Annotated in this window: 55 protein-coding genes, 7 tRNA genes and 1 riboswitch (2 of these 63 running past the window's edge); of the genes, 50 read left to right on the top strand and 12 right to left on the bottom strand. The window is 53.4% G+C overall.

Annotated features, from left to right (window positions below):
* The 6 genes from N6G83_RS23940 to nagE all read right to left on the bottom strand — a co-directional run.
* Nucleotides 1–99, bottom strand: the 5' end (the start) of a protein-coding gene (locus tag N6G83_RS23940) for a peptidase domain-containing ABC transporter (RefSeq protein WP_211135505.1). 2,040 nt of this gene lie to the left of the window's left edge; the window shows 99 of its 2,139 coding nt (coding positions 1–99); its start codon is at nucleotides 97–99; its stop codon lies beyond the left edge, outside the window.
* A 24-nt stretch (nucleotides 100–123) separates the two neighbouring features.
* Entirely contained in the window at nucleotides 124–1,071 is a 948-nt protein-coding gene (locus N6G83_RS23945) for an ABC transporter (protein ID WP_260524033.1), read from the bottom strand.
* Nucleotides 1,071–1,739 carry a thioredoxin domain-containing protein gene (locus N6G83_RS23950; protein WP_024529310.1) on the bottom strand — a complete coding sequence of 223 codons (669 nt, stop codon included), beginning with the start codon at nucleotides 1,737–1,739 and terminating at the stop codon, nucleotides 1,071–1,073. Before N6G83_RS23950 ends, N6G83_RS23945 begins: the two co-directional genes overlap by 1 nt.
* 210 nt (nucleotides 1,740–1,949) lie before the next feature.
* Complete coding sequence (locus N6G83_RS23955; RefSeq protein WP_211135958.1) at nucleotides 1,950–2,138, bottom strand: DUF4762 family protein; 189 nt, start codon at nucleotides 2,136–2,138, stop codon at nucleotides 1,950–1,952.
* Nucleotides 2,139–2,658: 520 nt separating this feature from the next.
* The gene (glnS, locus tag N6G83_RS23960; RefSeq protein ID WP_071682275.1) at nucleotides 2,659–4,323 is read right to left on the bottom strand and encodes a glutamine--tRNA ligase; all 1,665 of its coding nucleotides are present in this window, start codon (nucleotides 4,321–4,323) and stop codon (nucleotides 2,659–2,661) included.
* A gap of 192 nt (nucleotides 4,324–4,515) precedes the next feature.
* Nucleotides 4,516–6,549, bottom strand: coding sequence for an N-acetylglucosamine-specific PTS transporter subunit IIBC (gene nagE, locus N6G83_RS23965; protein ID WP_024529307.1), 2,034 nt, complete (start codon nucleotides 6,547–6,549; stop codon nucleotides 4,516–4,518).
* A gap of 336 nt (nucleotides 6,550–6,885) precedes the next feature.
* Between nagE and nagB the strand changes: the two genes are divergently transcribed.
* The 12 genes from nagB to N6G83_RS24025 all read left to right on the top strand — a co-directional run bounded on the left by nagB (nucleotide 6,886) and on the right by N6G83_RS24025 (nucleotide 14,718).
* Nucleotides 6,886–7,686 (top strand): glucosamine-6-phosphate deaminase, encoded by an 801-nt coding sequence (gene nagB / locus N6G83_RS23970; RefSeq protein WP_024529306.1) that lies wholly within the window; start codon nucleotides 6,886–6,888, stop codon nucleotides 7,684–7,686.
* Nucleotides 7,687–7,704: 18 nt separating this feature from the next.
* Nucleotides 7,705–8,844 (top strand): N-acetylglucosamine-6-phosphate deacetylase, encoded by a 1,140-nt coding sequence (nagA, locus tag N6G83_RS23975; RefSeq protein ID WP_021805318.1) that lies wholly within the window; start codon nucleotides 7,705–7,707, stop codon nucleotides 8,842–8,844.
* A gap of 26 nt (nucleotides 8,845–8,870) precedes the next feature.
* Entirely contained in the window at nucleotides 8,871–10,091 is a 1,221-nt protein-coding gene (locus N6G83_RS23980; protein ID WP_024529305.1) for an N-acetylglucosamine repressor, read from the top strand.
* A gap of 67 nt (nucleotides 10,092–10,158) precedes the next feature.
* Nucleotides 10,159–10,911, top strand: a complete 753-nt coding sequence (locus N6G83_RS23985; protein ID WP_199062887.1) for an HAD-IIA family hydrolase — start codon at nucleotides 10,159–10,161, stop codon at nucleotides 10,909–10,911.
* Between the two features lie 1,209 nt (nucleotides 10,912–12,120).
* The gene (asnB, locus tag N6G83_RS23990; protein ID WP_021179986.1) at nucleotides 12,121–13,785 is read left to right on the top strand and encodes an asparagine synthase B; all 1,665 of its coding nucleotides are present in this window, start codon (nucleotides 12,121–12,123) and stop codon (nucleotides 13,783–13,785) included.
* 217 nt (nucleotides 13,786–14,002) lie between these two features.
* Nucleotides 14,003–14,079: transfer RNA gene (locus N6G83_RS23995), tRNA-Met, on the top strand.
* 9 nt (nucleotides 14,080–14,088) lie between these two features.
* A tRNA-Leu gene (locus N6G83_RS24000) sits at nucleotides 14,089–14,173 on the top strand.
* Between the two features lie 29 nt (nucleotides 14,174–14,202).
* Nucleotides 14,203–14,277 (top strand) — tRNA-Gln (locus N6G83_RS24005).
* Between the two features lie 40 nt (nucleotides 14,278–14,317).
* Nucleotides 14,318–14,392 (top strand) — tRNA-Gln (locus tag N6G83_RS24010).
* 43 nt (nucleotides 14,393–14,435) lie between these two features.
* A tRNA-Gln gene (locus N6G83_RS24015) sits at nucleotides 14,436–14,510 on the top strand.
* A gap of 38 nt (nucleotides 14,511–14,548) precedes the next feature.
* Nucleotides 14,549–14,625, top strand: a tRNA-Met gene (locus tag N6G83_RS24020).
* 18 nt (nucleotides 14,626–14,643) lie between these two features.
* Nucleotides 14,644–14,718: transfer RNA gene (locus tag N6G83_RS24025), tRNA-Gln, on the top strand.
* Between the two features lie 82 nt (nucleotides 14,719–14,800).
* On the opposite strand, the gene ubiF is transcribed toward N6G83_RS24025, so the two are convergent.
* Entirely contained in the window at nucleotides 14,801–15,982 is a 1,182-nt protein-coding gene (gene ubiF / locus N6G83_RS24030; RefSeq protein ID WP_211134801.1) for a 3-demethoxyubiquinol 3-hydroxylase, read from the bottom strand.
* A gap of 176 nt (nucleotides 15,983–16,158) precedes the next feature.
* On the opposite strand from ubiF, the gene miaB reads away from it, so the two are divergent.
* From miaB to rihA, 11 genes are all read left to right on the top strand, one after another.
* Nucleotides 16,159–17,583 carry a tRNA (N6-isopentenyl adenosine(37)-C2)-methylthiotransferase MiaB gene (gene miaB, locus N6G83_RS24035; protein ID WP_211134802.1) on the top strand — a complete coding sequence of 475 codons (1,425 nt, stop codon included), beginning with the start codon at nucleotides 16,159–16,161 and terminating at the stop codon, nucleotides 17,581–17,583.
* 94 nt (nucleotides 17,584–17,677) lie between these two features.
* Complete coding sequence (locus N6G83_RS24040) at nucleotides 17,678–18,013, top strand: zinc ribbon domain-containing protein YjdM (protein ID WP_021179990.1); 336 nt, start codon at nucleotides 17,678–17,680, stop codon at nucleotides 18,011–18,013.
* Nucleotides 18,014–18,237: 224 nt separating this feature from the next.
* Nucleotides 18,238–19,293, top strand: a complete 1,056-nt coding sequence (locus tag N6G83_RS24045) for a PhoH family protein (protein WP_024483192.1) — start codon at nucleotides 18,238–18,240, stop codon at nucleotides 19,291–19,293.
* Nucleotides 19,290–19,763: an rRNA maturation RNase YbeY gene (gene ybeY, locus N6G83_RS24050; protein ID WP_025123434.1), complete on the top strand. Its 474-nt coding sequence runs from the start codon at nucleotides 19,290–19,292 to the stop codon at nucleotides 19,761–19,763. Before N6G83_RS24045 ends, ybeY begins: the two co-directional genes overlap by 4 nt.
* Before the next feature lie 81 nt (nucleotides 19,764–19,844).
* Nucleotides 19,845–20,723, top strand: coding sequence for a CNNM family magnesium/cobalt transport protein CorC (corC, locus tag N6G83_RS24055; RefSeq protein WP_024483194.1), 879 nt, complete (start codon nucleotides 19,845–19,847; stop codon nucleotides 20,721–20,723).
* 7 nt (nucleotides 20,724–20,730) lie between these two features.
* Nucleotides 20,731–22,260 (top strand): apolipoprotein N-acyltransferase, encoded by a 1,530-nt coding sequence (gene lnt, locus N6G83_RS24060; RefSeq protein ID WP_199062185.1) that lies wholly within the window; start codon nucleotides 20,731–20,733, stop codon nucleotides 22,258–22,260.
* Nucleotides 22,261–22,623: 363 nt separating this feature from the next.
* Nucleotides 22,624–23,520, top strand: coding sequence for an amino acid ABC transporter substrate-binding protein (locus tag N6G83_RS24065; RefSeq protein ID WP_024531235.1), 897 nt, complete (start codon nucleotides 22,624–22,626; stop codon nucleotides 23,518–23,520).
* A 201-nt stretch (nucleotides 23,521–23,721) separates the two neighbouring features.
* Complete coding sequence (locus tag N6G83_RS24070) at nucleotides 23,722–24,462, top strand: amino acid ABC transporter permease (protein WP_021179996.1); 741 nt, start codon at nucleotides 23,722–23,724, stop codon at nucleotides 24,460–24,462.
* Nucleotides 24,462–25,136 (top strand): glutamate/aspartate ABC transporter permease GltK, encoded by a 675-nt coding sequence (gene gltK / locus N6G83_RS24075; protein ID WP_021805327.1) that lies wholly within the window; start codon nucleotides 24,462–24,464, stop codon nucleotides 25,134–25,136. Before N6G83_RS24070 ends, gltK begins: the two co-directional genes overlap by 1 nt.
* A complete protein-coding gene (locus tag N6G83_RS24080; protein WP_021179998.1) occupies nucleotides 25,136–25,861 on the top strand; it encodes an amino acid ABC transporter ATP-binding protein in 726 nt (241 codons plus the stop codon). The genes gltK and N6G83_RS24080 overlap by 1 nt, the downstream gene beginning before the upstream one ends.
* 145 nt (nucleotides 25,862–26,006) lie before the next feature.
* The gene (gene rihA / locus N6G83_RS24085; protein ID WP_211134803.1) at nucleotides 26,007–26,939 is read left to right on the top strand and encodes a pyrimidine-specific ribonucleoside hydrolase RihA; all 933 of its coding nucleotides are present in this window, start codon (nucleotides 26,007–26,009) and stop codon (nucleotides 26,937–26,939) included.
* Between the two features lie 381 nt (nucleotides 26,940–27,320).
* On the opposite strand, the gene N6G83_RS24090 is transcribed toward rihA, so the two are convergent.
* A complete protein-coding gene (locus N6G83_RS24090; protein ID WP_024531309.1) occupies nucleotides 27,321–27,803 on the bottom strand; it encodes a zinc ribbon-containing protein in 483 nt (160 codons plus the stop codon).
* A gap of 268 nt (nucleotides 27,804–28,071) precedes the next feature.
* Here N6G83_RS24090 and leuS point away from each other — a divergent pair, with 268 nt between their 5' ends.
* The 13 genes from leuS (at nucleotide 28,072) to lipA (ending at nucleotide 41,563) form a co-directional block, all read left to right on the top strand.
* The gene (gene leuS, locus N6G83_RS24095; RefSeq protein WP_065686404.1) at nucleotides 28,072–30,654 is read left to right on the top strand and encodes a leucine--tRNA ligase; all 2,583 of its coding nucleotides are present in this window, start codon (nucleotides 28,072–28,074) and stop codon (nucleotides 30,652–30,654) included.
* 14 nt (nucleotides 30,655–30,668) lie between these two features.
* Nucleotides 30,669–31,232 (top strand): LPS assembly lipoprotein LptE, encoded by a 564-nt coding sequence (lptE, locus tag N6G83_RS24100; RefSeq protein ID WP_074027922.1) that lies wholly within the window; start codon nucleotides 30,669–30,671, stop codon nucleotides 31,230–31,232.
* On the top strand, nucleotides 31,229–32,263 hold the full coding sequence (gene holA, locus N6G83_RS24105; RefSeq protein ID WP_074027921.1) for a DNA polymerase III subunit delta: 1,035 nt from the start codon (nucleotides 31,229–31,231) through the stop codon (nucleotides 32,261–32,263). The genes lptE and holA overlap by 4 nt, the downstream gene beginning before the upstream one ends.
* Nucleotides 32,253–32,915 carry a nicotinate-nucleotide adenylyltransferase gene (nadD, locus tag N6G83_RS24110; RefSeq protein ID WP_024531305.1) on the top strand — a complete coding sequence of 221 codons (663 nt, stop codon included), beginning with the start codon at nucleotides 32,253–32,255 and terminating at the stop codon, nucleotides 32,913–32,915. The genes holA and nadD overlap by 11 nt, the downstream gene beginning before the upstream one ends.
* A 183-nt stretch (nucleotides 32,916–33,098) precedes the next feature.
* Nucleotides 33,099–33,416, top strand: a complete 318-nt coding sequence (rsfS, locus tag N6G83_RS24115) for a ribosome silencing factor (protein ID WP_021180005.1) — start codon at nucleotides 33,099–33,101, stop codon at nucleotides 33,414–33,416.
* A 3-nt stretch (nucleotides 33,417–33,419) separates the two neighbouring features.
* A complete protein-coding gene (rlmH, locus tag N6G83_RS24120; protein WP_004949595.1) occupies nucleotides 33,420–33,890 on the top strand; it encodes a 23S rRNA (pseudouridine(1915)-N(3))-methyltransferase RlmH in 471 nt (156 codons plus the stop codon).
* A 38-nt stretch (nucleotides 33,891–33,928) separates the two neighbouring features.
* Nucleotides 33,929–35,824, top strand: coding sequence for a peptidoglycan DD-transpeptidase MrdA (gene mrdA, locus N6G83_RS24125; protein ID WP_024531304.1), 1,896 nt, complete (start codon nucleotides 33,929–33,931; stop codon nucleotides 35,822–35,824).
* Between the two features lie 8 nt (nucleotides 35,825–35,832).
* Entirely contained in the window at nucleotides 35,833–36,945 is a 1,113-nt protein-coding gene (gene mrdB, locus N6G83_RS24130; protein ID WP_024531303.1) for a peptidoglycan glycosyltransferase MrdB, read from the top strand.
* A 10-nt stretch (nucleotides 36,946–36,955) separates the two neighbouring features.
* Nucleotides 36,956–38,035, top strand: coding sequence for an endolytic peptidoglycan transglycosylase RlpA (gene rlpA / locus N6G83_RS24135; protein ID WP_211134804.1), 1,080 nt, complete (start codon nucleotides 36,956–36,958; stop codon nucleotides 38,033–38,035).
* A gap of 184 nt (nucleotides 38,036–38,219) precedes the next feature.
* Nucleotides 38,220–39,431, top strand: coding sequence for a D-alanyl-D-alanine carboxypeptidase DacA (gene dacA / locus N6G83_RS24140; protein WP_021180009.1), 1,212 nt, complete (start codon nucleotides 38,220–38,222; stop codon nucleotides 39,429–39,431).
* A 102-nt stretch (nucleotides 39,432–39,533) separates the two neighbouring features.
* A complete protein-coding gene (gene ybeD / locus N6G83_RS24145; protein WP_021180010.1) occupies nucleotides 39,534–39,800 on the top strand; it encodes a DUF493 family protein YbeD in 267 nt (88 codons plus the stop codon).
* Nucleotides 39,801–39,936: 136 nt separating this feature from the next.
* On the top strand, nucleotides 39,937–40,605 hold the full coding sequence (lipB, locus tag N6G83_RS24150; RefSeq protein ID WP_024483206.1) for a lipoyl(octanoyl) transferase LipB: 669 nt from the start codon (nucleotides 39,937–39,939) through the stop codon (nucleotides 40,603–40,605).
* Nucleotides 40,598–41,563: a lipoyl synthase gene (gene lipA, locus N6G83_RS24155; RefSeq protein WP_074027919.1), complete on the top strand. Its 966-nt coding sequence runs from the start codon at nucleotides 40,598–40,600 to the stop codon at nucleotides 41,561–41,563. Before lipB ends, lipA begins: the two co-directional genes overlap by 8 nt.
* Before the next feature lie 97 nt (nucleotides 41,564–41,660).
* On the opposite strand, the gene tatA is transcribed toward lipA, so the two are convergent.
* Nucleotides 41,661–41,867: a Sec-independent protein translocase subunit TatA gene (gene tatA / locus N6G83_RS24160; RefSeq protein ID WP_024530804.1), complete on the bottom strand. Its 207-nt coding sequence runs from the start codon at nucleotides 41,865–41,867 to the stop codon at nucleotides 41,661–41,663.
* Nucleotides 41,868–42,084: 217 nt separating this feature from the next.
* Here tatA and adrA point away from each other — a divergent pair, with 217 nt between their 5' ends.
* Nucleotides 42,085–43,170, top strand: coding sequence for a diguanylate cyclase AdrA (gene adrA / locus N6G83_RS24165; protein WP_074027918.1), 1,086 nt, complete (start codon nucleotides 42,085–42,087; stop codon nucleotides 43,168–43,170).
* Between the two features lie 242 nt (nucleotides 43,171–43,412).
* Nucleotides 43,413–43,476: riboswitch (Fluoride riboswitch) on the top strand.
* Between the two features lie 73 nt (nucleotides 43,477–43,549).
* Nucleotides 43,550–43,933, top strand: coding sequence for a fluoride efflux transporter CrcB (crcB, locus tag N6G83_RS24170; RefSeq protein ID WP_211134805.1), 384 nt, complete (start codon nucleotides 43,550–43,552; stop codon nucleotides 43,931–43,933).
* Nucleotides 43,934–44,181: 248 nt separating this feature from the next.
* Here the strand turns inward: crcB and cspE are convergent, their stop codons facing one another.
* Nucleotides 44,182–44,391 (bottom strand): transcription antiterminator/RNA stability regulator CspE, encoded by a 210-nt coding sequence (cspE, locus tag N6G83_RS24175; protein ID WP_002210315.1) that lies wholly within the window; start codon nucleotides 44,389–44,391, stop codon nucleotides 44,182–44,184.
* A 345-nt stretch (nucleotides 44,392–44,736) separates the two neighbouring features.
* Between cspE and N6G83_RS24180 the strand changes: the two genes are divergently transcribed.
* Together N6G83_RS24180 and N6G83_RS24185 are read left to right on the top strand one after the other, a co-directional pair.
* Nucleotides 44,737–45,219, top strand: a complete 483-nt coding sequence (locus N6G83_RS24180) for a cold-shock protein (RefSeq protein ID WP_024484952.1) — start codon at nucleotides 44,737–44,739, stop codon at nucleotides 45,217–45,219.
* Nucleotides 45,220–45,292: 73 nt separating this feature from the next.
* Nucleotides 45,293–45,454 (top strand): YnfU family zinc-binding protein, encoded by a 162-nt coding sequence (locus N6G83_RS24185; protein ID WP_178380872.1) that lies wholly within the window; start codon nucleotides 45,293–45,295, stop codon nucleotides 45,452–45,454.
* A gap of 4 nt (nucleotides 45,455–45,458) precedes the next feature.
* Here N6G83_RS24185 and N6G83_RS24190 read toward each other — a convergent pair whose 3' ends face one another.
* A complete protein-coding gene (locus tag N6G83_RS24190) occupies nucleotides 45,459–46,907 on the bottom strand; it encodes a GGDEF domain-containing protein (protein WP_211134806.1) in 1,449 nt (482 codons plus the stop codon).
* A 1,103-nt stretch (nucleotides 46,908–48,010) separates the two neighbouring features.
* On the opposite strand from N6G83_RS24190, the gene N6G83_RS24195 reads away from it, so the two are divergent.
* From N6G83_RS24195 to dcuC, 10 genes are all read left to right on the top strand, one after another.
* Nucleotides 48,011–48,679 (top strand): DUF3313 domain-containing protein, encoded by a 669-nt coding sequence (locus N6G83_RS24195; RefSeq protein ID WP_211134807.1) that lies wholly within the window; start codon nucleotides 48,011–48,013, stop codon nucleotides 48,677–48,679.
* 232 nt (nucleotides 48,680–48,911) lie between these two features.
* On the top strand, nucleotides 48,912–49,613 hold the full coding sequence (locus tag N6G83_RS24200) for a Crp/Fnr family transcriptional regulator (protein WP_024530799.1): 702 nt from the start codon (nucleotides 48,912–48,914) through the stop codon (nucleotides 49,611–49,613).
* Between the two features lie 32 nt (nucleotides 49,614–49,645).
* The gene (locus N6G83_RS24205) at nucleotides 49,646–50,398 is read left to right on the top strand and encodes a nucleoside phosphorylase (protein WP_024530798.1); all 753 of its coding nucleotides are present in this window, start codon (nucleotides 49,646–49,648) and stop codon (nucleotides 50,396–50,398) included.
* Nucleotides 50,398–51,141 (top strand): nicotinamide riboside transporter PnuC, encoded by a 744-nt coding sequence (pnuC, locus tag N6G83_RS24210; RefSeq protein ID WP_024530797.1) that lies wholly within the window; start codon nucleotides 50,398–50,400, stop codon nucleotides 51,139–51,141. The genes N6G83_RS24205 and pnuC overlap by 1 nt, the downstream gene beginning before the upstream one ends.
* A 72-nt stretch (nucleotides 51,142–51,213) precedes the next feature.
* On the top strand, nucleotides 51,214–51,420 hold the full coding sequence (locus tag N6G83_RS24215; RefSeq protein WP_021180021.1) for a hypothetical protein: 207 nt from the start codon (nucleotides 51,214–51,216) through the stop codon (nucleotides 51,418–51,420).
* 451 nt (nucleotides 51,421–51,871) lie between these two features.
* A complete protein-coding gene (locus N6G83_RS24220; protein WP_024530796.1) occupies nucleotides 51,872–52,918 on the top strand; it encodes a porin in 1,047 nt (348 codons plus the stop codon).
* Nucleotides 52,919–52,940: 22 nt separating this feature from the next.
* Nucleotides 52,941–53,846 carry a hypothetical protein gene (locus tag N6G83_RS24225; protein ID WP_248006598.1) on the top strand — a complete coding sequence of 302 codons (906 nt, stop codon included), beginning with the start codon at nucleotides 52,941–52,943 and terminating at the stop codon, nucleotides 53,844–53,846.
* 160 nt (nucleotides 53,847–54,006) lie between these two features.
* Entirely contained in the window at nucleotides 54,007–54,864 is an 858-nt protein-coding gene (locus tag N6G83_RS24230; RefSeq protein ID WP_024530794.1) for a MurR/RpiR family transcriptional regulator, read from the top strand.
* 133 nt (nucleotides 54,865–54,997) lie between these two features.
* Nucleotides 54,998–55,825 carry an alpha/beta fold hydrolase gene (locus N6G83_RS24235; protein WP_211134808.1) on the top strand — a complete coding sequence of 276 codons (828 nt, stop codon included), beginning with the start codon at nucleotides 54,998–55,000 and terminating at the stop codon, nucleotides 55,823–55,825.
* 9 nt (nucleotides 55,826–55,834) lie between these two features.
* A complete protein-coding gene (gene dcuC / locus N6G83_RS24240; protein WP_024530792.1) occupies nucleotides 55,835–57,205 on the top strand; it encodes a C4-dicarboxylate transporter DcuC in 1,371 nt (456 codons plus the stop codon).
* Between the two features lie 338 nt (nucleotides 57,206–57,543).
* Here dcuC and N6G83_RS24245 read toward each other — a convergent pair whose 3' ends face one another.
* Nucleotides 57,544–57,671 carry the 3' end of a GntR family transcriptional regulator gene (locus N6G83_RS24245; RefSeq protein ID WP_211134809.1) on the bottom strand. 628 nt of this gene lie beyond the right edge of the window, so only the last 128 of its 756 coding nucleotides appear in the window; its start codon lies off the right edge, out of view; the stop codon is at nucleotides 57,544–57,546.

Below are 57,671 nucleotides of genomic sequence, written 5' to 3' on the forward strand. Positions count from 1 at the left end.
GGCATCGATGCCCTGCGTCTGCGCCAGCATGGCGATGCAGGCCAACCCACATTCATTGGTTTCACCTTGAAAAACCTGCGTCGGGATTATCTTTTCCATGATCTGACTTCTTCAATTTCCAGATTATTCATTGATAAAAAATAACGAATGCGCGTGCCATAACAGCCAGTCTTCAGGATGCCGGGCTATCGACGTTTCAATGATTTCCGGCAGCCTGGCTTTCAGGCTGCGAGCCTGCACCGGCGGCTCGATATGGATTTTTAGTTCCTGGTCGTAATACAGGTAATAAAAAACCACCTGTGCCGATAACGCACGGGCAATACGTATCACTCCGCTGTGCAAATTGGCTGGGCGATCGAAAAGCCGACAAGGTAGTTTTGCCGTTGCTGCTGTATTGGTATTGACGGTGTAATCGGGGGTGATATCAGGGAAGATCATGATGTTCCGCCGATGATCCGCTGCCTCCATGATCGCCGCCATCAGGTTGCCGGCAATTTCTCGGCTATCGTCATGGATAGAACAATATGAAAGATTGACCTTCCCTAGCTGGCGGACTTTTTCCTGATAGATTTCCACACTGCTGGAAACGATCACCGTTGCCTGACCTGGGAAAGCCGCTCCCCCAACCATTCCAGCCAACACATCGGAAACCATATGCAACGGAGCCAGCACCACCGGCGAACCGGCTTGATGCAAAGGCTCCACCACGGCATTCAACTGCGCTTTACAACGCTCCATCTGAGCCTGTATCTGTGGGTTTTGCCCATAGGTAGCAGCCAGATCCAATAGCCGCCGGCGATAGCTCAAGCCAGCAAAGTCCAATTTACGGCTATCACCAAGCAAGCACTGCTTATTGGCGGCGGCCACAAAAGCACGCCTGCGCTCCCCTCGGTCGCCTAGCCGAAACCTTCTGCCCCACGCCGCCAGCACAAGAAACCAACGATAATCACCGTGCTGCAATAGCCAACAGGCGACACTTCTCTGTGCTTTGCGCAAGGGCGCCATACTACGCATCAGCGTTGCCAGGCTATTTCGCCATGCCAGATAGGCCCACACAGCAAAGAAACGCATTAGGGCTCCAGCGGTTTGTCATGCTGTAACAACGACAGCAAGTGGTCAGCAAACTCGGGGAACTCACGATCCTGCAATGCCAGCCATTTCCTGTTGACGATAAAGCTCGGTGTGGCGTCGATGTTGTAATAGCGGGTGACATCGGTCATATAGCTCAGCAAAGCTTTAACCTGCGGGGTCTGGCTAACACGGGTGTACTCCGCGAGATCGATGTTTTGTTCCTGAAGCCAGATATCACGACTTTTAGGGTTACTCAGATCGATCTTGTCACGGATAATCGCGTCGTAGGCGCTCTGACGGTGCAGCGGTTCAATGCCCATCACCGTTAACGTCGCAAACAATGAGGAAAAGCTGGCCAAACCATTCATCTGCTCATTATTGATATGCAAACGGATCAACTTGCTCCCGGCAGGCATCCGCGCTTCCAGCTTATCTATGTTTTCTTCATTCAGGGCGCAGTAATGGCAACCATAAGAGAAGAGTTCGATAAGGGTATTGCCTTCTTCGATCGGACTATTGTTAACATTGTTATTATCGAAAGCGACCAGGCTTTGCTGTTCGTCATTGGTGTTCAATACAAAATAGTGAAAATAGGCTGTCGTCATGAGTGATGAAACAATAATAACCACTAACGTATACAGCGTAATAAACAGAGGGGTTCTGAACATGAAAAACGCGTCCTAAAAGTGCCAGGCAATTAGCTTTATCGTTGCAAAACAGGCTGACACGAAAAAATCGCATCAGCACTGAAATAAACGCTGAATAATGATCCATGCTTACCCGCCCTTACTGGACACAGGCTTGAGCGTGACTCGGGCTCAATAACCATCTTTTCAAGGGTAGTAAGGACAGGGACAACTGGACACCGTTACTCAGTATTACTTCTCAATGATACCGCAATTGGCCAAAGCGGTAAGCTTAGAGTCCTGGCTGATGACTTTACCGGTTTTATCGGTGCAGGTCGTTACCATATTGCACTTGAAACCAGAGGCGACATATTTGGTAGAACAGGTTTTGCAGGTACCACCGACGATTGAGTTTGCTTGAGAAACAGTAAGCTTTTTCACAACATAATCCTTATATAGTGAGTATAAATCAGCCTTGGAATTATCTATCTCGATAGAAAAAAACCATGCTTAGTATAAAGGCACAATAAACTATGCCTTTATTAAAGCATGCTGACTTTTATTATTTACCATCCTGTATTTTCGGCAAGAATAGCCGAACAACTAACTCAGATCAATAAATTTGTGGCTAATACGCAGAGCGAGAAAATATAAGTATAAGTGGTCGCAACCTTCCGTTATTTCGATATTTAGTAATAGGAATAAGCCAAGATGAACGACTCAAAATTTATGCAATATTAAGTGCGATTCAGATAAATCCGGCGAGTTTATTACCACAATTTCACTATGGGTATGGAGTTGCAGTTAAAAGAACGCAGGCCAAGTGATCACAATCAGGGGCAGTAAGCGGAAAGGGAAACGGCATGAAGAGAGGATTCAGAGTAAAGCTGGAGATGTCTCTTGACCAGAAGATCCGATCAAGAGACAAACAGACAAAGAAACGCGCTAGGCTTGGCTAAGCTTAAGCACCAATCTTGGCCCAGGTATCACGCAGGCCTACGGTGCGGTTAAACACCAAGCGATCGGCCGTAGAATAGCGGCTGTCGGCGCAGAAATAGCCTTCACGCTCAAACTGGTAGGCTTTCTCCGGCTGGGCAGCCGCCAGGCTTGGCTCGACAAAGCCTTGCTTGATAATCAGCGATTCCGGGTTGATGGTGGCGAGGAAGTCCTCAGCCGCCGCCGGGTTAGCCACGCTGAACAGACGATCGTACAGGCGAATTTCTGCCGGTAAGGCGTGTGCCGCAGACACCCAGTGGATCACGCCTTTCACCTTGCGGCCATCGGCAGGATCTTTGCTCAGCGTATCTGGATCGTAGGTGCAGAAAATGGTGGTAATTTCACCCTCTGCATCCTTCTCTACGCGCTCAGCCTTGATCACATACGCATTACGCAGGCGCACTTCTTTGCCCAGCACCAGGCGTTTGTACTGCTTGTTGGCTTCTTCACGGAAGTCTGCACGATCGATATACACTTCGCGGCTGAATGGCACTTCACGGCTGCCCATTTCCGGCTGATTCGGGTGGTTAGGCATGGTCACCATTTCCACGTCTTGCGACATGTTCTCGATGATCACCTTCACCGGATCCAGCACGGCCATGGCGCGCGGTGCGTGCTCATTCAGATCGTCACGAATACAGGACTCCAGCGCCATCATCTCGACGTTATTGTCCTGTTTGGTGACGCCGATACGCTGGCAGAACTCGCGAATGGAGGCGGCCGTATAGCCACGACGACGCAGGCCGGAAACGGTTGGCATACGTGGGTCATCCCAACCTTCAACGATCTTCTCGGTCACCAGCTGGCTCAGCTTGCGCTTGGACATGATGGCGTATTCGAGATTCAGGCGTGAGAACTCGTACTGACGCGGATGGCAAGGGATGGTGATGTTATCCAGCACCCAATCGTACAGACGGCGGTTATCCTGGAACTCCAGAGTACACAGCGAATGGGTGATCCCTTCCAGCGCATCGGAAATGCAGTGGGTGAAATCGTACATCGGGTAGATGCACCATTTGTTGCCGGTCTGATGGTGTTCCGCAAACTTGATGCGGTAGATCACCGGATCGCGCATCACGATAAACGGCGAGGCCATATCGATTTTGGCGCGCAGGCAAGCGGTGCCTTCGGCAAACTCGCCGTTACGCATCTTCTCAAACAGCGCCAGGTTCTCTTCAACCGTGCGGGTACGGTATGGGCTGTCTTTGCCCGGAGCCGTCAACGAGCCACGATATTCACGGATCTGCTCGGGAGAAAGCTCGTCAACATAAGCCAGGCCTTTGTTGATCAGCTCAACCGCATACTGGTGCAGTTGATCGAAATAGTCCGAGGAATAACGAACGTCGCCGCTCCAGGTAAAGCCTAACCACTCCACATCGTGCTTGATGGAGTCGACAAATTCGATGTCTTCTTTTACCGGGTTGGTGTCATCGAAGCGCAGGTTACATTGGCCCTGATAATCCTTGGCGATACCAAAGTTCAGGCAAATGGACTTGGCATGGCCGATATGCAGATAGCCATTAGGCTCCGGTGGGAAACGTGTATGAACCGACGTATGCTTCCCTGATGCCAGATCTTCATCAATGATCTGACGGATAAAATTGGTTGGGCGGGCTTCTGCCTCACTCATGTCACTATTCCTCAAATGCAAAGCGCTACACATATAACCTTCTATGTTCCAATAAGCCGCGCCCAGAAACAACCGTTATTCGTCAAGTTCCCATGGTGCAAAAACAAAAAAAGCGGGAAAAGATCGCTCTTTTCCCGCTGATACTGCTTACCGCCCGTTTAACGCCCGGGCGAAGCCAGGGTTAAACCCAACTTATTTCTGGATCTCGAACAGCTTGGTCTGGCCAGCAACCACATTGCCGGTTGCCAGCGCCGTCAGGCCAGCATAGTCATCAGCATTGCTGACCACTACCGGGCTGATCATCGAGCGCGCATTGGCGTTCAGGTATTCCAGATCCATTTCCAGGATAGGCTGGCCTGCTTTCACCTCAGCACCCTCTTCCACCAGGCGTTTGAAGCCCTGGCCGTTCAGCGCCACGGTGTCGATACCCATGTGCACGACGATCTCCGCGCCCTTGTCTGTTTCCAGGCAGAAAGCGTGATTGGTGTTGAAGATCTTCACCACGGTGCCATCAGCTGGCGCCACGACGGTTTTATCGGTTGGGCGAATGGCCACACCGTCACCGACCGCTTTGCTGGCGAAGGCTTCGTCCGGCACCTGATCCAGAGCAACCACTTCACCGGTTACCGGCGCCACCAGCGCTTCCAACACGGTTTTAGTAGCGTTAGGTACAGCCTGCGGTTTAACTTCTGCCGCAGCGGCTGCGGCGGCTGGAGCAGAGGCTGCCGCTACCGGGCCTGCTGCAACCACTTTGGTCATCGCACTGGCAATCAGTTCGGCACGAGTCCCGACGATTACCTGCACGCTTTGCTTGTTCAGACGGATCACGCCAGAAGCACCCAGGCGTTTAGCCAGAGCATCGTTCACCAACGCAGAATCTTTGACGTTCAGACGCAGGCGGGTGATACAGGCATCGATCCCGGTCAGGTTGTCAGACCCCCCGATGGCACTCACATAGCGACGAGCCAGGGTAGTGGTTTCATCTTCGTTCTTACCCGCAGCGGTATCCACGTCATAACCGTCGGTTTCGTCACCGGCAACGGCCAGTTCACGGCCTGGGGTCATCAGGTTGAATTTTTTGATGGTGAAGCGGAAGACCACGTAGTAGATAGCGAAGAACACCAGGCCTTGCGGGATCAGCATGTACCAGTGGGTCGCCAGTGGGTTACGCGTTGACAACGCCATATCCACCAGACCGGCACTGAAGCCAAAACCGGCAATCCACTGCATGCTGGCTGCGATGAACACGGAGATACCGGTCAGAACGGCATGGATCACATACAGCACTGGAGCAACGAACATGAAGGAGAATTCCAGCGGCTCGGTGATCCCGGTGAAGAAGGCAGCGAACGCCCCCGCCATCATGATACCCAGCACTTTCGCTTTGTTCTCAGGACGTGCGCAGTGGTAGATGGCCAGTGCTGCACCCGGCAGACCGAACATCATGATTGGGAAGAAGCCTGCCTGGTAACGACCGGTGATACCGACAGTGGCTTTACCCGCTTCAATAGACTGCGCGCCACCCAGGAAGTTAGGAATATCGTTAATACCGGCAACGTCAAACCAGAATACCGAGTTCAGCGCATGGTGCAGACCGACCGGAATTAACAGACGGTTGAAGAAGGCGTAGATACCGGCACCGGCAGAGCCGAGTTTTTGGATGTGCTCACCGAAGCTGACCAGACCGTTGAAAACCACCGGCCAGATGTACATCAGGATGAAGGCAACCAGGATCATCAGGAAGGAGATCAGGATTGGCACAAGACGACGGCCGCTGAAGAACGACAGCGCTTTCGGCAGTTCAACACCGCTGAAACGGTTGTAGACTTCGGCAGAAATGATACCCACCAGGATACCCACGAACTGGTTCTCAATTTTGCCAAAGGCGGCTGGAACCTGATCGAGAGGGATCTTCTGAATCATGGACACGGCGGCAGGTGAACACAGCGTGGTCACTACCAGGAAGCCGACAAAACCGGTCAGTGCAGCAGCACCGTCTTTGTCTTTGGACATACCGTAAGCCACACCAATGGCGAACAGGACCGACATATGATCGATAATGGCCGAACCGGATTTGATGAACAAGGCTGCCAGAGCATTGTCCCCACCCCAGCTAACCGGGTCAATCCAGTAGCCGACGCCCATCAGGATGGCCGCGGCAGGCAGTGTGGCTACCGGAACCATCAAGGCCCGACCCACCTTTTGTAAATAACTAAGAATGTTCACCTTTTCCCCCTATTCGTCCGATGCCGGACCCTATTGGCAGTTTATTGAGATAACTCACTACCTTTTTAGAAATAACGCTTGGCACGTATCACTCATGCGGAGTGTAAAAAAATTATTTCGTATCGCAAATTAAAACCTCCTTTTTTGTGACAAATGTCACCAAAAAGTAGTGTTAAACTGCCACATTGCTAGCCATCGCACAAAACTTATTTTATCATTCAAAAAATCAACGGACAGTAATCCCGAATACCAGCTTCACAAAGCTGAGTTACGCTTTAAGCTACGGTTGTTGCCCGTACCAGTATTGACACAGTTTATTCTACCTAGAGGTGTACGATGAGACTTATCCCACTACAAGACACTACTCAAGTCGGCAAATGGGCCGCACGCCATATCGTTCAGCGTATCAACGCCTTCAAACCGACCGCAGAACGCCCGTTCGTCCTTGGCCTGCCAACCGGTGGCACCCCGCTGGAAGCCTACAAACACCTGATCGCGATGCACAAAGCCGGTGAAGTCAGCTTCAAGCACGTCGTGACCTTCAACATGGATGAATATGTTGGCCTGCCGCAGGAACACCCGGAAAGCTACCACACCTTCATGTACCGCAACTTCTTCGACCACGTTGATATCCCACGTGAAAATATCAACCTGCTGAACGGTAACGCAGCAGACGTTGATGAAGAATGCCGTCAGTACGAAGCCAAAATGAAATCCTACGGCAAAGTTAACCTGTTCATGGGCGGCGTAGGCTTCGATGGCCACATTGCGTTCAACGAACCAGCGTCTTCCCTGGCTTCACGCACCCGTATCAAAACGCTGACCGAAGAAACCCGCATCGCCAACTCCCGCTTCTTCGACGGTGACGTAAGCCAAGTGCCAAAATATGCCCTGACCGTCGGCGTAGGCACCCTGCTCGATGCGGAAGAAGTGATGATCCTGGTCACCGGCCGTGGCAAGGCACAGGCGCTGGAAGCCGCAGTGGAAGGCAGCATCAACCACCTGTGGACCATTAGCTGCCTGCAGCTGCATGCCAAAGCCGTGGTGGTTTGTGACGAACCGTCCACCATGGAACTGAAGGTGAAAACCGTTAAGTATTTCCGCGAGTTGGAAGCGGAAAGCGTTAATAGTCTTTAATTTTTTGCAGGGGGCTACATGTTCGCTTTAACCCAATGCCGGATTTTTACCGGCCATGACGTGCTTGATGACCATGCGGTAGTGATTGCTGATGGCCTGATTGAACGAGTCTGCCCACTGGCCGAACTGCCAGCAGGCATCGAAACGCGCGATCTGGGTGGCGCCATCCTAGCCCCCGGTTTTATCGACGTGCAGCTTAACGGCTGCGGCGGCGTGCAATTTAACGACTCACTGGAAGCCATCTCGGAAACCACGCTGGAAATCATGCAGCGCGCCAACGAGAAATCCGGCTGTACCAGCTATCTGCCAACGCTGATCACCTGCAGCGACGATTATATGAAGCACGGCATCAACGTGATGCGCGCTTATCTGAAGAACCATCCCAATCAGGCCCTTGGCCTGCATCTGGAAGGGCCGTACCTGAGCCTGGAGAAGAAAGGCACCCACAACCCGGCGTTTATCCGCAAGCCTACCAGCGAGATGATCGACTACCTGTGTGCCAACGCCGACGTGATCAGCAAAGTGACCCTGGCGCCAGAAATGGTGGAACCTCACTTTATCAAACAGCTGAGCGACGCCGGTATCGTGGTGTCCGCTGGCCACTCCAACGCCACTTACGATCAGGCACGCGTGGGTTTCGCCGCAGGCATAACCTTCGCCACCCATCTGTACAATGCCATGCCGTACATCAGCGGCCGCGAACCGGGCCTGATGGGCGCGATCTTCGACACGCCAGAAGTGTATACCGGCATCATTGCCGATGGGCACCACGTGGCCTGGGCGAGTATCCGTAACGCCAAGCGGGTAAAAGGTGATAAATTGGTGCTGGTCACCGATGCTACTGCACCAGCAGGCGCGGATATCGATCAGTTTATTTTCGCGGGTAAAACCATTTATTATCGTGACGGCCTGTGTGTTGACGAAAACGGCACTCTGAGCGGCTCCGCACTGACCATGATCGAAGCGGTGCAAAACAGCGTAGAGCATGTTGGTATCGCACTGGACGAAGCGCTGCGCATGGCGACGCTCTATCCGGCTCGCGCTATCGGTGTCGAACAGCGTTTAGGCACCATCGAAGCCGGCAAGGTCGCCAACCTGACCGCCTTTACCCGTGATTACCAAATCACCAAGACCCTCGTTAACGGCAACGAGGTTTAATCCATGAACAGCGAGTAGAATTATTGATGAGCACTGGCGGACAAGCACAAATAGGGAATGTTGACTTAGTTAAGCAACTTAACGGCGCAGCAGTGTATCGCCTGATCGACCAGCAAGGCCCGATCTCGCGCATTCAGATTGCCGAACTCAGTCAGCTTGCCCCCGCCAGCGTCACTAAAATTACTCGCCAACTGTTGGAGCGCGGGCTGATCAAAGAGGTCGATCAGCAAGCCTCCACCGGTGGCCGCCGTGCCATTTCCATTGTCAGTGAAACCCGCAATTTCCACACCGTTGCCGTCCGCCTGGGCCGCCATGATGCCACCATCACCCTGTACGATATGGGCGGTAAGTCGCTCGGAGAGGAGCACTACCCTCTGCCGGAACGCACCCAGGAGACACTGGAAAACGCACTGCTCAACGCCATTGCGCAGTTTATCGAAAGTTACCAACGCAAACTGCGCGAACTGATCGCCATTGCCGTGATCCTGCCTGGCCTGGTCGATCCGGCGTTAGGCGTAGTGCGCTATATGCCGCACATCAACGTCGATAACTGGGCGTTGGTCGATCATCTTCAGCAACGCTTCAACGTCACCAGTTTTGTCGGCCACGATATCCGCAGCCTGGCCTTGGCGGAGCACTACTTCGGGGCTACCCGGGATTGTGAAGACTCCATTCTGGTGCGCCTGCACCGGGGCACCGGCGCCGGGATCATCGTCAACGGCAAAATTTTCCTCGGTAATAACGGCAACGTGGGGGAGATTGGTCATATTCAAATCGATCCCCTCGGCGAACGCTGCCACTGCGGTAACTTCGGCTGTCTGGAAACCGTGGCGGCCAACGCAGCTATCGAACAGCGCGTACGCCACCTACTGACTCAGGGCTACCCAAGCAAAATGACGCTGGACGACTGTAGCATCGCCGCCATCTGCAAAGCCGCCAATCGCGGAGATTTGCTGGCCAGCGAAGTGATCGAACACGTTGGCCGCTATCTGGGCAAGGCGGTAGCCATCGCTATCAACCTGTTCAACCCACAAAAAGTGGTGATCGCCGGTGAAATCACCGAAGCGGACAAAGTGTTGTTACCCGCCATCCAAAGCTGCATCAACACCCAGGTGCTGAAGGATTTCCGCAGAAACCTGCCCGTGGTCACTTCCGAACTCAATCACCGTTCAGCGATCGGTGCTTTTGCCCTGGCTAAACGGGCAATGCTCAACGGTGTACTTCTCCAACGGCTGCTAGAAAGTTAAACTGCCTGTTTGGCAGGGATGCACTTCTGGCTTTTTTGCCCTGCCGTTCATCATGAGACCAGCAACAATGACTATCAAAAACGTGATATGTGACATCGACGGCGTGCTGCTGCATGACAATACCCCGATCCCTGGAGCCGATCTGTTCCTGGCTCGTATTCAGGAACAAGGGATGCCGTTGGTGGTGCTAACCAACTACCCTTCGCAAACCGCCCAGGATCTGGCCAACCGCTTTGCCGCCGCTGGCCTGGACGTGCCAGAAAGCGCGTTTTATACCTCAGCGATGGCGACGGCCGATTTCCTGCGCCGCCAGGAAGGTAAAAAAGCCTATGTGGTGGGTGAAGGCGCACTGATCCACGAACTCTACAAAGCCGGCTTTACCATCACCGATATCAACCCGGATTTCGTGATCGTGGGTGAGACCCGTTCCTACAACTGGGACATGATGCATAAAGCGGCCTTCTTCGTGAACAACGGGGCACGGTTTATAGCCACTAACCCGGATACCCATGGCCATGGTTTCACACCAGCCTGTGGGGCTCTGTGTGCGCCGATCGAGAAGATCACCGGCCGTAAGCCGTTTTATGTCGGCAAGCCTAGCCCGTGGATTATCCGCGCCGCACTGAACAAGATGCAGGGACATTCGGAAGAGACGGTCATTATCGGGGACAACCTGCGCACCGATATTCTGGCAGGCTTCCAGGCCGGGCTGGAAACCGTGCTGGTGCTGTCTGGCGTCTCAACGCTGAACGATGTTGAATCCATGCCATTCCGCCCGAGCCATATCTTCCCTTCCGTGGCGGATATCACTATTTTTTAAGCAGCAAGCAATGGCCCCTCACCCTAACCCTCTCCCACAGGGAGAGGGGACCGATCGAGTTCGTTGATCGCTTGACGTAATACCTTACCGTTTTTGTTCTTACCCCCTACTTTCCGAAGTCGTACAAGCTAATCAAGACCTCCGGACAGCTCCCTCTCCCTGTGGGAAAGCGGACCGATCGAGCTCATTGATCGCTTGACGTAATACCTTACCTTTCTTGTTCTTACCCCCCACTTTCCGAAGTCGTACAAGCAAATCAAGACCTCCGGACAGCTCCCTCTCCCTGTGGGAAAGCGGACCGATCGAGTTCGTTGATCGCTTGACGTAATACCTTACCGTTCTTGTTCTTACCCCCTACGTTCCGAAGTCGCACAAGCTAATCAAGACCTCCGGACAGCTCCCTCTCCCTGTGGGAAAGAGGACCGATCGAGTTCGTTGATCGCTTGACGTAATACCTTGCCTTTCTTGTTCTTACCCCCCTTCTTTCCGAAGTCGCACAAGCTAATCAAGACCTCCGGACAGCCCCCTCTCCCTGTGGGAAAGAGGACCGATCGAGTTCGTTGATCGCTTGACGTAATACCTTGCCTTTCTTGTTCTTACACCCTACTTTCCGAAGTCGCACAAGCTAATCAAGACCTCCGGACAGCTCCCTCTCCCTGTGGGAAAGAGGACCGATCGAGTTCGTTGATCGCTTGACGTAATACCTTACCGTTCTTGTTCTTACCCCCTACTTTCCGAAGTCGCACAAGCTAATCAAGACCTCCGGACAGCCCCCTATCCCTGTGGGAAAGCGGACCGATCGAGTTCGTTGATCGCTTGACGTAATACCTTACCTTTCTTGTTCTTACACCCTTCTTTCCGAAGTCGCACAAGCTAATCAAGACCTCCGGACAGCTCCCTCTCCCTGTGGGAGAGGGTTGGGGTGAGGGAAAACATCGATCATCGAAACGCCAGAAAATTTATCCCACACTCGCCTCATTCGACGAAAAATTAGATATTATTCAATTTTTGCCGCTTAAAATTGAACATCCACTAATTTTAACACCCCACCCCAAGACTATTTTTCAGCGTAACGCTAAATCGCTTGCATACACCTCAGCTTTTGACGCATTTTCATTATCAGAAGGCAGCAAAGCCGCACCGTTGAATTTACATGCAGGCGCGCTGTACATCACATCACCGCCATAAAATGTCGTTAGGAGAGTTTGTATGTGTTCTATTTTCGGTGTGCTCGATCTGAAGTCCGATCCGGTTGAATTGCGTAAAAGAGCGTTGGAACTGTCACGCCTGATGCGCCATCGCGGCCCAGACTGGTCCGGCGTTTACGCCAGCGATAAAGCCATTCTGGTTCACGAGCGCCTGTCGATTGTTGACGTGAATAACGGTGCCCAACCGCTGTACAACGCTGCGCACACCCACGTATTGGCGGTTAACGGTGAAATTTATAACCATCAGGCCCTGCGTCAGCAGTTGGGTGAGCATTATCAATTCCAGACCGGCTCCGACTGCGAAGTGATCCTGGCGCTGTATCAGGAAAAAGGCCCGAACTTCCTGGACGATCTGCAAGGTATGTTCGCCTTTGCCCTATACGACACGGAAAAAGACGCTTACCTGATTGGCCGCGACCACCTCGGCATCATCCCGCTGTATATGGGGCACGATGAGCACGGCAACCTGTATGTCGCTTCTGAGATGAAGGCACTGGTGCCGGTCTGCCGCAGCATTAAAGAGTTCCCGGCGGGCAGCTACCTGTGGAGCCAGGACGGTGAAATCCGCGAATACTACCAGCGTGACTGGTTCGACTATGACAACGTCAAAGACAACGTCACCGATGCCAACGCCCTGCGCAACGCACTGGAAGAGTCGGTAAAAAGCCACCTGATGTCCGACGTACCTTACGGCGTGCTGCTCTCCGGCGGGCTGGATTCCTCGGTGATCTCTGCCATCACCAAAAAATATGCCGCACGCCGGGTAGAAGATGATGAGCGCAGTGAAGCCTGGTGGCCACAGCTGCACTCCTTCGCCGTCGGGCTGGAAGGTTCCCCGGATCTGCGTGCGGCTCAAGAGGTCGCTAACCACCTTGGCACCGTCCACCATGAAATCCACTTCACGGTGCAGGAAGGCCTGGATGCCATCCGCGATGTGATCTACCACATCGAAACTTACGATGTCACCACCATACGCGCCTCCACGCCGATGTATCTGATGTCACGCAAGATTAAAGCGATGGGCATCAAGATGGTGCTGTCTGGCGAAGGGGCGGATGAAGTGTTCGGCGGCTACCTGTACTTCCATAAGGCGCCAAATGCCAAAGAATTCCACGAGGAAACCGTGCGTAAACTGCTGGCGCTGCATATGTACGACTGTGCTCGTGCCAACAAAGCAATGTCTGCCTGGGGTGTAGAAGCCCGCGTACCGTTCCTGGATAAAAACTTCCTGGACGTGGCGATGCGTATCAACCCGCAGGATAAAATGTGCGGCAACGGCAAGATGGAGAAGCACATTATTCGCCAATGCTTCGAGTCTTATCTGCCCGCTAGCGTAGCCTGGCGCCAGAAAGAGCAGTTCTCCGACGGTGTCGGTTACAGCTGGATCGATACGCTAAAAGAAGTCGCTGCCAAGCAGATTAGCGATCAACAGCTTGAAACGGCACGTTTCCGCTTCCCGTACAACACGCCAAACAGCAAAGAAGGCTACCTGTACCGCGAGATTTTCGAAGAGCTGTTCCCGTTGCCGAGCGCAGCGGAATGTGTCCCTGGCGGCCCTTCCGTAGCCTGCTCGTCGGCAAAAGCCATTGAATGGGACGAATCCTTCAAAAAGATGGACGACCCATCAGGCCGTGCCGTAGGCGTACACCAGTCAGCCTATAAGTAAACCGTCACCGTTTTACCTTCGGCGGGCCTGATGGCCCGCTTTTTTGTGGATGTTTTCAACCGTTAACCCTCCGAACTGCCGTTTTTATCACCATACTGTTCACAACCCAGACAAACAACCCGCCCAGTCGCTTTTTCGGGAAAAAACTAGTTGACGCAAATCGGCCATATACGCATAATGCGCCCCGCAACGCCGATGAAGGTTGAGCGAAAAAGATGGCTACGTAGCTCAGTTGGTTAGAGCACATCACTCATAATGATGGGGTCACAGGTTCGAATCCCGTCGTAGCCACCAATCTTTTTTGCGGGAGTGGCGAAATTGGTAGACGCACTAGATTTAGGTTCTAGCGCCGCAAGGTGTGCGAGTTCAAGTCTCGCCTCCCGCACCATTTTCTTTCATCGTCGCGCATACAGCAGGTGGGGTATCGCCAAGCGGTAAGGCACTGGTTTTTGATACCAGCATTCCCTGGTTCGAATCCAGGTACCCCAGCCATCTTCCCAGATGGAGCGCTGTAAAAAAGTTAATTTGCTATTGGGGTATCGCCAAGCGGTAAGGCACTGGTTTTTGATACCAGCATTCCCTGGTTCGAATCCAGGTACCCCAGCCATCTTTTCAGGATGGGGCGCGGTAAAAAAAGTTAATTGTGTTATTGGGGTATCGCCAAGCGGTAAGGCACTGGTTTTTGATACCAGCATTCCCTGGTTCGAATCCAGGTACCCCAGCCATACAACATAGTTGACAAGCAACAAAAAGTAGTAAAAATGGCTACGTAGCTCAGCTGGTTAGAGCACATCACTCATAATGATGGGGTCACAGGTTCAAATCCCGTCGTAGCCACCATGCTATCTGCTTTACAATTGGGGTGTCGCCAAGCGGTAAGGCTCTGGTTTCTGATACCAGCATACCCAGGTTCGAATCCTGGCACCCCAGCCAAATTTAGAAAAGCTCGCTTCGGCGAGCTTTTTGCTTTTCTGAGTTTGGATAAAATGGGCGCAACATGCGGCGCCCCATGTCATCACAAACCTAATGCATACTTCAGCGCCCGCTCTTTCAGCTTGCCCGCCCTTTCCGCTACCATCAGTGCCAGATTGCGCGCCACGCCCAGCGGAGCCAGGTTATTGCTGAAGGCGGTATAGAACAGATCCATGCCGCTTTGCATCAGCAGGTTATCGGTGCGACGACGGCGCTGATAGCGCATCAGCACCTCTTCACTCGCCCAATCCTCTCCCTGCTCCCGGGCGTCGCTCACGATCTCCAGTAATGCATCCACATCACGATAGCCAAGGTTCACCCCCTGCCCGGCCAGCGGATTGATGGTATGTGCAGCATCGCCGAGCAACACCAGCCCTGATTGCACATAGCGTTGTGCGTGGCGGCGCACCAGTGGGAAAGATCCGGCGGCATGAGCCTTCACCGTGCCCAAGCGGGATGGGAAAGCCACCGCTATCTCTTGTTCGAGCTGTGCCATAGGTAACGCCTGCAACTGGCGAATACGCTGCGGGCTGTCATACCACACCAGCGTTGCCCACTGGTCGTACAGCGGCAGGAACGCGCGTGGGCCAGAGGGGAGGAATTGCTGCCAGGTCACATCCTGCTGCGGTTGGTCGGTTTCCACGGTGATCAACATGCAAGACTGGCGATATTGCCAACCGCTGGTGCCAATCGCCGCCAACTTGCGTACCTGTGAGTGAGCACCGTCGGCACCCACCACCAAACGCGCCTGTAGGGTCTCTGACGAGCTTAACGTCACCTGCCATTGGTCATCCGCTCGATGCATCGCCTGCAGCCTGGTGGGGCAGTACAGCGTTAAATTCTCGCATTGTGACAACTGCTGCCATAGGGCGAGCTGCAATATACGGTTCTCGACCATAAAACCCAGCTCTGGCAGCCCAAGCGTTGCGGCATCAAATGCCACCCGTGAGGACTCCCATTCCCAGGTTTCCAGCCTGCGGTAGGGTGCCGATCTCATCTGCAACACCGCAGGCCAGGCATCAAGCTGCTTCAACAAGCCAACGGAGGTGCAGCCAATAGCGGAGATCCGCAGGTCCGGCGGGCTTTGGGGATCGAACGTATCGGGAGCCTCGTGCTCTAACAAAGCGACCGACAATCCGGCGCGAGCCAGCCCCAGCGCGGCAGCAGCTCCCACCATCCCGCCGCCAACCACCACGGCATCAAAGCGTTTTTGAGAAGTGTTCATTTTGGCTATACTTTTGGTTAATTAGGCATCTTGGCTCAGTGTACCGGATTTTTAATCCGGCTTCAGGTCGCATGCTACTGCCACTTCGCTGGTCACCAGCGCGCCAAATGATTACAATGGCCTTCCTGCATGGCGCGTAACGCAATTTTCTCTCCGCACTGAGTAATGGCAAGTCAATGACGAAAAAACTACATATCAAAACCTGGGGCTGCCAGATGAATGAGTACGACTCATCGAAAATGGCAGATTTGCTGGGAAGCACACACGGCTTCGAGTGGACTGAAAACGCTGAAGAAGCGGATGTGTTGCTGCTCAATACCTGCTCGATCCGCGAGAAGGCGCAGGAAAAGGTTTTCGCGTTATTGGGCCGTTGGAAGCAACTGAAAAAGAACAACCCCGATCTGATTATTGGCGTCGGCGGTTGCGTTGCTTCGCAGGAAGGGGAACATCTGCGCCAGCGCGCGCCCTGCGTTGACATCGTTTTTGGCCCACAGACATTGCATCGCCTGCCGGAGATGATCAACCACGTGCGCGGTTCGCATAGCCCGATCGTGGACATCAGCTTCCCGGAAATCGAAAAGTTCGACCGCCTGCCGGAACCCCGTGCCGATGGGCCAACCGCCTTCGTCTCGATCATGGAAGGCTGCAACAAATACTGCACGTTCTGCGTGGTGCCTTACACCCGCGGTGAAGAAGTCAGCCGCCCAAGCGATGATGTCCTGTTTGAAGTCGCTCAGTTGGCCGCCCAGGGCGTACGTGAAGTGAACCTGCTGGGCCAGAACGTCAACGCCTATCGTGGCGCAACCTTTGATGGTGGCATCTGCTCATTTGCCGAACTGTTGCGCCTGGTGGCCTCCATCGACGGCATCGATCGCATCCGCTTTACCACCAGCCACCCGATTGAGTTCAGCGACGATATTATTGCGGTGTATGAAGATACGCCCGAGTTGGTCAGCTTCCTGCATCTGCCGGTACAAAGCGGTTCAGACCGCATTCTGACCATGATGAAACGCGCCCACACGGCGCTGGAATACAAAGCGATTATCCGCAAGCTGCGTCAGGCACGGCCCAATATCCAGTTCAGCTCTGATTTCATTATCGGTTTCCCAGGGGAAACCCAGGCCGACTTTGAACAGACCATGAACCTGATTGCCCAGGTGAACTTCGACACCAGCTTCAGCTTTATCTACTCTTCGCGCCCAGGCACTCCAGCGGCAGACATGGTTGACGACGTCAGCGAAGAAGAGAAAAAACAACGTCTGTATCTGCTGCAAGAACGGATCAACCAGCAGGTGATGCAGTTCAGCCGCCGTATGCTTGGCACCGTGCAGCGTATTCTGGTCGAGGGCACCTCACGCAAGAGCTTGATGGAACTCTCTGGCCGCACCGAATGCAACCGGATGGTCAACTTTGAGGGCACCCCAGATTTGATCGGCCAGTTCGTCGACGTCGAGATTACTGAAGTGTTAACCAATTCTCTGCGCGGTACCCTGGTCCGCACCGAACAGCAGATGGAACTGCGCGTGCACCAATCCCCTCAAGCGGTGATTGCACGTACCCGTAAGGAAGATGAGCTGGGCGTCGGTAGCTACCAACCCTGATCGCCCCGCCACCTTGGCATTTTCCTTTTTCTCTGCCGGGCAGTCATTGTCCGGTAATTTTGTTTTTTTATTTTGATTATGAGGCGACACAATAATGCAACTCCCACACTGCCCGAAGTGCAATTCCGAATACACCTACCAGGATAACGCCCTGTTCATCTGCCCTGAGTGCGCCCATGAGTGGAGCGACAGCGCGGCCGTTGAAGATGCCGATACCCTGATTGTCAAAGATGCCAACGGTAACCTGCTGGCCGATGGCGATGCGGTGACCGTGGTCAAGGATCTGAAGGTCAAAGGCAGCTCTTCCATGTTGAAGATCGGCACCAAGGTGAAGAACATCCGCCTGGTCGAAGGCGATCACAACATCGATTGCAAAATCGACGGCTTTGGCCCGATGAAGCTGAAATCCGAATTTGTGAAGAAGAGCTGATTTCCGCTGTTAACCTGCTGTTGGGCCAAACTATTTGGCCCAATTCTGCCCCCTCCCCCCTTGAATTCCCTTCGCTGCGCACAGATAGATCAGAGGTAAACTTGCGCCAGTGCGGTACACCATGAATAATTCAGGGTAGAGCTGTTCGGGGGTTGCCCTGAATGCCCGCGCTGAAATCGCGTTACGTGACATCAACCAGGCCCTGTTGAGCCTTGAGGAATCGTTTGAACGTCGCAACACAAGAAATCCTGTTGGAGCCCGCAGACAACCAACGCCTGTTGAGCCTGTGCGGCCCGTTTGATGACAACATCAAACAACTCGAACGTCGGCTGGGGATTGAAATCAACCGCCGTGACAACCGTTTCAAGCTGGTCGGTAAAAACCTGTGCGTGGTTGCCGCCGCCGATATTTTGCGCCATCTGTATGTGGATACCGCGCCGATCCGTGGCGTGACCCCAGATATCGATCCGGAACAGATCCACCTGGCCATCAAAGAGAGCCGGGTGCTGGAGCAGGTGGCAGACAGCGTGCCGGATTACGGCAAATCGGTCACCATCAAGACCAAGCGTGGCATGGTGAAGCCCCGCACGCCTAACCAGGCGCAATACATCGCCAATATTTTCGCCCATGACATCACCTTTGGCGTTGGCCCGGCGGGTACCGGTAAAACTTATCTGGCAGTTGCCGCTGCGGTAGACGCGCTGGAGCGCCAGGAAATCCGGCGTATCCTGCTGACCCGCCCGGCGGTTGAAGCGGGTGAGAAGCTGGGCTTCCTGCCGGGGGATCTGAGCCAGAAAGTCGACCCATATCTGCGCCCGCTGTATGACGCCCTGTTTGAAATGCTGGGCTTTGAACGCGTGGAAAAACTGATCGAGCGTAACGTGATAGAAGTTGCGCCGCTGGCCTACATGCGTGGCCGTACGCTGAATGATGCCTTTATCATTCTCGATGAAAGCCAGAACACCACCATCGAACAGATGAAGATGTTCCTGACGCGTATCGGTTTCAACTCGAAAGCGGTGATCACCGGCGACGTGACCCAGATCGACCTGCCACGCAATCAGAAATCCGGCCTGCGCCATGCGGTGGAAGTGCTGTCTGAGGTGGAAGAGATCAGCTTTAACTTCTTCCACAGCGAAGACGTGGTGCGCCATCCGGTAGTCGCCCGTGTGGTGGTCGCCTATGAAGCCTGGGAAGCCGCCGAACAAAAACGCAAAGATGCCATCGCCGAACAACGTAGACGTGAGGCACCGGTTGCCTCCGAACAGGAAACACCATGAGCCAGGTTATTCTGGATTTACAAATTGCCTGCGCCAGCAGTGAAGGATTACCGGATGAAGCCACCTTCCAGCGCTGGCTGGAAGGAGTATTGCCACAGTTTCAGGAAGAAGCCGAAGTCACCATCCGCTTAGTGGATGAGGCGGAAAGCAATGAGCTGAATCTGACTTATCGTGGTAAAGACAAGCCCACCAACGTGTTATCATTCCCGTTCGAGGCACCGCCGGAAATCGAACTGCCGCTGTTGGGTGATTTGATTATTTGCCGTCAAGTGGTTGAACAGGAAGCGGTTGAACAACAGAAAGCGCTGGAAGCACACTGGGCGCATATGGTTGTTCACGGTAGCCTTCATCTGCTAGGGTATGACCACATCGAAGACGATGAAGCCGAAGAAATGGAATCTTTGGAAACCGAGATAATGCAGGAGATGGGTTACCCAGACCCTTACCTCGCGGAAAAAGATCCCACCTGATGTTAGCTGAGCACCCCGCAGCCCCGATTGGGGCTGTCGCTAATTTTGATAACTCAATAGAGTGATATTAACTAAAACGCCATGAGCGACGACCATTCACAAAGCAATGACAGCCCCAGTCCCAAGAAGGGGTTCTTTACTCTTATCCTTAACCAGCTGTTCCACGGTGAACCTAAAAACCGTGGCGATCTGGTAGAGCTGATCCGTGATTCCGAGCAAAACGACCTGATCGATCCCGATACCCGTGACATGCTGGAAGGCGTGATGGATATCGCCGAGCAGCGCGTACGCGACATCATGATCCCGCGCTCCCAGATGGTGACGCTCAAGCGTAACCAAACGCTGGAAGAGTGCCTGGACGTGATTATCGAATCCGCCCACTCGCGCTTCCCGGTGATCAGCGAAGATAAAGATCACATCGAAGGCATTCTGATGGCCAAGGACCTGCTGCCGTTTATGCGCGCAGACTCCGAGCCGTTCAGCATCGACAAGGTGCTGCGTACCGCCGTGGTGGTACCGGAAAGCAAGCGGGTTGACCGGATGCTGAAGGAGTTCCGCTCCCAGCGTTATCACATGGCGATTGTCATTGATGAATTCGGCGGTGTCTCTGGCCTGGTAACCATCGAAGACATTCTGGAGCTGATTGTCGGGGAGATTGAGGACGAATATGACGATGAGGAAGATCGTGACGTTCGCCAACTGAGCCGCCACATGTTCACCGTGCGGGCGCTGGCGCCGATCGAAGACTTCAACGACATCTTCGGCACCCATTTCAGCGACGATGAGGTGGACACCATCGGCGGCCTGGTGATGCAAGCCTTCGGCCACCTGCCAGCGCGCGGGGAAACCATTGAAATCGAAGGTTACCTATTTAAAGTTGCGATGGCCGACAGTCGACGTATCATCCAGGTTCATGTCAAAATTCCGGACGATGCCCCGCAACCGAAACTGGAAGAATAACTTACACATGGCTAAAGCCTCATTACTTGATCGCCAGTGGGTTCGCGCCCTACTGGCGCTTTTGACCGGTGCCTGTGGCACGCTGGCCTTCTCCCCTTACGATATCTGGCCTGCGGCCATTGTCTCGCTGTTCGGCCTGCTGGCCGTGACCCTCAACCGCACCACCAAACAATCCGCCCTGCTCGGTTTCTGCTGGGGTATGGGGCTGTTCGGTAGCGGCGTGAACTGGGTTTACGTCAGCATTGCCGATTTCGGCGGTATGCCGTTTGCCATCAATATTTTCCTGGTCGTGCTGCTGGCCGCCTATCTTTCGCTGTATACCGGGCTGTTCGCCGGTTTGCTGACGCGGATCTGGCCACGTACCACCTGGTGGCGGCTGGCCATTGCCGCTCCGGCCCTATGGCAACTGACCGAGTTCCTGCGCGGTTGGGTGCTGACCGGTTTCCCCTGGCTGCAATTTGGTTATACCCAGATCGACGGTCCGCTGAAAGGCATTGCGCCATTGCTCGGCGTGGATGCGATCACGCTGCTCTTGATGTCCCTCAGCGGCCTGCTGGTATTTGCCCTCAATCAGCGGCGCATCACCCCGGCGGTCATTGCTATCGCCATGCTGTTGCTGCCTTGGCCGCTGCGCCAGATCCACTGGTTTACGCCGCAGCCGGATAAAGCGGTGAACGTGGCCATGGTGCAGGGCAATATCGAGCAGTCGATGAAGTGGGATCCGAAGGCGTTGCTCAGCACGCTGCAAACCTATCTGGATGAGAGCCGTCCGTTGATGGGCAAAGCACCGATCATCATCTGGCCGGAGTCCGCCATTCCCGATGTGGAGAGCAATCAGAACGGTTTCCTGACCATGATGGACGATCTGATGCGCGCCAAGAACAGCAGCCTGATCACCGGCATTGTAGACGCTCGCGCCACCCCACAAGGCAATCAGTTCTTCAACAGCGTGATCGTGCTTGGGGAGGAAAAGCCTTACAGCTACCCGGCAGCCAATCGCTATGACAAACATCACCTGGTGCCCTTTGGTGAGTTTGTGCCGTTGGAAACGCTGCTGCGCCCGTTGGCTCCGTTCTTCGACCTGCCAATGTCTTCGTTCAGCCGTGGTGACTATGTGCAACCCCAGCTCAGCGTGCGCGGTTACAACCTGACGGCTGCCATCTGCTATGAAATCGTGCTGGGCCAGCAGGTACGCGACAATTTCCGTCCGGATACCAACTTCCTGTTGACCGTGTCCAACGATGCCTGGTTCGGCCACTCCATCGGCCCATGGCAGCACTTCCAGATGGCGCGTATGCGTTCATTGGAACTGGGCAGGCCATTGCTGCGTAGCACCAATAACGGCATCACCGCCGCCGTTGGCCCAACCGGCGAAGTGTTGGCATCCATCCCACAGTTCACCCGTAAAGTGCTGGAAGTGAAGGTGACCCCAACCACCGGCGTCACGCCGTATGCCCGCTTTGGCTCTGCGCCAGTGTGGATCATCACCGTGCTGCTGGGCGCCATCGCGCTGCTCATTAGCTGGCGCCGCAGATAAGTTCTCTTTGGGCACGGTGCCTTACCGTGCCCGCTTCATTTCATGTTGCCCCTTCCCTTTTAATGTTTCTGGCATGCTCCTTGCTTTAATTACCCTGTAGAACGTTGCTGATTTACTTTAACTGACATCTTGACGCATCCGTGCACAACTCCAGCGCAAGACTCGCACCCAAGTGGTGCACCAGGGGTTTATTGCATTCATTTGGTGCGCGTGATGTCGCAAAAAATGAAACATCTTGGTTTCATCTTGTTCACAATCGGTTATTTTCTATCGTAAATCGGCATTAGGACTATCTTTATAGCTCAGCCGTATTAACTCGCCCTCCCTGAGTGCGGGCAATCACAACAGCATAGGAGTTGGACCATGCAAATGCGCAAATTGGCGTTATCGTTACTGCTGATCGGGATGGCGAGTAGCGTAGCCCATGCGGAAGAACTGACCGGTACGCTGAAGAAAATCAAAGATAACGGCGTGATTGTTGTTGGCCACCGTGAATCCTCAGTTCCGTTCTCCTACTACGATAATCAGCAGAAAGTTGTGGGTTACTCCCAGGATTATTCCAACCAAATCGTTGATGCCATCAAGAAGAAATTGAACGAGCCTAATCTGCAGGTGAAAATGCTGCCGATCACCTCGCAAAACCGTATTCCACTGTTGCAAAACGGCACCTTCGATTTTGAGTGTGGCTCCACCACCAACAACCTCGAGCGCCAGAAACAGGCGGCATTCTCTAATACCATTTTCGTCGTCGGTACCCGTCTGCTGGTCAAGAAAGGCTCCGACATCAAAGACTTTAAAGATCTGGCCGGTAAGGCCGTGGTCGTCACTTCAGGCACCACTTCCGAAGTGTTGCTCAACAAGCTGAACGACAAAGATCAGATGAAAATGCGCATCATCAGTGCCAAAGACCACGGTGATTCCTTCCGCACTCTGGAAAGTGGCCGTGCGGTGGCGTTTATGATGGATGATGCCCTGCTGGCAGGCGAACGCGCCAAGGCCAAACAGCCGGATCAGTGGGAAATCATTGCCACTCCGCAGTCTAAAGAAGCCTACGGCTGCATGATGCGTAAAGACGATCCACAGTTCAAAAAGCTGGTGGATGAAACTATCGCTCAAGCTCAAACCTCTGGCCAGGCTGCCAAATGGTTTGAGGTCTGGTTCAAACAGCCAATCCCACCCAAAAACCTCAACATGAACTTCGATCTGTCTGACGACATGAAGCAGTTGTTTAAAGAGCCGAACGACAAAGCACTGAACTAATCTAAAAAGATCAAGCCAGCCCAGCTGGCTGTTGTAGATGACCGTAACAGGACAGACAGGTATGCGGGGGGCCGTTCCCCTCCCGCATTCTTTCCTAAACACGACTCGGGGCACACCCAAAAGCCAGCATGACTGGCGTGCGCCACGACTGCACGGTCATCAAGTTGTAAGGTGTTCTGCACCTGTTAAACGGAGTTCGTTATGTCAATAGATTGGAACTGGGGTATCTTTCTGCAGCAGGCCCCGTTTGGGAATACCACCTACCTGGGCTGGATCTGGTCCGGCTTTCAGGTTACGGTCGCCCTCTCCGTCTGTGCATGGATTATTGCCTTCTTTGTCGGTTCACTGTTCGGTATTTTGCGTACCGTACCCAACCGTTTTCTCTCCTCACTAGGTACCTGTTACGTCGAACTGTTCCGTAACGTGCCGCTAATCGTGCAATTTTTTACCTGGTATCTGGTGATGCCGGAGCTGCTGCCAGCCGATATCGGCATGTGGTTCAAGAGCGAGCTCGATCCCAACGTACAATTCTTTGTTTCTTCCATGCTGTGCCTTGGGTTGTTTACCGCCGCACGCGTTTGTGAACAGGTACGTGCTGCAATCCAATCCCTGCCACGCGGCCAACAGGCGGCCGGGCTGGCAATGGGCCTGACGCTGCCACAAACCTATCGCTATGTGCTGCTGCCCAACGCCTATCGGGTGATCGTTCCGCCGATGACCTCGGAAATGCTCAACCTGGTAAAAAACTCCGCCATCGCCTCAACCATCGGGCTGGTGGATATGGCCGCTCAGGCCGGGAAGCTGCTGGATTACTCCGCACACGCCTATGAATCCTTTACTGCCATCACCCTCGCCTATGTCGCTATCAACGCCGTCATCATGCTGTTTATGCGTATTGTCGAGAAGAAAGTGCAGTTACCTGGCCATATGGGGAGTAAATAATGTACCAATTTGATTGGGGATCGATTGTCCCAAGCTTCCCGTATCTGCTGCAAGGGCTGGTCGTCACGCTGAAAATCACCGTGACGGCTATTGTGTTCGGTATCCTCTGGGGCACCGTTTTGGCGGTGATGCGCCTGTCGCCGATCAAGCCGATCAGCTGGTTTGCGGCGCTGTACGTCAACCTGTTCCGCTCCGTACCGCTGGTGATGGTGCTGCTGTGGTTCTATCTGGTGGTTCCAAGCTTATTACAACAAGTTCTTGGGCTGTCACCGAAAACCGATATTCGCCTTATCTCGGCTATGGTAGCCTTTTCGCTGTTTGAAGCCGCCTACTACTCGGAAATTATCCGGGCAGGCATTGAAAGCGTCTCGCGCGGTCAGTCCTCTGCCTCGCTGGCGTTGGGTATGACCCAGTGGCAATCGATGCGGCTGGTGATCTTGCCGCAAGCGTTCCGCGCCATGGTGCCGCTGCTGCTGACCCAGGGGATCGTGTTGTTCCAGGATACCTCGCTGGTGTACGTACTTAGCCTGGCCGATTTCTTCCGCACCGCTTCAACCATTGGTGAGCGTGACGGTACGCAGGTGGAAATGATCCTGTTCGCCGGTTTGGTCTATTTTGTTATCAGTCTCGCCGCCTCGGCGCTGGTAAGCTATTTGAAGAAAAGGACGGTTTGATGATATCCCTGAAAAATGTTTCTAAGTGGTACGGTCACTTTCAGGTTCTGACCGACTGCACCACCGAAGTCAAAAAAGGCGAAGTGGTGGTGGTCTGCGGTCCTTCCGGCTCAGGCAAATCAACCCTGATTAAAACCGTCAACGGGCTCGAGCCGATCCAGAAAGGCGATATCGAGGTTAACGGTATTCAGGTCAACAACAAGAGCACCAACCTGGCGCAACTACGCTCCAAAGTGGGGATGGTGTTCCAGCATTTTGAACTGTTCCCTCACCTGTCGATCATTGAAAACCTGACGCTGGCGCAGGTTAAAGTCCTCAAGCGCGACAAGGCCGCCTCACGCGATAAAGCCCTGAAACTGCTGGAGCGCGTGGGCCTGTCGGCACATGCCGAAAAGTTCCCTGGGCAGCTCTCTGGTGGCCAGCAGCAGCGTGTGGCAATTGCCCGTGCGCTGTGTATGGATCCGATCGCCATGCTGTTTGATGAACCCACCTCGGCGCTCGATCCGGAAATGATCAACGAAGTGCTGGACGTCATGGTCAAATTGGCACAGGAAGGGATGACCATGATGGTAGTGACCCACGAAATGGGCTTTGCCCGTAAGGTGGCCCATCGGGTGATCTTTATGGATGAAGGGAAGATTGTGGAAGACACCAATAAAGATGACTTCTTCAACAACCCACAGTCAGAACGTGCCAAAGACTTCCTGGCCAAAATCCTGCATTGATGTGTCAGATGCGCCCTGGCCCCGGGGCGCATCAATAGTGCTTGTTTCTGCCATCATTTCCCCCGATCCTCAGAGTCCCCACCATGAACTGTAAGTTGCGGCTTGCAAGACTGTGGGTAAAACAATAACGCTGAAGGAGAAAGTGATGTCCCGCCCTATTATTATCGATTGTGATCCAGGTCTTGATGACGCTATTGCCCTTGCCATGGCACTACGCGCCCCTACGTTAGATGTTAAAGCCGTCACCACTTCCGCCGGTAACCAAACACCGCAAAAAACCCTGCATAACGCCCTTGGACTGCTGACGCTGATGCAACGGCAAGATGTTATGGTCGCAGGCGGTGCCGCCAAGCCCTTGATGCGCGATCTGGTCATTGCCGATTACGTGCACGGTGACACCGGTATGGGCAACACCCATCTGCCAGTACCGGATTTTCAGCCTGTAAAGCAAACTGCGGTCGAGTTGATTGCCGATCTGCTGCGTACCAGCCCAGAGCCGATTACGCTGGTAGTAACCGGCCCGATGACCAATATTGCCTTGCTGCTGTCACAGCACGCAGAGCTGAAAAGCAAGATTGAACGCATCGTGTTTATGGGCGGTGGGCTGAATGCAGGCAACACCACGCCGGTGGCCGAATTCAATATCTACGTCGATCCGGAAGCGGCCGAAATCGTGCTGCAATCCGGCGTGCCGCTGACCATGGCCGGGTTGAACGTCACCCATCAGGCATTGGTGTTACCGCAGGATATCGAACGCATCCGCAGCATTAATAATCCGGTAGCGGCAGCGGTAGCCAGCATGCTCGATTTCTACCTGCCGTTGTACCTCAGCCACCCGCGTGGCCTGCCTGGTGCTGCCATGCATGATCCTTGTACCATCGCCTGGCTGCTGGCCCCGGAGCTGTTTGAAAGCCGTGAGTTGTGGGTGGGTGTGGAGACCCAGGGTCAATACACCGTGGGCATGACGGTGGTGGATGAGTTTGGCCAAAACGGTAAATCGGCCAACGTCGAGGTGTTGACCCATATCAACCGCCAGGGCTTTATCGATCTGATGGTTGAGTGCGTTTCACGTTATTAAATTTCCCCTCACCCTAACCCTCTCCCACAGGGAGAGGGAACCGATCGAGCGGGCCTGAAAATACGGTGACGCACCTTGGATGAGAGGACTTGTTGATTTTTCTGCGTAATTCCTTTATTCCCAACTTCCCGAAGCAGCACGAACCAACCAAGCGCTCCAGACAGATCCCCCCAGCACCTGAACACAACTCCGAACCCGCTTTTTACCGCTACGCCGAAGCCTCTGATAGGTGGGGATTATGCAGGTTAGCCGACCGTTGAGCGCAAGGATGCGCGATTGCGAGCCCCCATGGACGGGTTTACGGCGTGTCGGCGTTCTGCATAATCCCCATCTGTAACATCCATCGTCACAGCTATTTAACCTAACATCTCTGCCAATATATCAAGGCTCAAACGGCCGGCGTTGGAACTGATCGTGGCCGCACTTCGGGCACAAAGGCAGCACTTCCGGCGTATAGAAAGCCAGATGGTGATGGCATTTCTCACACACCAGATTGCCCAGCCCGACCACCTCACCGCTGTGGTAGACGCCATGATGGCTGACATCTTTAAACACCTCACGCCACTCCAGCTGGGTTTTATCGGTGATATCCGCCAGTTCCTGCCACAGGCTTTCCTTAATTACGCGCATAAACACGCTGTCGGTGAATTCCTCCCGGCTCTCCTCATAACTGCGGGCGAACTCTTCCAGATCGCGGCGCACCGCCCGGGTCAACTGCTCCACTTCCGTACGGCTGAGTTCCTCCACCTCGTTCAAACGTTTCTCAGCGCTGGCGACCAATTGGTCAATGTCTCGCTCACCGTTCTTTAAACGTTCCGTCAGCGACGTCACCAACTCGCGGTAATACTGAGCAACCTTGTTCATAGCTTCTCCTCGATGAACTACTGCGACAGGACTTCTCCCCTCAAACTACTCGTTATTATTTTAGTCGTAAATCACTGATGTGGCTTGGCTAGGTGAGGTTTTGGCAGATTGTGAGTCACATCATGGCACAGATATTTTTTTAATACGTCGAGTCGGGCCGCTTGGTGTTGTTGCTGGCGGGTCTTATCAGCTATGCTATGCAGATCTATAGATACTCACAGAATGCTACGGATGTAGCTGTTACACACCTACAGGACCATCGGCCGCCATGCAAGAGCAATACCGCCCCGAAGAGATAGAATCGAACGTACAGCTTCACTGGCAAGAGAAGCAAACTTTCAAGGTTACCGAAGACGCCAGCAAGGAAAAGTATTACTGCCTATCCATGCTGCCATACCCTTCTGGTCGTCTGCACATGGGTCATGTTCGGAACTACACCATTGGCGACGTGATCTCCCGCTACCAGCGTATGCTGGGCAAAAACGTGCTGCAGCCAATTGGCTGGGATGCGTTTGGCCTGCCAGCCGAAGGCGCGGCGGTAAAAAACAAAACCGCACCGGCCCCTTGGACCTACGACAACATCGAATATATGAAGAACCAGCTGAAACTGCTGGGCTTCGGCTATGACTGGGACCGCGAGATCGCCACCTGCGATCCTGACTACTACCGTTGGGAACAGTGGTTCTTCACCAAGCTGTACGAAAAAGGCATGGTCTACAAGAAGACCTCGGCGGTGAACTGGTGCCCACACGATCTGACCGTGCTGGCCAACGAACAGGTTATCGACGGCTGCTGCTGGCGCTGTGATACCAAGGTTGAGCGTAAAGAGATCCCACAGTGGTTTATTAAAATCACTGATTACGCCGATCAACTGCTCAACGATCTGGACACGCTGGAAAGCTGGCCAGAGCAGGTGAAAACCATGCAGCGCAACTGGATTGGCCGTTCCGAAGGGGTAGAAATCACCTTCGACGTTGCCGACAGCGCTGAGAAAGTCACCGTTTACACCACCCGCCCAGACACCTTTATGGGTGCGACCTATGTCGCCGTTGCCGCTGGTCACCCGCTGGCACAGCAGGGCGCGGTCAATAACCCGGCGCTGACAGACTTCATCGACGAATGCCGCAACACCAAGGTTGCCGAAGCCGAAATGGCCACCATGGAGAAGAAAGGCATGGCCACCGGCCTGTTTGCCATTCATCCGTTGAGCGGAGAGAAGTTGCCAATCTGGGTCGCCAACTTCGTTCTGATGGAATACGGCACCGGCGCGGTAATGGCCGTCCCTGGCCACGATCAGCGTGACTGGGAGTTCGCCACCAAATACGATCTGCAGATCAAACCGGTCATTTTGAACCTGGACGGCAGCAAGCCAGACGTCAGCGCCGAAGCGATGACCGAAAAAGGCACCCTGTTCAACTCCGGCGAATTCGACGGCCTGGATCACCTGGCAGGCTTTAACGCCATCGCCGACAAGCTGGTGGCCAAAGGCGTCGGCCAGCGCAAGGTGAACTACCGTCTGCGCGACTGGGGCGTTTCCCGTCAGCGCTACTGGGGTGCTCCAATCCCAATGGTCACCCTGGAAGACGGCACCGTCATGCCAACGCCAGAAGACCAACTGCCGGTGATCCTGCCGGAAGATGTGGTGATGGACGGCATTACCAGCCCGATCAAAGCCGATCCCGAGTGGGCAAAAACCACCGTTAACGGCCAGCCGGCGCTGCGTGAAACCGACACCTTCGACACCTTTATGGAGTCTTCCTGGTACTACGCTCGCTACACCTGCCCGCAGTACGATAAAGGCATGCTGGATCCGGCTGCAGCCAACTACTGGCTGCCGGTCGATCAATATGTTGGCGGGATCGAACACGCCATCATGCACCTGATGTATTTCCGCTTCTTCCACAAGCTGATGCGCGACGCTGGCCTGGTCGATTCAGACGAGCCTGCCAAACGCCTGCTGTGCCAAGGCATGGTGTTGGCCGATGCCTTCTACTACACCGGCACCAGCGGCGAACGCGTCTGGGTATCCCCGGTTGATGCCACCGTCGAACGTGACGAGAAAGGCCGCATTGTCAAAGCAACCGATCCTGAAGGCCGTGAACTGGTCTATGCTGGCATGAGCAAAATGTCGAAGTCGAAGAACAACGGCATCGACCCTCAGGTGATGGTAGAGAAATACGGCGCGGATACCGTGCGTCTGTTTATGATGTTTGCTTCTCCGGCAGAAATGACGCTGGAATGGCAAGAATCTGGCGTTGAAGGGGCAAACCGCTTCCTCAAGCGCGTCTGGAAACTGGCCTACGACCACGTTGAGCAAGGGGCGGTTCAGCCACTGAACGTCAGCGAGCTCAATGAAGATCAGAAAGCCCTGCGCCGCGACGTGCATAAAACCATCGCCAAAGTGACCGACGATATCGGCCGCCGCCAGACCTTCAACACCGCCATCGCCGCCGTGATGGAGCTGATGAACAAGCTGGGCCGTGCGCCGCAGGAAAGTGAACAGGATCGCGCGCTGCTGCAAGAGGCTTTGCTGGCCGTGGTACGTATGCTGTATCCGTTCACACCACACGTCTGTTTCACCCTTTGGCAGGCATTGAACGCCGAAGGCGACGTAGACACTGCGCCATGGCCGGTGGCTGACGAAGCTGCCATGGTGGAAGACTCCAAACTGGTGGTGGTACAGGTTAACGGCAAGGTACGGGCAAAAGTCACCGTGCCAGCCGATGCCACCGAAGAACAAGTGCGTGAGCGCGCCGCCCAGGAGCATCTGGTGGCCAAATATCTGGAAGGGGTCACGGTACGTAAAGTGATCTATGTTCCAGGCAAATTGCTTAACCTGGTTGTGGGTTAACACAAGGAGGCTTTGTGCGACTTCGTATTCTGACGTTGTTGCTGGGGTTGGTGGTGCTTGTCACCGCCGGCTGCGGTTTTCATCTGCGTGGCACCGCGCAGGTGCCCACAGAATTGCATACGCTGATCCTGGACAGCTACGATCCCTTTGGCCCACTGACCCGTGCCGTGCGCGAGCAATTGCGTCTAAGCGGGGCTACCGTGGTCAAATACGATCCGGCCCACAAGGAAGTCCCGTCACTGCGCATCGTCAATTCGACGCAAAGCCAGGATACGGTTTCGATCTTCCAGGATGGTAAAACCGCGGAGTATCAATTGGTGATGACGGTGCAGGCTCAGGTGCTGATCCCGGGCCATGACATTTACCCGATCAACGTCAAAGTCTTCCGTTCATTCTTTGATAACCCGTTGACTGCGTTGGCCAAAGACTCCGAGCAGGACATCATTATGCAGGAAATGCGTGAGCAAGCTGCCCAGCAAATTCTGCGTAAAATGCTGGCGGTGCACGCGGCGGTGCTGGAAACGCAAGAAAAAGCCGCCATCGCCGGTGAAAAAGCGGCCAGTACCGCAGCACAATGATCCGTCTTTATCCTGAACAACTTGCCGCGCAGCTCCGAGAGGGGCTGCGCGCTTGTTATTTATTGAGCGGAAACGAACCCTTGTTGCTGCAGGAAAGCCAGGATCTGATCCGTCAGGCCGCCCAGCAGCAGCAGTTCACCGAGCATTACAGCATTTCCCTGGATGTCCATACCGACTGGGATGCCATCTTCAGCATCTGCCAGGCTATGAGCCTGTTTGCCAGCCGGCAAACCCTGTTGCTGATTTTCCCCGAGAACGGCCCAACGGCCCCGATCGGTGAGCAACTGGTCAAGCTGGCCGCTTTGCTGCATGACGATATCCTGTTGGTACTGCGCGGCCCGCGCCTGACCAAAGCCCAGGAGAACAGCGCCTGGTTCAAGGCACTCAGCGCCAATGGCGTCATGGTCAGTTGCCAAACGCCGGAACAGGCACAGCTGCCGCGCTGGGTCGCCCAGCGAGCCAAATCCATGCAACTGGATCTCGATGACGCAGCCAATCAACTACTGTGTTACTGCTATGAAGGCAACCTGCTGGCACTTTCGCAGGCGTTGGAACGGCTATCGCTGCTGCACCCCGATGGTAAACTGACGCTGCCCCGCGTAGAGCAGGCGGTAAACGATGCTGCCCACTTCAGCCCGTTCCACTGGCTGGATGCCCTGCTGGCAGGCAAGAGCAAACGTGCCTGGCATATCTTGCGGCAGCTCCAGCAAGAGGATGTCGAGCCGGTGATCTTGCTGCGTACCCTGCAACGGGAACTGCTGATGTTGCTGAACCTGCAACGTCGCATGGCGCACACCCCGCTACGTACGCTATTCGATCAACTCAAGGTCTGGCAAAACCGCCGCAGCCTGATCACTCAGGCTCTGCAACGTCTGTCAGGTCAACAATTGCGCCAGGCAGTGCATCTGTTGGCGCAAATTGAGCTCACCCTCAAGAAAGACTACGGCCAGTCGGTTTGGCCAGAGCTGGAAACCCTGTCGATGCTGCTTTGCGGCAAACCTCTGGCCACGAGTATCACCGATGCCTACTAGCCCGCAACATCCACATACCCTGCACGCCTTTTTCGGTGGCACCTTTGACCCAATCCACTACGGCCATCTGCGCCCGGTGGCAGCCTTGGCTGAAGAAGTCGGCCTTGATAAGGTCACATTGTTGCCCAACCATGTGCCTCCCCATCGGCCACAGCCGGAAGCTAACGCGCAGCAGCGGCTAACCATGGTTGAGCTGGCGATTGCCGGTAACCCGTTGTTTACCGTGGACGATCGTGAATTGCACCGCACCACCGCGTCCTACACCATCGAGACTTTCGAAACGATTCGTAAAGAACGTGGCGCCGCAGCGCCTCTGGCGTTTATTATTGGCCAGGATTCGCTGCTGAGCCTGCACAAATGGCATCGCTGGCAAGACCTGTTGCATTTCTGCCACCTTCTGGTGCTGGCGCGCCCGGGTTACAACCAGCAGATGGATACGCCAGAGCTGCAACGCTGGCTGGAACAACACCAGATCGCCGATGCCACCCTGCTCAGCCGCCAGCCGCACGGGTTTATCTACCTGGCAGATACCCCTTTACTGGAGATATCCGCCACCGAGATACGCCAGCGCCGTCACCAAGGCATCAGCTGTGACGATTTACTGCCGCGCCCGGTGCAGCGTTATATCGAGTTACAGGGTTTATATCGATAGGCCGCATGCTATACTGCGCCGCTATTTTTCAGGTATCCGCTGAAAACCCCAAGGATCTTGGCTAGCTGGGCAAAACCAGCAGGCTTTCAGCGGCATCCTGCCGAAACCATCACGATTCAGGCCAGTGACTTTGGGCAGTTGCCCTCAGCTTCCTGATGAACAGAACAACCCGAGGGGGAACCTTTGCAAGGTAAAGCGCTCCAAGATTTCGTTATCGATAAAATTGATGACATGAAAGGTCAAGATATTGTCGCTCTGGATGTTCAGGGCAAATCCAGCATCACCGACTGCATGATCATCTGTACCGGCACCTCAAGCCGCCATGTGATGTCAATTGCCGAACACGTCGTGCAAGAAGCCCGCGATGCCGGTATGGAACTGTATGGTATGAAAGGCCAGGCCGTTTCCGACTGGGTAGTGGTCGATCTGGGCGAAGTGATTGTGCACGTGATGCAAGAAGAAAGTCGCCAATTGTACGAACTGGAAAAGCTCTGGGGTTAAGCGGTGAAACTGCAATTGGTTGCAGTCGGCACCAAAATGCCCGACTGGGTGCAGACCGGCTTTATGGATTACCTGCATCGCTTTCCAAAAGATATGCCGTTTGAGCTGACCGAGATCCCGGCGGGCAAACGCGGCAAGAATGCGGATATCAAACGCATTCTGGAAAAGGAAGGCGAGCAGATGCTGGCAGCGGTGGGCAAAGGTAACCGCATCGTTACATTGGATATCCCAGGCACTCCGTGGGAAACGCCCCAGTTGGCACAACAGCTCGAGCGCTGGAAACAGGATGGCCGCAACGTCAGCCTGTTGATTGGCGGCCCTGAGGGGCTGGCTCCGGCCTGTAAAGCCGCCGCTGAGCAAAGCTGGTCGCTTTCCCCGTTAACGTTACCGCATCCTTTAGTGCGTGTTTTGGTGGCAGAGAGCCTCTACCGCGCCTGGAGTATTACTACAAATCATCCTTACCACCGGGAGTAACCGGTGGTGACAGTAACAGAGTGAAAAAAAGCAGCGGGATGAAAATAGAACGTAACCCTTTTCGCGACTATACGGCCGAGTCCGCCCTGTTTGTACGCCGCGCCGTGGTGGCGTTTTTTATCATTCTGGTGCTGACAGGCATCCTGATTGCCAATCTGTATAATCTGCAAATCGTGCGTTTTGAAGATTACCGCACCCGCTCCAATGAAAACCGCATCAAGCTGCTGCCTATCGCCCCCAGCCGCGGCATTATTTACGATCGCAACGGCACACCGCTGGCGCTTAACCGCACCATTTACCAGTTGGAACTGATGCCGGAGAAGGTGGACGATCTGAAAGCCACGCTGGAGGCCTTGCGCCCGGTGGTCGATCTCACCGACGACGATATCGCCAACTTTGAAAAAGAGCGCAAGCGCTCGCGCCGTTTCGTCTCGATCCCGGTGAAAACCCCACTGACCGAAGTGCAGGTGGCCCGTTTTGCCGTCAATCAATTCCGCTTTCCCGGCGCGGAAGTCAAAGGCTATCAACGCCGCTATTATCCTTACGGGTCTGCCCTCACCCACGTGATCGGTTACGTGTCGAAAATTAACGACCGCGACCTCGAGCGCCTGGACAAAGACGGCCAGCTACGCAACTATGCCGCTACCCATGATATCGGCAAGCTGGGTATCGAACGCTATTATGAAGATGTCCTGCATGGCAAAACCGGCTATGAAGAGGTTGAAGTCAACAACCGTGGCCGGGTGATCCGCCAATTGCATGAGCAACCACCTTCCGCCGGTAAAGACGTTTATCTGACGCTTGATCTCAACCTGCAACGCTATATCGAGCAGTTGCTGGTGGGCAGCCGTGCCGCCGTGGTGGTCAGCGATCCGCGCACCGGGGGAATTCTGGCGATGGTTTCCAACCCTAGCTACGATCCGAACCTGTTTGTTGATGGCATCTCCAACAAGGATTACCAGGGGCTGCTCAACGATCCGAATCGCCCACTGATCAACCGCGCCACCCAAGGGGTGTACCCGCCGGCCTCCACGGTTAAACCCTATATTGCCGTCTCCGCTCTCAGTGCCGGGGTGATCACCAAAAATACCGTCGTGTTCGATCCGGGCTGGTGGCAGTTGCCAGGCTCTGAAAAACGCTTCCGTGACTGGAAAAAATGGGGGCATGGCCGCCTCAACGTCACCAAAGCGCTGGAGGAGTCTGCGGACACCTACTTCTATCAGGTAGCGTACGATATGGGGATCGATCGCCTGTCGACCTGGCTGACCAAATTCGGCTACGGCGAATATACCGGTATCGATCTTTCCGAAGAGCGTTCCGGCCTGATGCCAACACGCGACTGGAAATTCAAACGTTACAAGAAACCGTGGTATCAGGGCGACACCATTCCGGTGGGCATCGGCCAAGGCTACTGGACCGCTACGCCGATCCAGATGTCCAAGGCGCTGAACACCCTGATTAACGACGGCAACGTCAAAGATCCGCATCTGTTGCAAAGCACCAAGATCAACGGCGTACTGGTGCCGTTCAAGCAAAAAGAGAGCAAACAGATCGGCGATATCCATTCAGGCTTCTGGGAAATAGCCAAAGACGGCATGTACGGCGTTGCCAACCGGCCTAACGGCACGGCACGCAAGTTCTTTGAAAAGACACCGTATAAAGCCGCGGCAAAATCGGGTACCGCGCAGGTATTCGGCTATGAAACCTATAACGCCCACAAACTCGCTGAGCACCTGCGGGACCATAAATTGATGACAGCCTTTGCCCCGTTTGATAACCCAACGGTTTCGGTGGCCATCATTCTGGAAAACGGCGGTTCAGGCCCGGCGGTAGGCACCATTACCCGTCAGATCCTCGACCACATCCTGTTGGGCGACAACAATACGCAATTACCGGATGCAGTACCGCTGCCGCCAGGTATAGAAGGTGATTAAGGTAGAACATGACTGAAAGCCAACAAAAGGGCTCTATCTGGACCAAAATCCATATCGACCCCACATTCCTGTTGTTTATTCTGGCCTTGCTGGTCTACAGCGCCTTCGTGATGTGGAGCGCCAGCGGCCAGGATATGGGCATGATGGAACGCAAGATCGGCCAGATCCTGATGGGGTTGATCGTGATGGGCGTGATGGCACAAATCCCGCCGCGGGTTTATGAAAGCTGGGCACCCTACCTGTATATTTTCTGCGTAATCTTGCTGATCCTGGTGGACGCTTTTGGCCAAATCAGTAAAGGGGCACAGCGCTGGCTGGATCTGGGCTTTGTGCGCTTCCAGCCTTCGGAAATCGCCAAGATCGCCGTGCCGCTGATGGTCGCACGCTTTATGAATCGTGACGTGTGCCCACCTTCGCTGAAGAATACCGGCATCGCGCTGGTGCTGATCTTCATGCCCACCTTGCTGGTTGCCGCACAGCCCGATCTGGGCACCTCGATCCTGATCGCCGCCTCCGGCCTGTTTGTGCTGTTCCTGTCAGGAATGAGCTGGAAGCTGATCGCCGTGGCTGCCGTGGCGTTGGCCGCCTTTATCCCGGTGTTGTGGTTCTTCCTGATGCACGGCTATCAGCGTGACCGCGTGATGATGCTGCTCGATCCGGAAAGCGATCCGTTAGGGGCTGGCTACCATATTATTCAGTCAAAAATCGCCATCGGTTCTGGCGGCCTGTCGGGCAAGGGCTGGCTGCATGGTACCCAGTCCCAACTGGAATTCCTGCCGGAACGCCACACCGACTTTATCTTCGCGGTGCTGGCGGAAGAGCTTGGTCTGATCGGCGTACTGGTGCTGCTCGCGCTGTATCTGCTGGTGATTATCCGCGGGCTGATGATCGCCGCACGGGCACAGACCACCTTTGGCCGCGTGATGGTCGGTGGGCTGATGCTGATCCTGTTCGTCTATGTGTTTGTTAACATTGGTATGGTCAGTGGTATTTTACCGGTAGTTGGCGTACCTTTGCCTTTGGTCAGCTACGGGGGGTCGGCGCTGATCGTACTCATGGCTGGGTTCGGCATCGTGATGTCGATCCACACGCATCGGAAAATGTTGTCTAAAAATCTATAAGAGGTGTGCAATGCGTAAGGAATGGCTTTGGGTCGGCGCGGTTGCTGCTGCGGTATTACTTTCCGCCTGTACCACGACGGAAGAAACACAGGCTCCGGTGCAACAAGCCTACAATGGGCCGGTGACCGAAATCGGCGGCGTGGAGCCTCACTATGAACCCTATAACCCTGGCACTCTGCAGGATTATAAGGTTAATGGCGACACTTATCGTATCGTGCAAGATCCGCAGAACTTCTCGCAAACCGGCCTGGCGGCCTGGTACGGCGAAGAGGCCAATGGCAATACTACCGCTATTGGTGAGCAGTTCGATCCCAATGCGCTGACCGCTGCGCATCCTACCTTGCCTATCCCAAGCTATGTACGCGTCACCAACCTGGCCAATGGCCGTCAACTGGTGGTACGCGTGAACGATCGCGGCCCTTATACCTCAGGCCGGATTATCGATCTGTCCAAAGCTGCCGCCGATCGCCTCAACCTGTCCAACAATACCAAGGTGAAGGTCGACTTTATCAAGGTAGCTCCAGACGGCACATTGAGCGGCCCAGGCACCGTGGGTACCGTCGTCGCCAAACAGAGCTACGCCCTGCCTCCGCGCCCGGATCTGAGCTCTGGCGGCGGGATGGACACGCAGATGCAGCAATCGGCACCGGTTGCCGCCCCTGCCGCTCAAGCGATTGATAACGGCAACATGAACTACAACGACAGCAGCGCTACTCCTGCTGCCTCCACTGGCCGTAGCGGTGGTTTCCTTGGGGCGCCGCAGCCGTTAGCCCCTGGCGTATTGGAAGGGACAGAACCTCAGCCGGCCATCAGCGCGCCCACTGCGGCCCCAGTTGTGGCCACCGCAGCCGCAACCAGTGCCAGCGGTAGCTATGTCGTACAGGTAGGTGCCCTGAGTAATGCCGAGCGTGCGCAAAGCTGGCAACAACAGCTGAGCCAGCAGTTCGGCGTTCCCGGTAAGGTCGCCGCCAATGGCGCCGTCTACCGCGTGCAGCTTGGCCCGTTCAGCAACCGTCAACAGGCGGTACAACTGCAGCAGCGCCTGGCCAATGAGGCACAACAACAGTCCTTTATCACTGCCGCACCCTAGTCGTGAAACTCGGTAGGCCGATGCCGCCGACAGCAGGTCATTGACTTATCTGAAACATTTTCTTTCAGGTAAATCTGTGTAAACCCCCTACTGTCGGCCGAATGGCTAATGCCTGCCGGGGCCCCGTCTGCTATAGTGTGACTCGTTTTTTAACTTAACTTTTACGGATGTTGTAGTCCCGATCATGAAACAGGTAACCTCTTTTCGCTTAATCAAAAGCCTCACGCTTGGCACCGCCATCGCGCTCAGCGCAGCGTCCGTTGCCCACGCAGACGACGTTAATATTAAAACCATGATCCCAGGTGTGCCGCAGATTGATGCCGAGGCTTACATCCTGATTGATTACAACTCCGGTAAAGTGTTGGCGGAATCGAACGCCGACGCACGCCGCGACCCTGCCAGCCTGACCAAAATGATGACCAGCTACGTCATCGGCCAGGCGCTGAAATCCGGCAAAATTGGCCAGGACGATTTGGTTACCGTGGGTCAGGACGCCTGGGCTACCGGCAACCCGGTGTTCAAAGGTTCCTCGCTGATGTTCCTCAAACCAGGCGACCGCGTGCCGGTTTCCAAGCTGACTCGTGGTATCAACCTGCAATCCGGTAACGATGCCTGTGTCGCCATGGCGGACTACGTCGCGGGTAGCCAGGACGCGTTCGTTAACCTGATGAATACCTACGTAAAACAGCTCGGCCTGCAAAATACCCACTTCCAAACCGTGCATGGCCTGGATGCGGAAGGCCAGTTCAGCTCGGCGCGTGATATGGCGTTGATCGGCCAGGCGCTGATCCGCGATGTGCCAGACGAATACGCTATCTATAAAGAAAAAGAGTTCACCTTCAACAATATCCGGCAGTTGAACCGTAACGGTCTGCTGTGGGATACCAGCCTGAACGTCGATGGGATTAAAACCGGCCACACCAACTCGGCGGGTTATAACCTGGTGGCTTCAGCGACGGAAGGCCAGATGCGTCTGATCTCCGCCGTGCTGGGTGGCCGTACCTACAAAGGCCGTGAAACCGAAAGCAAAAAACTGCTGACCTGGGGCTTCCGCTTCTTTGAAACCGTCGCGCCGCTGAAAGCAGGTAAAGAGTTCGCTTCTGAACCCGTTTGGTTCGGCGATGCCGATCGCGTCGAACTGGGCGTAGATAAAGATGCCTACCTGACCATCCCACGTGGCCGGATGAAAGATTTGAAAGCTAGCTACGTACTGAATACCCCGGAAATTCATGCTCCGCTGGCCAAAAACCAGGTGGTTGGTACCATCAATTTCCAACTGGATGGCAAAACCATCGATCAGCGCCCACTGGTGGTGCTGAACGAAGTGAAAGAAGGTGGCTTCTTTGGCCGCATCGTGGATTATATCCGCCTGATGTTCCATCACTGGTTCGGCTAGCCCTTGAATCGGCTGAGTTCGGCCCCATATAACAATTAACACTAACTCCCGCCCCGGCGGGAGTTATAATTTAGAGATACGCCACAGCTGGAGCGCACCCGCATGCAAAAGACTAAACTGAACGAACTGCTCGAATTCCCTTGTACCTTTACCTACAAGGTAATGGGCCTGGCACACCCCGAGCTGGTAGACCAGGTGGTTGAAGTGGTGCAACGCCATGCTCCAGGGGATTACAACCCGCAGGTCAAACCGAGCAGCAAAGGTAACTACCACTCCGTTTCCATCACCATCACCGCCACCCATATCGATCAGGTGGAAACGTTGTATGAAGAGTTGGGCAATATTGAAATTGTCCGTATGGTGCTGTAATTACAGCATAACTCCCTGCCAGCCAACCTGGTTCAGCGCCACTGCTGTCCGGGTTGCCCTGGTTCGTCAGGGATAAATGCTGGTCGCGGACCAGAGCGCCCGGTATAATGTTTTTTACCACTTCTGTAACCTGACGATGCCCCGCTTGCAACACAATAAGATCATTCTCCGTCAGCTAGGGTTGCAGCCCTATGAGCCTGTATCCCAAGCCATGCACAGCTTCACCAATCACCGTGACGAGTCCACGCTAGATGAATTGTGGCTGGTGCAGCATCAAGCCGTGTTCACCCAAGGCCAGGCCGGTAAGGCAGAGCACCTGCTGATGCCAGGCGATATCCCGGTGATCCAAAGCGATCGCGGTGGCCAGGTCACCTATCATGGCCCTGGCCAGCAGGTGCTGTACGTGATGGTGGATCTGAAACGCAATAAAGTGGGAGTACGCCAACTCGTCACGGCCTTGGAAGAGACCGTTATTAATACCCTCGCCCATTTCAAGATCGAATCACGCGCGCGCCCGGATGCGCCCGGCGTATACGTGGGCGAACAAAAGATTTGTTCATTAGGTTTGCGGATCCGCAAAGGTAGCTCATTTCATGGCCTGGCCCTGAATGTCGCCATGGATCTCACCCCTTTCCAACGCATCAACCCCTGCGGTTATGCCGGAATGCAGATGACACAAGTCAGCGCGCTGGCACCAGGTGTCGGGATCGCCGATGTGCATCCCATTCTGGTACAGGAATTTGTTCATTTACTCGGCTACCAGACGGTCGAGCTTCGTAACTGGAACCTGCACGATTATGAGTAAACCGATTCAGATGGAACGCGGCGTTAAGTACCGCGATGCAGACAAAATGGCGTTGATCCCGGTAAAAACGGTTGTCACCGAACGCCAGGAGTTGTTACGCAAACCCGAGTGGATGAAGATCAAGCTGCCCGCCGACTCTACGCGCATTCAAGGCATCAAGGCCGCAATGCGTAAAAACGGCCTGCATTCGGTGTGCGAAGAGGCGTCATGCCCGAACCTGTCTGAGTGCTTTAACCACGGTACCGCTACCTTCATGATCCTGGGGGCCATCTGTACCCGCCGTTGTCCATTCTGCGACGTGGCCCACGGCCGCCCGGTGGCTCCCGATGCCAATGAGCCGGAAAAGCTGGGGCAAACCATTGCCGACATGGCATTGCGCTATGTGGTGATCACTTCGGTTGACCGTGACGATTTACGTGACGGTGGCGCTCAACATTTTGCCGACTGTATTACTGCCATCCGCGCCAAGAGCCCGAACATCAAGATCGAAACCCTGGTGCCAGACTTCCGTGGCCGTATGGATCGTGCGCTAGAAATCCTTACTGCCACGCCACCAGACGTGTTTAACCACAACCTGGAAAACGTGCCGCGTGTTTATCGCCAGGTACGCCCAGGGGCTAATTACGAGTGGTCATTGAAGTTGCTGGAGCGCTTTAAGGAAGCTCACCCCTCTATCCCGACCAAATCAGGCCTGATGGTGGGGTTAGGGGAAACCAATGCGGAAATCGTGGAAGTGATGCGCGATCTGCGTCGTCACGGTGTAACCATGCTGACGCTGGGGCAGTATCTGCAACCAAGCCGTCACCATCTGCCAGTGCAGCGCTATGTCAGCCCGGCGGAGTTTGACGAAATGAAAGAAGAAGCGATGGCAATGGGCTTTACCCATGCTGCCTGCGGCCCGTTTGTGCGCTCGTCCTATCATGCGGACTTGCAGGCCAAAGGGCTGGAAGTGAAGTAACCACGGTAATCTTTTGTTACGTTTCGTCAATGATTAACGCCAAAAAACGGATGTCCTTACGGGCATCCGTTTTTTTATGGCTCAACAGCAGAGGCGGTTAAACGTCTTTCTTTTCGACGCTCTGCTGCGCCGTAGGCGTTTCAGCCGTATTCTGTGCAGGAGGGGTGTCTTCGCCCACCGCTTTTTTGAAGCCTTTCAGCGCCGCCCCCAGATCCGCGCCCAGAGTACGCAGTTTGCTGGTGCCGAACAGCAACACGATCAACACCGCAATTACCAACAGCTTGGTAATACTGATACCTTCCATATTCACCTTCTTTATTCATTTATGGCTGCAGGACGCAGCGCGGGAACAAACTTCGTCTATAGGTATTTAGCGACTTTCTTTCGACTATAACAACAACCAGTTGTAACAAGGTGAGATCTACCCGAGATGTTCTATGCTTAGATTATAGGGCATATTCTTAGCTATTCGCTTTTCCGGCTCCAGACCGGCTGCATAATTCATCACAGGGAAACATGGGATGCCTACAGCTACATCGGCTTTTAACACCCGGCGTGCAGGTCTTAACTTCGCCAGGCGCCTCTACCTGCCACGTATTGTCGGCCTGGGGATTGGTTTCTTGTGCGTACTTACGGCGCTCTATCCAGAGCACCAGCCGACTAGCGTGTGGATCTTGCTGGCAGTGAATGGCTTTATCTGGCCACATATCGCTTATCAATGGTCTATCCGCAGCGAAGCCCCCTACACTACCGAGATCCGCAACCTACTCATCGATGCGCTGTTAGGTGGGATGTGGGTCGCCATCATGGGTTTCAATGCGCTCCCTGCCGTGGTGATCCTGTCAATGATGGGGATGAACAATATCGCCTCCGGTGGGCCGTCTCTGTATTTCAAAGGGCTGATGGCGCAAATTATCGGGGCGCTGGTTACCAGTGCGATACTGGGTTTCACCTTTACACCACAATCCACTCCGCAGCAGGTTTATCTTTGTCTGCCGATGATCTTCATCTACCCAGTCTTCCTTGGCTACGTGACCTACCAAACCGCCAAGAGGCTGGCAGAAAAGCAACAGGAGTTATTGCGTATCAGCACACGTGATGGCTTGACCGGCGTATTTAACCGCCGCCATTGGGAACACCTGCTGCACAATGAGTTTGACAGCTGCCGACGCTATAATCATACGGCTACGCTGATCCTGATGGATATTGACCATTTCAAAAACATCAATGACACCTTTGGCCATGGGCTGGGGGATGAAGCGCTGATCGTTCTGGCGGAAGAGTTGGTGCTAGGGTTGCGGGCGGTGGATATCGTTGGCCGCTACGGCGGTGACGAGTTTGGCGCAGTGTTGCCAAATACCAGTGCCGAACAGGCCAGCCTGGCGCTCAACCGCATTCAGGAGAGTCTGAACGAAGTCGTCTTCCGTGAAGCCCCTGGGTTAAAATTGAATATCAGCGCCGGGATCGCCGATTACCAGCCCGAGATGCCCGGCTACCAGGAGTGGTTGAAGGCCGCCGATATCGCCCTATATCGAGCAAAAAATAATGGCCGCAACAGGCAGGAGCGGGCCGAACATCAATGCCAACCCACTAGTTTATTAAGCTAATAACTTGATTGGTGGATAAGTTGATAACGTAATCAGGTTTTCGTCTGTTCCGCCGCCTAGCCCTCTCCCAAAGCAGAGGAGGACCGTATGTTCCTGCGCCGGGCTACAACACCTGACTGGCTCCCTGCCCTTTTTGGGGAGGGTTGGGGGGAACAGCGATTGCAGAATTGTTAGCAATACCCATCCAGCTAGCAAAACCACAGCGACAGGGTGTAAAATCTGCCGCGCGCGATTGCTTCGTGCCAACAAACGGAGATGACATTCCTCCATAACCGCCTTTCACAGGCTGATGATGTCTACGTAACCTCTCAGAGAGGTGCGTAGGCGCTTGCCTGAACCTTTCTGAGCATCTTCCATCTTTAGAATAGGGTTTATCACCATGTGGAGTTCTTTACTGGCTGTGTTTATTGGCGGTGGTTTGGGTAGCGTATTGCGCTGGGCAGTAAGCCTTAAGCTCAACCCTCTACATCCGCATATTCCATTGGGCACTTTGACCGTAAACCTGGTGGGGGGGTTTATCATCGGGCTGGCTCTGGCGCTGTTTATCCGCATGACGCACATTGATCCGGTTTGGAAACTGCTGATCACTACCGGCTTTTGCGGCGGGCTGACCACCTTCTCTACCTTTTCACTCGAAGTGGTTTATCTGTTGCAGGACGGGCGCGTTGTCTGGGCTATCGCCAATATGCTGCTCAACCTGGTGGGTTCGCTGACGATGACGTTGTTAGCCTTTGTGCTGGTTAGAACGTTGTACGGCCATTAAAGTCTCGGGGCTTAATGTTTTCTTAATCTGCTATCGGGATAATCCTCGCTCAGTATCTTGGGCTGAGTGAGGAATTGAATGTTTAACCTGCCAAAAACCACTACCGAATGGATTGTCACCCTGACGTGCGTGCTGATCGTCCTGGCCTTCATCAAGGTTTACCTGTTCCCTTAACCACTCCCGGCCTGAAAAACAAGCATAAAAAACCCGCTCATGGAGCGGGTTTTAACAATTTTGGCTACTGTAGCTTAGATAGCGATAACGTTAGCAGCAGATGGCCCTTTGGCACCGTTCGTGATTTCAAATTCTACACGCTGGCCTTCAGCAAGAGTTTTGAAACCATTGCTAGCGATGGCAGAGAAGTGAACGAAAACGTCCTTGCTACCATCTTCTGGAGTAATGAAACCGAAACCTTTAGATTCATTAAACCACTTAACGCTACCTTTAATCTTAGACATCAAACTTACCTTTAACGTGAATGTAAGACACAAAATGTGTGTCCAATACAGTACAGCAATTAGACGGGATTTTGTCCACAACACAGATCACATAAAATCGATAAAAAGTGAAAAAGTTGGTTATTTGCCATGTAAATTGATGTCTGCGGTTACCAGTGATGCCCAAGGCAGCCCAATCCGCCAAAAAACCGTTGAGTAACCGATTAACCCTCTCCATGTCCCATTATTGCCCCTCAACCCACCGCTTTTAAGCTTTCGTCATGCTGATGGAACTCCGCCCCCTGTCACTGCACAGCATTACGCGTTATCATTAGCGCTGTTACGAACGACCTGATGAGAATGACCATGAACGGCAAGATAACGACTTTTTTTGAAGACAAAGGCTTCGGTTTTATCACCGACGAGAACGGGGAAAATCGTTATTTTCACGTGATTAAAGTGCAAAACCCAGAGCTGATTAAGAAAAACGCGCTGGTAACCTTTGAGCCAACCAACAATACCAAAGGGCCATCGGCCTATGCGGTAAAGGTACAGGCACCAAGCAAGTACATCACCATCGCCAACGAGAGAATCAAAATCTCCAGCATCAAGTCCTTCGATACCTTCACCAAAGAAGTACCGGTCAAGGTGGAGGTCGATAAAGAGAACACCGTGTTGTCCGTTGGATTACTGATGAACCGAATCCGTCCGCAAGTAGCCGAAGCGCCACAAACCGCCACGGAAACGCTGCGTATGCTGTCAGTTACCACCTTCCAGAACGCGACTCACGTCTTCTCTGAGCATGAAATCGATATCGATGAAACCGTGCAGGCGTTGAAGACTCTATAGCTCCTGAAAACATTCAAAGCTATTTGATGGCACCTGTGTTAGCGTGGGTTTTCACCTGACACAGGTACGCAACATGTCTGAATCCACCAGCGTTAAAGGTTACAATAACCGTACCACTCAAATTGCCTGCCCGAAGTGTGCTTATGTTACCGAACAGCAATGTTCAAAACTGCGTAAACTCAGCACCCTGATTTGCCCAAACTGTGGCACGCAATTCACGCCAAAGCAGGGCTAAAATGCTATTTGAATATGACATGGTTGAGGCTGCTGCCGCTGACCATGTTAAACGATTCGACACAGTTGCGGCCTTGAGACTTGGCGCGATAAAGCGCAATATCCGCCATATTCATCAGCTGTTCCAGTGACTTATTCTCATTCATTGCCAAACTCGCCACGCCCACACTAATTGTGATCCGCAATGGTGCCTTGCCATTGGGGTTTAATTCGGCGCTTTCTATCCGCTGGCGCAAATGTTCCCCCAGGGCCACCGCCTGCGTCCCCAGCGCCCGCGGCAGCATAATGGCAAACTCTTCGCCTCCCAGACGGCCAAATAACTGGTCATGGCGTAGCTCACGCCGCAAAATATGGGCGAATGCCGCCAAAACATGGTCACCAATGGCATGGCCATGGGTATCATTGATCAGTTTGAAGTGATCGATATCGATTAACAACAGCGACACCGCCTCCTTCGTACGCTGCTTCTGTTCCAGCAACTCCCTGCCTTTGCGTGTTAAAGCACTACGCGCCAGTGTACCGGTAAGGAAGTCGTGGTTCGCACTGTGCTCCAGCCGGCGCAGCAGTTTACGGCTAACGGCAATCGAGCTGGATAAAATCAGCGGCCCCATCACCAACATGGCAATCCCCAAACGTGCTGACATCAGGCTATCCATGACCGCCCCTCGCGCTCCTGGTGTTTGATACAGCATCAGATTGGCAGAAATGCTGACAATCTCCGTCACGCCGGTGAGAAACGTCAGCAAGGTGACGGTAAATAAATGATAACGCACGGCGCACCATAGCAGTGCAGGGATGGGGAACGCTATCGCGCCCGGTCCACCGATATACACGCTAAGCACCAACGAGAGCAACAACGCCAGCAAAGGCAGACTGGAACGCCATTGCCAGCCAAACTGCAGGCTCAGCAATTGCTTCAAGCGTGGTGCAGCCAGCAAGACCGGCAGGATTAACAGGTTGGTAGAGAACTGTTCGCTAAACCAGGACATCCAGGCAATGATCAGCGTATTGTTGTATTGACTGTCAGTGCGCAACACCGACAGCGTTGCCGACAGCGCGGCCCCAAGCAGACAGGCGGTAAACATATATAAAATTGCCTGGGGCTTGCCCATACGCCGTTGAGACTTGGGCAGCATCGACATCACGGCATAGCCGGTGGCAATCAGCGCCATATTGCAGGCATTTAGCCAAAGTGCCAGTGGCCAGTTTTCGCCGGTGCTCAGATCGGCGGCGATCATGCCAAGGTAGGTTCCAACCCATCCCAACATCGTCGCATAGCCAGGTTTACGCAGCATCAAGCCAAGCAAAATGGCATTCACTGGCCAAAACAGGGAGAGCGATCCTAACGGGCGAGTAAAAATGCCAAACAAGGAAAGCAGGTAGGCCAGTAAAAATACATTGACCAGCAGAACCGTGGCCGGCAAACGCTGTTTTGCCTGTATTTCTACGCTCATGAAACAACCTGCGAGGCAATAATAACAACACTGACTATAAGCATGCTTTCTTTCCCCAAAAAAAGTTACAACGAACCACAACGCCCATTAAAATGGTCAATTAAATCAATCAAAAACCTTATCTTGTCTTATTAGCTTAATTCGCCGCTGAAAATTTAAAACCCTGTTCGCCAGACTCATCCCTTTAACGAAAGTAGTTGTTAACAGCTTAGTCTAAATTGTTAATGCTACCGAAATAACAAACTATGAGAAATTATAAGGGTATTAAATTAAGACTCTTCTTACTTACGGGTTATTTTCCTGCAACGCTAGCAGAAGCGCAATGAAAAAAGCCCGTAAAGAGCTGCGGGTTGGTTGAAGGTCGACAACTAAATTGACAGTGACAGCGCGGGCCCACAGGCCAGCGTGGGCCGTGATGGTAAAGCAACCTTAAGCAAATCTTAGGTGTAAAAAAGCCCGGCTAGGAACCGGGCATAACGTGACGAAATGCAGTGTTAACCCAAGCGGGCTAATAACCGGCCTATCATACCCCTCAATTGTGCAGAAAAAGTGGATCACACCAAGCTTCCCCCCTCTTTAACCGTCAAGTCGCCACGGGGTCTAACCGCTGCCAGACGGGCTAACGCATTGAACGCGACCGACGCGCAAAAAAAATCCCGCACAAGGCGGGATAAAATCAAAGGGATGGTAATACACTACAGGACTAACACAACATCATCGGGCTGGAATAACATTACCAGCGCGAGTGTATAGAAATGTCATGCCTGGGTAAGGATGATGTGCCAGATGTAACGCCTGATAGAAGCCACTGACAAACCTGCGATTTTCCCTCTGTCAGGACATTATTTGTAACCAATGGCAACAGGTATTTTTGTGGCGTGTGTAGTTGCCGTTAGCCGCTTGCCTAGTGGATTGCTGGCGTTGTACTACAAATCCCTTCACTGCGCCATAGTGCCAAGGTTTATTAATGAGCGATTCCTGTCGTAATAAAAACCAATTTGTAACAACATCATTTTTCTGCAAGAGCTATCTCATGTCTTATCTTGCAGGTTAGTGCTATATTTTTTAAGCACAAACCAACCCTACTTCATGATGAGAAGTATATGAAAAAAAATCGTTTTGGCGTTGCTGCGGCCGTATTGGCTGCGGGTATGTTGTTAGCGGGATGTTCCTCTAAGGTCGCAGAGACTACGCAGTATTCCGGGTTCCTGCAGGACTATAGCAAACTGCAGAAAACTGAAAGCGCCAGTGGGCATCAGGTTTTACGCTGGATCGCCCCAGGTTTTAAAGAGTCGAACTATCGTGGCATCTATATTTCACCGTTGGTATTTTACCCACAGGCAAAACCGAATGCGCGTGTAAGCCAGCAAACGCTGGATCAGATCAGAGAGTACGCCAGCACCTCACTAAGAAATGCCGTTGCACAGCGTACAACCCTGTTGCCTAACCCATCGGGCTCACGCGTACTGGTCGCTAAAGTCGCCATTACTGCGGTAACCGCTGAAAACGAAGGTGTGCAATTCTATGAAGTTGTTCCTGTTGCCGCCGTCATCGCCACCACCATGGCTGCCAGCGGGCACAGAACGCAAGACACCGCGTTATTCATGGAAATCAAGCTGATCGATCAAGATACCGGTAAAACGGTATTGGCCGTAGTCCGTAAAGGCTTGGGTAAAACGGTCAGCAATCAGAATGCCCCAATCACCTTGGCCGACGTGAAGAAAGCCATCGATGATATGGTGACGGATGTTGTGAACTTCCCGAAACAATAAGTTGTGCAGCAAAAGATGGGGAAATGGTTTTCCCCATCTTTACCCCTCCCCCAATTTCTCCGTTTAATATGTGAGTGCCATCACATCACCACCCTGCCGATAAACAAGCTGGGACAAATGTCCCGACCAATATTCTAATATCAGAGCCAGCTTCCAGTTTTACCCCCTTTTTGAGGTTGCCGTCGGACCGGCGTCCTGTCCTTACCTGCCGAGGAACTTTATAGTTAACGCTATGCAGAACGACAAAAAAAACAGTGAATGGTTGAGCGTTGTCGAGTTGGTTACCGGTGATGCCATACTTTACGATCTGCTGAAATATTGCCCGTTGGCTATTTTACGCCGCTGGCAGTTGCAGCAAGTCAGGCCCGGCACGCTGATATGTCAACAGCATGAAATTTGTCATGAATTTCATCTGATAGCGCAGGGGAATGTGGACGTATTTATTCATGCCGACGATGGGCGTAAATATTTACAGGCACGTTATCATGCCGGAGATATGCTGGGTGAGCTCGAGATTTTTGAGCAACGGCCGTATATCTGCTCGGTAGAAGCAACCAGTGAAGTTACATTGCTAACGCTTTCACGCACCGATTTTTGCCACTGGCTGACGGTCGACAATTACTTCAACCAGAAAATAATTCAGTCGTTCAGCAGCCAGTACTATCAGCTATCGAAAAAGGCGGGTGAAGACAGTCTCTATTCATTGCACCAGCGCGTCTGTCATGCGCTGTGGCAAAGCTACCAACACCAGGGAGCCCAAAATGAAGGAGAAATTACCATTAATAAACAACAGCTCAGCGAACAGTTTGCCGTGGCCCCACGCAGTATTAACCGCATCCTGTTTGAACTGCGCGAGCAGCAAATTATTACGGTCAACGGTGAACGGATTGCGGTGATCGACCCAGTCCGGTTACACCAGCAGGCCGGGTTTTAATTTTTGGCCGCAGCGCCAACCAGGATAGCCCTATGACTCAACTACAACCGCACATCCGGCTTAGCCGGCAGATGACACACGCCCATTACGCACTGTTACCGGGCGATCCGCAACGCGTCGAACACGTTGCTCGCTTTCTGGATCAGGTGGAGGATTTTGGCCAAAATCGCGAATACCGGGCGCTGCGCGGTTGGTTTCGTGGTATGGAAGTGCTGGTGATATCCACCGGCATGGGGGGGCCCTCTACCGCTATAGCTGCCGAAGAGCTACATCAGATCGGTGTAGACTGCCTGGTGCGCATTGGCAGCTGCGGCGCAATGCAAGCTGCAATGAAGCTGGGAGATCTGGTGATCGCCAGTGCTGCAGTGCGCGATGAAGGCACCGGCAACGCCTATATTCCCGCGGCCTACCCGGCCAGTGCCGACTGCGGCCTGGTTTATCTGCTACGCCAGCAGGCACAAAAGCTGGGCTACAGAACGCACTGTGGCTATGTGCGTAGCCATGACAGTTTCTACACCGACCGCGAACAGGAGATCACCGATTTTTGGTCGGCCAAAGGTATTCTCGCCGCCGATATGGAAACCGCCCCGCTGATGGTCGTTGGCGCACTGCGTAATATGCGCATTGCCTCTATTCTGAACGTGGTGGTGGAGCATCAGGGCTGCCTGGAACAGAGCATCAACGACTATCAACAGCAGGAACATTCTTGCCAACGTGGCGAGGAACGCGAAATCGTGCTCGCGCTCGAAACGCTGTATCAGGATCATCTTGAGAGGACGCAATAATGGATTTTTTCAGCATCAATAACGTCATGGTCAATATTCCCCTGGGTGAAGGTGGCTATGCGCTGTCATGGATCGAAGCCATAGGTACGGTGTTTGGCCTGCTGTGTATCTGGTTTGCCAGCAAAGAGAAGATTATCAACTACCTGTTTGGTTTGATTAACGTCACGCTGTTTGCCGCTATCTTCTTCCAGATCCAACTGTACGCCAGCCTGCTGTTACAGGTATTTTTCTTCGTCGCCAACCTGTACGGCTGGTATGCCTGGAGCCGTCAGAACGAAAATAATGAAGCCGCACTGAAAATTCGCTGGTTGCCACGGCAAAAGGCCCTCACGCTGCTGGTGGTTTGCGTAGTAGCCATCGGCCTGATGTCGCTGTTTATCGATCCGGTTTTCGCCGTACTGACGCGCGTTGCCATCGGCATTATGCAGGGAATGGGGCTTTCAGTGGTAATGCCAGAACTGCAGCCAGACGCCTTCCCACTGTGGGATTCCACCATGCTGGTACTGTCGATCGCCGCCATGGTGCTGATGACGCGCAAATACGTCGAGAACTGGCTGCTGTGGGTACTGATTGACGTGATCAGCGTAGTGATTTACGCCATCCAGGGGGTTTATGCCATGTCGTTGGAGTATATTTTACTGACGGTGATTGCGCTGATGGGGTCGTTCGCCTGGATCAACAGTGCGCGCCAAAATGGCTCAAAACCGTTGGAACAAGAGACAGCACTCAAGGCAATGCCTTGAAAATGGCGGGTATCCCCCCCATGTAACCTGTGTTGTCTGCCATTTCGGTAGGTCTAGCGAAAGGAAATGAATATGTTAGAGAATTATTTTGGCTCTGGGATCGCTCCAACTGAAGAGCAAAAACGCAGATTACTGGCGGTGCAGGCAGCACTGGAACTGTTGAAGGCAACGCTGTCTGACACCAACGACGGCAACGGTGTCGAATACCAGCTGAAAACGGCAGAAAAACACGTCAGCTCTCTGGCAGATGCCATCCAGGCTGCCGTAGAGAAAAAGTAACGTCCTTGCCTTGCCGACCCCTGCGCAATCCACGTTGTGCGGGGGTTTTTATTGGCTGCTCTCCTCAAAAAAACGGCTTACCTCCCCTCACTGTCTTTATCCGTAATTTATATTTGTGCCAGCACTCACATATTTAACCAGGGAATTTTTGATTCCCATTCACAACATATCCTCTCTTCCTATAGTGTGAAAATCAATCACCAAGAGGGCGATAACTAAAAAATAAAACTTGGATTTGCTTACCAACATTAAATCATGTGCGGCGTAGGTTGCTCATTGGCACGCTATTTTCTGTTTATTATTAAATAAATTAAATTTATTACTTCAAGCACAAATCGTTAGAGAGATTAATGCATCCAGCTCAACTCATTATGTTTTTAAGTGAGTCGCTTTAGTTCGCCTCTTATTTATAAAAATTAAAAAATGACTTACCTTACACAGGATCATAATAATGAAAACAATACCTCTGGCATTACTCCTTCCTGCCCTGCTAGCCACCAGCGCCGTCGAGGCGGTGACGGTCTATAACAGTAAAGGAACACAACTCGATATTTATGGTCGTATCGAGGCACAAACCGGCAATGAATGGACAGATGAACATACCAATGCCACCAATCTGACCGGCCGTCTTGGCTTTGAAGCCAAGCAAAAGCTCGATGAGCAATTCGGCCTGTTTGGCAAGTTGGAATGGCAAGTTAACACTCAGAAGAACGATACCAAGGTCGCCGAAGATAACTGGGATATTCGTTATGGCTATATCGGGATTGACGGTAGGGATCTGGGGAAATTGATGGTTGGGCGTACGCGCAACCCGATGTATCAGTGGATGGGCATTACCGATCGTTACATGAACTACACGGCTAACGTTTACTCCAACTGGGTCGGCTCGCGTATCGACTCCTCCTATCAATGGAACCGTCAGGACGGCACATTACAATATGAATATACGTATGGTGGACTGGACGTTCGCACCGCCTACGTGATGGGTAACGGTGCAAGCGACAGCACCGTTGACGATGGGTATATGGCCAGCCTCGGCTACGCTTTTGAATTCCCGGTGATGGGTACGCCACTAAAAATCAAACCGGTGATTGCCTGGCAGAAAATGACCAAAGACCCCAAAAATACCAGCCTAAGCGGCAACTACACCGATTACACCCAAAAAGGGATTGGCATACGACTCAGCTACGACAAGGCTTATCTTGGTATCAACGTTGGCCGACAAACCTACGAGCAAACCGGCAAGCCAGACAAAGATTATGATGCCTTCGACTCGCTGGCCGAATACTGGTTTACCAGCAAAGTCGCGCTACGTGGCGGCTACTCGCAGTTGATCGAGTCTGAAAATGATTACGCCCACCGCAAACAGTGGATCTCTGAACTGGAATATCGCCTGAAAAAAGATGTACATCTTTCTGCCACCTACATTTACGACGATCGGCAAAGCTACGATTCGGCAGAAAACCTGTGGGTACTAGGGTTACGTTACGAATTTTAATCACTGCGCAAGGATGGAAAACATGAACAATCTTCTCAGTTTATTCGCCGTGTTAGCGTTGAGCGCCGGCGTAAGCCACGCAGCCGCGCTGCCAAAAGAGAGCGGTAGTTTCGATTTCACCGTGCCACAAACCGGCAAGAAGATGGAAGTCTTCAGCTACCAGCCGCCCGGTGCTAATGCCAACACTCCTGTGGTGTTTGTCCTGACCGGGCTGAATCGTAACGCCGATGAGTACCGCGACTCATGGGTAGAAAATGCCAAGAAAAACAAACTTATCGTCATCGCTCCGCTGTTCTCCGAAGCCGATTATCCCGGTAACGACGGCTATAACCTGGGGAATATCGAGAATGCCAAAACCCACCAGGTGAACCCTAAAGGGGAGTGGGCTTTCACGGTCATTGACGATCTGTTTGCCGATATGCAAAAACAGGGGATCACCAAACAACAAGACTATTATTTATTTGGTAACAGTGCTGGCTGCCAGTTTGTTCACCGGATGCTGACCTTTGTCCCTGAGGCCAATGTCAAAGCCGCCATTTGTGCGGCAGCTGGATGGTGGACCATGCCTGATGTGGAAAACCCCTGGCCCTATGGCCTGGACAATGCGCCGGTGAAAGTGACGCAAAAACAGCTGGCCGACTACTTTGCCAAACCCGTGCTGATCACCGTCGGTGAAAAAGATAACGACCCATATCACCCTTTGCTGCGCCGCTCTTATGAAGCCATGGCACAGGGGGATAGCCGGTTAACCCGTGCACAAAGCTATTTCCTGACGGCACAGCAAAAAGCCAAACGCTATAAGGTCGACTTCAACTGGCGCTTTACGACCTTACCCGACGTAGGGCATAGCGGCTCGAAGATGTCTGCCTATGGCGCAGAGCAATTTGCCTGGTTTGAACAGCATGGCGAGTTCAAGGTACAACCGTAACTTGAGGAGAACGCGCTACTGCCAAAGCAAGCGGTAGCGCGGGTCAGAAGGGAATGAGAGATGACACACACTTCTGACAAGGGAATTTTTGATTCCCCTTTTTTCTCCCTTGGGTTTTGTTATTAATGAAGGAAGAAACGGCGTAGAGGGGAAAACTGACATGAACAGAGCGGAATTCACTCAACGTATTGCTGGCATTGATAATCTGACCGAAACGGATCGGCGTATCATCGACTATTTTGACAAACACTTTGAGTCCATCCCCTACAGCAAAGTGATTGATGTTTGCCATGAGATCAACATCGCCAAGTCAACCTTGGGCCGATTTATGATGAAGCTCGGCTTCACCGGTTTTCGTGATTTCAAAGAGTCCACCATCGAGCCTGAGCAGCGCAGAAACATCTCCCCCATAGAACGTTTCGACAACAGCAAAAACAGAAAAAACGGCATCGAATTCATTGAAAAACACTGCGGTGAGATCACCGATAATATCAGCAATACGTTGAAAAACATCAATCGCCAGCATTTGGAGAAAACCATCGCGCTGATTTGCGATCCGGAAAAAAGGCTGTATGTGATTGGCAGCGCAACGGCACATGCCTTGGCCGAGTATTTTTACCTGCTTGGCCGCTATATCAAAAAAGACATTGTGCTGCTGGATGCCAATATTGCCAATTTACCGCATAAATTAATCGACTCAAGAAAAGGCGATGTGCTATTGGCGATTTCTTATTATCGTTTTTCCAGTGTGACGACAAGGTTGATAAAATGGTTTTATCAACATCGTGGCGATACCATCGTCATCACCGATAATGCCGTCAATCCGTTCAGCCACTTCGCCACGGCGATGTTGCTGATGGAGAGCCAGCATAGCGGGCTGTTCAGCAGCCGCAGCGCTGGCTTCGTATTAATCGAGGCGCTGGTTAATTATATGGGCGAAGTGAAAAGCAACGAATTAAACGAGAACTTCAACGTCATGGAGTCGTTATTCGAGGCATTTAACGTTTTCAATAAATAACACCAACACCAGGCAGTATGAATATTCATCAATCATCTTTATAGCCCTGTTGCTTTAGGGCTACGCATTGACTTACCAGAATGCCATGTAGCAATCCATCTCTGGCGTTTATTTAATGAAAAGAGGCTTTATCATGAGCAGTGAAAACAGCGCAATCCCTGTTTGCCCTGAGCAGCAAATTCTACGTACCTCACAGGGGAATTTATCTTTCCGCGCCGGCGGTGAGGGCGAAACCCTGATCTTTTTACACGGTATTCTGGGCAGCTCAAAAGCCTGGCCATTCCAGTTTGCCGCCTTTTCTCCCCACTACCGCGTCATGGCCTGGGATGCACCGGGTTATGCCGACTCCGCGCTGGTTCCGGCCGAGATCGACGCTTTTGTGCTGATGCTGCATGAGTGGGTGCAACACTGCGGGGCAGAGAAAGTCTCCCTCGTCGGGCATTCAATGGGCGGCACCGTTGCCAGCCGCTACGCCGCCCGCTACCCAGAGCGGGTAAAAAATCTGGTGTTGTCCTGCACCCATCCCGGCTATGGCGCGCCAGAGTCGGCCCCAAGCTCGGAAAAGCTGGAAAAAAGGCTGAAAGAGCTCGCCGAAATTGGCCGCGAAGCCTACGGCAAAAACCGCGCACGTGATCTACTGCCGTTCCCAGATGTGCCCGCTGCGGTGCTGGACTATGCGGCAGAAATTGCGGCAGGCACCAACCTGGAAGGCCTGAGGCGTGCGACTCGCATGTTGCAGTTGGCCGACAACCGCCCGCTACTGCCCCAGCTCAATATGCCAACGCTGATCCTTACCGGTGAAAAAGACGCCGTGGTGCAGCCGCAACTGAAAGCCGATCTGCTCGCGCTGGTGCCCTATTCCCAACATATCGAGATGCCCGGTATGGGCCATGCGCCTTATTTCCAGGCTCCGGATTATTACAACACGCTATTGCATGAGTTTTTTGCCAAACACTCATAAGGGGACATGATGACTGGATTTATCATCGGGATGATCGTTACCGTATTGGCGGCCTGGTTTATTATCAAAAACTACCAGCCGCAAACCGTGTTACTGCTGGCGGGGCTGAGCCTGCTGCTGATCACGGCGGTGTTCTTTCCCGATCAATCGATATTGTATGGCAAAGCCAAATCCATCGGCTGGGTTGGCGGGGATATTTTCGCCTTCGTGAAAGAGTCTTTGACCACCCAGGTAGCGGGCATCGGTTTGATCATTATGGCGGCGGGCGGTTTTGCCGATTATATGGATCACATCAAAGCGTCGAACTCGATGGTGAATCTGTGCATCAAACCCTTGCAGATGATCAAGGCTCCTTACCTGATCCTGGCTATCGGCTACGTATTATCCCAGTTGCTGCACGTGGCGATTTCCAGCGCGGCCGGTCTGGCGATGCTGCTTTTGGTCACCTTCTTCCCGGTGTTGGTGCGGCTTGGTGTCAGTAAAGCCGCCGCCGCCTCGATGATTGGCATGTCGGCATTTATGGATCTCGGCCCGGCGGTGGGCACCGCCAACCTGGCAGCCAAACATGCCGGTATGGAAACCGCAGTCTACTTTGCCCACTACCAACTGCCGGTCGCCACCGGCGTGATGCTGGCGGTCGCGGTACTGATCTTCTTCACCGCACGCTACTTTGACGCCAAAGACGGGCATATCGTCACCCAACAGCAGGTGGAACAGCCAACCAGCGAAGATACAGTCAAGGTACCGGCATTCTACGCTTTCCTGCCGGTGTTCCCGGTGATACTGGTCATCGTTTTCAGCCCGCTGGTGATTAGCAGCATCAAGATTGACGTGGTGACAGCGATGATTATCGGCACCCTGTTGGCATTTTTCTGCGAATTGCTGGTACGGAGGGATTTCAAAACCGCCTGCAAGGGCATCCAAGTGTTCTTCAAAGGCATGGGTACCATGTTTACCAGCATCGTTTCCCTGTTAGTGTGTGCCGACGTTTTCGCCCAGGGCTTGCAGATCATCGGGGCCGTTGACTTCATTATCCACACCGTCCAGGCCGCGGGCTTTGGCTTTGGCAATATGACGATAGTGATGGCCCTGCTGGTCTGCGTGACCGCGGCGCTGACCGGCTCCGGCGTGGCGGCGTTCTTCTCCTTCTCCGGGCTGGCTCCTGGTATTGCCGCCAAGTTTGGCGAAAGCGCCGTCAGCATGATCCTGCCAATGCAACTGATGGCCGGGATGGGAAGATCGATTTCCCCGGTGGCCGGGGTAATCATTGCCGTCAGCAAGGCCGGTGAATGCTCACCATTTATGATTGTCCGCCGAACGCTGATCCCTGCTGCGGGTGGGATGGTCACCATGCTGGTGCTAAACGGGATCTTGAATTAACGCCCTGTTAAAACTCGGGCAGGGAAATCTCTGCCCTATCATCAGACCCACGCCAATAGTCCATTATTTAACCAACCCCCGTTCTTTTCTGAAATGTGCTACCGCCTCTATATCGCCTGGTAATCCCACTGTACACTGCCTGAAAATCGCCCTTAATCCGGGTAGGGATGCCGTTTTATTAACAAGGAGTGTTGATATCATGTTCTCAAAGATCATGTTTATTCTGTTTGCCGCCGCCGTCATCCTAGTGATCATTAACTGGGGACGGCTCTGGGAATTCATTCGTCCAATGGTGTGATGTAACATAACCCCGCTCCTAGCGAAAACGAGCGGGCAATTCACTGGGCTTTATCGATGGTGCAGTTCCATTGCTGGTTCACCACGCTCTGATTAGCGACAATCTGTAACGACAGTGCAGCATCCTGAGTATGAGTGATGCTGTATTCAAGTACCACATCGTCCAGAT

It is taken from the genome of Serratia sp. PL7, assembly GCF_945957435.1.

Coding starts and splice junctions, on each gene's coding strand:
- N6G83_RS23945 (WP_260524033.1), bottom strand. CDS start 1,071: ATGCGTTTCTTTGCTGTGTGGGCCTATCTGGCATGGCGAAATAGCCTG.
- N6G83_RS23950 (WP_024529310.1), bottom strand. CDS start 1,739: ATGTTCAGAACCCCTCTGTTTATTACGCTGTATACGTTAGTGGTTATT.
- glnS (WP_071682275.1), bottom strand. CDS start 4,323: ATGAGTGAGGCAGAAGCCCGCCCAACCAATTTTATCCGTCAGATCATT.
- nagB (WP_024529306.1), top strand. CDS start 6,886: ATGAGACTTATCCCACTACAAGACACTACTCAAGTCGGCAAATGGGCC.
- nagA (WP_021805318.1), top strand. CDS start 7,705: ATGTTCGCTTTAACCCAATGCCGGATTTTTACCGGCCATGACGTGCTT.
- N6G83_RS23980 (WP_024529305.1), top strand. CDS start 8,871: ATGAGCACTGGCGGACAAGCACAAATAGGGAATGTTGACTTAGTTAAG.
- N6G83_RS23985 (WP_199062887.1), top strand. CDS start 10,159: ATGACTATCAAAAACGTGATATGTGACATCGACGGCGTGCTGCTGCAT.
- asnB (WP_021179986.1), top strand. CDS start 12,121: ATGTGTTCTATTTTCGGTGTGCTCGATCTGAAGTCCGATCCGGTTGAA.
- ubiF (WP_211134801.1), bottom strand. CDS start 15,982: ATGAACACTTCTCAAAAACGCTTTGATGCCGTGGTGGTTGGCGGCGGG.
- miaB (WP_211134802.1), top strand. CDS start 16,159: ATGACGAAAAAACTACATATCAAAACCTGGGGCTGCCAGATGAATGAG.
- N6G83_RS24040 (WP_021179990.1), top strand. CDS start 17,678: ATGCAACTCCCACACTGCCCGAAGTGCAATTCCGAATACACCTACCAG.
- ybeY (WP_025123434.1), top strand. CDS start 19,290: ATGAGCCAGGTTATTCTGGATTTACAAATTGCCTGCGCCAGCAGTGAA.
- corC (WP_024483194.1), top strand. CDS start 19,845: ATGAGCGACGACCATTCACAAAGCAATGACAGCCCCAGTCCCAAGAAG.
- lnt (WP_199062185.1), top strand. CDS start 20,731: ATGGCTAAAGCCTCATTACTTGATCGCCAGTGGGTTCGCGCCCTACTG.
- N6G83_RS24065 (WP_024531235.1), top strand. CDS start 22,624: ATGCAAATGCGCAAATTGGCGTTATCGTTACTGCTGATCGGGATGGCG.
- N6G83_RS24070 (WP_021179996.1), top strand. CDS start 23,722: ATGTCAATAGATTGGAACTGGGGTATCTTTCTGCAGCAGGCCCCGTTT.
- gltK (WP_021805327.1), top strand. CDS start 24,462: ATGTACCAATTTGATTGGGGATCGATTGTCCCAAGCTTCCCGTATCTG.
- N6G83_RS24080 (WP_021179998.1), top strand. CDS start 25,136: ATGATATCCCTGAAAAATGTTTCTAAGTGGTACGGTCACTTTCAGGTT.
- rihA (WP_211134803.1), top strand. CDS start 26,007: ATGTCCCGCCCTATTATTATCGATTGTGATCCAGGTCTTGATGACGCT.
- N6G83_RS24090 (WP_024531309.1), bottom strand. CDS start 27,803: ATGAACAAGGTTGCTCAGTATTACCGCGAGTTGGTGACGTCGCTGACG.
- leuS (WP_065686404.1), top strand. CDS start 28,072: ATGCAAGAGCAATACCGCCCCGAAGAGATAGAATCGAACGTACAGCTT.
- holA (WP_074027921.1), top strand. CDS start 31,229: ATGATCCGTCTTTATCCTGAACAACTTGCCGCGCAGCTCCGAGAGGGG.
- nadD (WP_024531305.1), top strand. CDS start 32,253: ATGCCTACTAGCCCGCAACATCCACATACCCTGCACGCCTTTTTCGGT.
- mrdA (WP_024531304.1), top strand. CDS start 33,929: ATGAAAATAGAACGTAACCCTTTTCGCGACTATACGGCCGAGTCCGCC.
- mrdB (WP_024531303.1), top strand. CDS start 35,833: ATGACTGAAAGCCAACAAAAGGGCTCTATCTGGACCAAAATCCATATC.
- rlpA (WP_211134804.1), top strand. CDS start 36,956: ATGCGTAAGGAATGGCTTTGGGTCGGCGCGGTTGCTGCTGCGGTATTA.
- dacA (WP_021180009.1), top strand. CDS start 38,220: ATGAAACAGGTAACCTCTTTTCGCTTAATCAAAAGCCTCACGCTTGGC.
- ybeD (WP_021180010.1), top strand. CDS start 39,534: ATGCAAAAGACTAAACTGAACGAACTGCTCGAATTCCCTTGTACCTTT.
- lipB (WP_024483206.1), top strand. CDS start 39,937: ATGCCCCGCTTGCAACACAATAAGATCATTCTCCGTCAGCTAGGGTTG.
- lipA (WP_074027919.1), top strand. CDS start 40,598: ATGAGTAAACCGATTCAGATGGAACGCGGCGTTAAGTACCGCGATGCA.
- tatA (WP_024530804.1), bottom strand. CDS start 41,867: ATGGAAGGTATCAGTATTACCAAGCTGTTGGTAATTGCGGTGTTGATC.
- adrA (WP_074027918.1), top strand. CDS start 42,085: ATGCCTACAGCTACATCGGCTTTTAACACCCGGCGTGCAGGTCTTAAC.
- crcB (WP_211134805.1), top strand. CDS start 43,550: ATGTGGAGTTCTTTACTGGCTGTGTTTATTGGCGGTGGTTTGGGTAGC.
- cspE (WP_002210315.1), bottom strand. CDS start 44,391: ATGTCTAAGATTAAAGGTAGCGTTAAGTGGTTTAATGAATCTAAAGGT.
- N6G83_RS24180 (WP_024484952.1), top strand. CDS start 44,737: ATGAACGGCAAGATAACGACTTTTTTTGAAGACAAAGGCTTCGGTTTT.
- N6G83_RS24185 (WP_178380872.1), top strand. CDS start 45,293: ATGTCTGAATCCACCAGCGTTAAAGGTTACAATAACCGTACCACTCAA.
- N6G83_RS24190 (WP_211134806.1), bottom strand. CDS start 46,907: ATGAGCGTAGAAATACAGGCAAAACAGCGTTTGCCGGCCACGGTTCTG.
- N6G83_RS24195 (WP_211134807.1), top strand. CDS start 48,011: ATGAAAAAAAATCGTTTTGGCGTTGCTGCGGCCGTATTGGCTGCGGGT.
- N6G83_RS24200 (WP_024530799.1), top strand. CDS start 48,912: ATGCAGAACGACAAAAAAAACAGTGAATGGTTGAGCGTTGTCGAGTTG.
- N6G83_RS24205 (WP_024530798.1), top strand. CDS start 49,646: ATGACTCAACTACAACCGCACATCCGGCTTAGCCGGCAGATGACACAC.
- pnuC (WP_024530797.1), top strand. CDS start 50,398: ATGGATTTTTTCAGCATCAATAACGTCATGGTCAATATTCCCCTGGGT.
- N6G83_RS24215 (WP_021180021.1), top strand. CDS start 51,214: ATGTTAGAGAATTATTTTGGCTCTGGGATCGCTCCAACTGAAGAGCAA.
- N6G83_RS24220 (WP_024530796.1), top strand. CDS start 51,872: ATGAAAACAATACCTCTGGCATTACTCCTTCCTGCCCTGCTAGCCACC.
- N6G83_RS24225 (WP_248006598.1), top strand. CDS start 52,941: ATGAACAATCTTCTCAGTTTATTCGCCGTGTTAGCGTTGAGCGCCGGC.
- N6G83_RS24230 (WP_024530794.1), top strand. CDS start 54,007: ATGAACAGAGCGGAATTCACTCAACGTATTGCTGGCATTGATAATCTG.
- N6G83_RS24235 (WP_211134808.1), top strand. CDS start 54,998: ATGAGCAGTGAAAACAGCGCAATCCCTGTTTGCCCTGAGCAGCAAATT.
- dcuC (WP_024530792.1), top strand. CDS start 55,835: ATGACTGGATTTATCATCGGGATGATCGTTACCGTATTGGCGGCCTGG.